This is a genomic window from Neobacillus thermocopriae (assembly GCF_010975035.1).
In the GTDB taxonomy this organism is placed as follows: Bacteria; Bacillota; Bacilli; order Bacillales; family Cytobacillaceae; genus Neobacillus; species Neobacillus thermocopriae.
The window spans coordinates 1-57,671 of sequence record NZ_JAAIUV010000008.1 but is presented as its reverse complement, the minus strand read 5'-3'; the positions used below and the strand labels follow the sequence as shown (position 1 = coordinate 57,671).

The 57,671-nt window shown below is 37.1% G+C and carries 55 protein-coding genes and 1 other annotated feature (1 of these 56 running past the window's edge); of the genes, 41 read left to right on the top strand and 14 right to left on the bottom strand.

Features of this window, described 5'->3' with window-relative positions; translation table 11 throughout:
* Window positions 1-11, bottom strand: partial view of a Dps family protein gene (locus tag G4Z05_RS06980; protein ID WP_163251157.1) — the 5' end (the start) only. Its footprint begins 424 nt before the window's first position; only the first 11 of its 435 coding nucleotides appear in the window; the start codon lies at window positions 9-11; its stop codon lies beyond the left edge, outside the window.
* Window positions 12-277: 266 nt separating this feature from the next.
* Here G4Z05_RS06980 and speD point away from each other — a divergent pair, with 266 nt between their 5' ends.
* A complete protein-coding gene (speD, locus tag G4Z05_RS06975; RefSeq protein WP_163251156.1) occupies window positions 278-1,084 on the top strand; it encodes an adenosylmethionine decarboxylase in 807 nt (268 codons plus the stop codon).
* Window positions 1,085-1,112: 28 nt separating this feature from the next.
* On the opposite strand, the gene G4Z05_RS06970 is transcribed toward speD, so the two are convergent.
* Window positions 1,113-1,871 carry an AAA family ATPase gene (locus G4Z05_RS06970; RefSeq protein WP_163251155.1) on the bottom strand — a complete coding sequence of 253 codons (759 nt, stop codon included), beginning with the start codon at window positions 1,869-1,871 and terminating at the stop codon, window positions 1,113-1,115.
* A 187-nt stretch (window positions 1,872-2,058) separates the two neighbouring features.
* On the opposite strand from G4Z05_RS06970, the gene G4Z05_RS06965 reads away from it, so the two are divergent.
* Window positions 2,059-2,499, top strand: a complete 441-nt coding sequence (locus G4Z05_RS06965; RefSeq protein WP_163251154.1) for a DUF2935 domain-containing protein — start codon at window positions 2,059-2,061, stop codon at window positions 2,497-2,499.
* Between the two features lie 114 nt (window positions 2,500-2,613).
* Here G4Z05_RS06965 and G4Z05_RS06960 read toward each other — a convergent pair whose 3' ends face one another.
* A complete protein-coding gene (locus tag G4Z05_RS06960; RefSeq protein ID WP_038536788.1) occupies window positions 2,614-2,835 on the bottom strand; it encodes a DeoR family transcriptional regulator in 222 nt (73 codons plus the stop codon).
* A gap of 406 nt (window positions 2,836-3,241) precedes the next feature.
* Between G4Z05_RS06960 and pepV the strand changes: the two genes are divergently transcribed.
* Together pepV and dat are read left to right on the top strand one after the other, a co-directional pair.
* Window positions 3,242-4,657 (top strand): dipeptidase PepV, encoded by a 1,416-nt coding sequence (pepV, locus tag G4Z05_RS06955; protein WP_163251153.1) that lies wholly within the window; start codon window positions 3,242-3,244, stop codon window positions 4,655-4,657.
* Window positions 4,658-4,683: 26 nt separating this feature from the next.
* Window positions 4,684-5,538 carry a D-amino-acid transaminase gene (gene dat, locus G4Z05_RS06950; RefSeq protein WP_163251152.1) on the top strand — a complete coding sequence of 285 codons (855 nt, stop codon included), beginning with the start codon at window positions 4,684-4,686 and terminating at the stop codon, window positions 5,536-5,538.
* A gap of 153 nt (window positions 5,539-5,691) precedes the next feature.
* Here the strand turns inward: dat and cysK are convergent, their stop codons facing one another.
* Window positions 5,692-6,624, bottom strand: a complete 933-nt coding sequence (gene cysK / locus G4Z05_RS06945; RefSeq protein ID WP_163251208.1) for a cysteine synthase A — start codon at window positions 6,622-6,624, stop codon at window positions 5,692-5,694.
* A 134-nt stretch (window positions 6,625-6,758) separates the two neighbouring features.
* Between cysK and thpR the strand changes: the two genes are divergently transcribed.
* From thpR to G4Z05_RS06925, 4 genes are all read left to right on the top strand, one after another.
* Window positions 6,759-7,331, top strand: a complete 573-nt coding sequence (thpR, locus tag G4Z05_RS06940; protein WP_163251151.1) for an RNA 2',3'-cyclic phosphodiesterase — start codon at window positions 6,759-6,761, stop codon at window positions 7,329-7,331.
* 11 nt (window positions 7,332-7,342) lie between these two features.
* Window positions 7,343-8,326, top strand: coding sequence for a diacylglycerol/lipid kinase family protein (locus tag G4Z05_RS06935; RefSeq protein ID WP_163251150.1), 984 nt, complete (start codon window positions 7,343-7,345; stop codon window positions 8,324-8,326).
* The gene (pulA, locus tag G4Z05_RS06930; RefSeq protein WP_163251149.1) at window positions 8,313-10,448 is read left to right on the top strand and encodes a type I pullulanase; all 2,136 of its coding nucleotides are present in this window, start codon (window positions 8,313-8,315) and stop codon (window positions 10,446-10,448) included. The genes G4Z05_RS06935 and pulA overlap by 14 nt, the downstream gene beginning before the upstream one ends.
* Before the next feature lie 196 nt (window positions 10,449-10,644).
* The gene (locus G4Z05_RS06925; protein ID WP_038536776.1) at window positions 10,645-11,418 is read left to right on the top strand and encodes a phosphotransferase family protein; all 774 of its coding nucleotides are present in this window, start codon (window positions 10,645-10,647) and stop codon (window positions 11,416-11,418) included.
* On the opposite strand, the gene G4Z05_RS06920 is transcribed toward G4Z05_RS06925, so the two are convergent.
* Window positions 11,419-11,697 carry a YtzH-like family protein gene (locus G4Z05_RS06920; protein WP_163251148.1) on the bottom strand — a complete coding sequence of 93 codons (279 nt, stop codon included), beginning with the start codon at window positions 11,695-11,697 and terminating at the stop codon, window positions 11,419-11,421. It abuts the gene before it with no gap.
* Between the two features lie 135 nt (window positions 11,698-11,832).
* Between G4Z05_RS06920 and trmB the strand changes: the two genes are divergently transcribed.
* Complete coding sequence (trmB, locus tag G4Z05_RS06915) at window positions 11,833-12,474, top strand: tRNA (guanosine(46)-N7)-methyltransferase TrmB (protein ID WP_163251147.1); 642 nt, start codon at window positions 11,833-11,835, stop codon at window positions 12,472-12,474.
* Window positions 12,475-12,677: 203 nt separating this feature from the next.
* Window positions 12,678-13,520: a YtnP family quorum-quenching lactonase gene (locus tag G4Z05_RS06910; protein ID WP_163251146.1), complete on the top strand. Its 843-nt coding sequence runs from the start codon at window positions 12,678-12,680 to the stop codon at window positions 13,518-13,520.
* A gap of 39 nt (window positions 13,521-13,559) precedes the next feature.
* Here the strand turns inward: G4Z05_RS06910 and G4Z05_RS06905 are convergent, their stop codons facing one another.
* Entirely contained in the window at window positions 13,560-13,883 is a 324-nt protein-coding gene (locus G4Z05_RS06905) for a PepSY domain-containing protein (RefSeq protein ID WP_163251145.1), read from the bottom strand.
* Window positions 13,884-14,055: 172 nt separating this feature from the next.
* Between G4Z05_RS06905 and G4Z05_RS06900 the strand changes: the two genes are divergently transcribed.
* The 11 genes from G4Z05_RS06900 to ccpA all read left to right on the top strand — a co-directional run bounded on the left by G4Z05_RS06900 (window position 14,056) and on the right by ccpA (window position 25,732).
* Window positions 14,056-15,129, top strand: coding sequence for a M42 family metallopeptidase (locus G4Z05_RS06900; protein ID WP_163251144.1), 1,074 nt, complete (start codon window positions 14,056-14,058; stop codon window positions 15,127-15,129).
* Window positions 15,130-15,246: 117 nt separating this feature from the next.
* A complete protein-coding gene (locus tag G4Z05_RS06895) occupies window positions 15,247-15,774 on the top strand; it encodes a DUF84 family protein (protein WP_163251143.1) in 528 nt (175 codons plus the stop codon).
* 84 nt (window positions 15,775-15,858) lie between these two features.
* Window positions 15,859-16,173, top strand: a complete 315-nt coding sequence (locus G4Z05_RS06890; protein WP_163251142.1) for a thioredoxin family protein — start codon at window positions 15,859-15,861, stop codon at window positions 16,171-16,173.
* A gap of 87 nt (window positions 16,174-16,260) precedes the next feature.
* Window positions 16,261-17,049: a DUF1444 domain-containing protein gene (locus G4Z05_RS06885; RefSeq protein ID WP_163251207.1), complete on the top strand. Its 789-nt coding sequence runs from the start codon at window positions 16,261-16,263 to the stop codon at window positions 17,047-17,049.
* Between the two features lie 310 nt (window positions 17,050-17,359).
* Window positions 17,360-20,131 carry a DNA translocase FtsK gene (locus tag G4Z05_RS06880; RefSeq protein WP_205597470.1) on the top strand — a complete coding sequence of 924 codons (2,772 nt, stop codon included), beginning with the start codon at window positions 17,360-17,362 and terminating at the stop codon, window positions 20,129-20,131.
* A gap of 223 nt (window positions 20,132-20,354) precedes the next feature.
* Complete coding sequence (gene murC / locus G4Z05_RS06875) at window positions 20,355-21,656, top strand: UDP-N-acetylmuramate--L-alanine ligase (protein WP_163251141.1); 1,302 nt, start codon at window positions 20,355-20,357, stop codon at window positions 21,654-21,656.
* 158 nt (window positions 21,657-21,814) lie between these two features.
* Entirely contained in the window at window positions 21,815-22,279 is a 465-nt protein-coding gene (locus tag G4Z05_RS06870) for a DUF948 domain-containing protein (protein ID WP_163251140.1), read from the top strand.
* Between the two features lie 16 nt (window positions 22,280-22,295).
* Window positions 22,296-22,760, top strand: coding sequence for a YtxH domain-containing protein (locus G4Z05_RS06865; protein WP_163251139.1), 465 nt, complete (start codon window positions 22,296-22,298; stop codon window positions 22,758-22,760).
* A gap of 92 nt (window positions 22,761-22,852) precedes the next feature.
* Window positions 22,853-23,185, top strand: coding sequence for a bacillithiol system redox-active protein YtxJ (gene ytxJ / locus G4Z05_RS06860; protein WP_163251138.1), 333 nt, complete (start codon window positions 22,853-22,855; stop codon window positions 23,183-23,185).
* 229 nt (window positions 23,186-23,414) lie between these two features.
* Window positions 23,415-24,491 (top strand): bifunctional 3-deoxy-7-phosphoheptulonate synthase/chorismate mutase, encoded by a 1,077-nt coding sequence (locus G4Z05_RS06855; protein WP_038536751.1) that lies wholly within the window; start codon window positions 23,415-23,417, stop codon window positions 24,489-24,491.
* Window positions 24,492-24,727: 236 nt separating this feature from the next.
* Window positions 24,728-25,732: a catabolite control protein A gene (ccpA, locus tag G4Z05_RS06850; RefSeq protein WP_163251137.1), complete on the top strand. Its 1,005-nt coding sequence runs from the start codon at window positions 24,728-24,730 to the stop codon at window positions 25,730-25,732.
* A gap of 36 nt (window positions 25,733-25,768) precedes the next feature.
* Here ccpA and G4Z05_RS06845 read toward each other — a convergent pair whose 3' ends face one another.
* The 3 genes from G4Z05_RS06845 to G4Z05_RS06835 are packed head-to-tail and all read right to left on the bottom strand — an operon-like array spanning window position 25,769 to window position 28,245.
* On the bottom strand, window positions 25,769-26,941 hold the full coding sequence (locus tag G4Z05_RS06845; RefSeq protein ID WP_163251136.1) for an acetoin utilization protein AcuC: 1,173 nt from the start codon (window positions 26,939-26,941) through the stop codon (window positions 25,769-25,771).
* Window positions 26,938-27,585 carry an acetoin utilization AcuB family protein gene (locus G4Z05_RS06840; RefSeq protein WP_163251135.1) on the bottom strand — a complete coding sequence of 216 codons (648 nt, stop codon included), beginning with the start codon at window positions 27,583-27,585 and terminating at the stop codon, window positions 26,938-26,940. The genes G4Z05_RS06845 and G4Z05_RS06840 overlap by 4 nt, the downstream gene beginning before the upstream one ends.
* A gap of 27 nt (window positions 27,586-27,612) precedes the next feature.
* Entirely contained in the window at window positions 27,613-28,245 is a 633-nt protein-coding gene (locus G4Z05_RS06835) for a GNAT family N-acetyltransferase (RefSeq protein ID WP_163251134.1), read from the bottom strand.
* Window positions 28,246-28,463: 218 nt separating this feature from the next.
* Here G4Z05_RS06835 and acsA point away from each other — a divergent pair, with 218 nt between their 5' ends.
* Window positions 28,464-30,182 (top strand): acetate--CoA ligase, encoded by a 1,719-nt coding sequence (gene acsA, locus G4Z05_RS06830; RefSeq protein WP_163251133.1) that lies wholly within the window; start codon window positions 28,464-28,466, stop codon window positions 30,180-30,182.
* A gap of 272 nt (window positions 30,183-30,454) precedes the next feature.
* Here the strand turns inward: acsA and tyrS are convergent, their stop codons facing one another.
* Window positions 30,455-31,708 (bottom strand): tyrosine--tRNA ligase, encoded by a 1,254-nt coding sequence (gene tyrS / locus G4Z05_RS06825; RefSeq protein WP_163251132.1) that lies wholly within the window; start codon window positions 31,706-31,708, stop codon window positions 30,455-30,457.
* A 41-nt stretch (window positions 31,709-31,749) separates the two neighbouring features.
* Window positions 31,750-31,968: a binding site (T-box leader), on the bottom strand.
* Window positions 31,969-32,106: 138 nt separating this feature from the next.
* Between tyrS and G4Z05_RS06820 the strand changes: the two genes are divergently transcribed.
* Window positions 32,107-34,857, top strand: a complete 2,751-nt coding sequence (locus G4Z05_RS06820) for a transglycosylase domain-containing protein (RefSeq protein ID WP_163251131.1) — start codon at window positions 32,107-32,109, stop codon at window positions 34,855-34,857.
* A 1,014-nt stretch (window positions 34,858-35,871) separates the two neighbouring features.
* Here G4Z05_RS06820 and G4Z05_RS06815 read toward each other — a convergent pair.
* Complete coding sequence (locus G4Z05_RS06815; RefSeq protein ID WP_163251130.1) at window positions 35,872-36,423, bottom strand: helix-turn-helix domain-containing protein; 552 nt, start codon at window positions 36,421-36,423, stop codon at window positions 35,872-35,874.
* A gap of 99 nt (window positions 36,424-36,522) precedes the next feature.
* On the opposite strand from G4Z05_RS06815, the gene G4Z05_RS06810 reads away from it, so the two are divergent.
* A complete protein-coding gene (locus G4Z05_RS06810; protein WP_163251129.1) occupies window positions 36,523-37,248 on the top strand; it encodes an AzlC family ABC transporter permease in 726 nt (241 codons plus the stop codon).
* Entirely contained in the window at window positions 37,245-37,568 is a 324-nt protein-coding gene (locus tag G4Z05_RS06805; RefSeq protein WP_163251128.1) for an AzlD domain-containing protein, read from the top strand. Before G4Z05_RS06810 ends, G4Z05_RS06805 begins: the two co-directional genes overlap by 4 nt.
* 250 nt (window positions 37,569-37,818) lie before the next feature.
* On the opposite strand, the gene rpsD is transcribed toward G4Z05_RS06805, so the two are convergent.
* Complete coding sequence (rpsD, locus tag G4Z05_RS06800; protein ID WP_163251127.1) at window positions 37,819-38,421, bottom strand: 30S ribosomal protein S4; 603 nt, start codon at window positions 38,419-38,421, stop codon at window positions 37,819-37,821.
* Window positions 38,422-38,821: 400 nt separating this feature from the next.
* Here rpsD and G4Z05_RS06795 point away from each other — a divergent pair, with 400 nt between their 5' ends.
* Together G4Z05_RS06795 and megL are read left to right on the top strand one after the other, a co-directional pair.
* Window positions 38,822-40,237 (top strand): sensor domain-containing diguanylate cyclase, encoded by a 1,416-nt coding sequence (locus tag G4Z05_RS06795; protein ID WP_163251126.1) that lies wholly within the window; start codon window positions 38,822-38,824, stop codon window positions 40,235-40,237.
* Window positions 40,238-40,356: 119 nt separating this feature from the next.
* On the top strand, window positions 40,357-41,541 hold the full coding sequence (gene megL / locus G4Z05_RS06790; protein ID WP_163251125.1) for a methionine gamma-lyase: 1,185 nt from the start codon (window positions 40,357-40,359) through the stop codon (window positions 41,539-41,541).
* A 470-nt stretch (window positions 41,542-42,011) separates the two neighbouring features.
* Here megL and G4Z05_RS06785 read toward each other — a convergent pair whose 3' ends face one another.
* Window positions 42,012-42,491, bottom strand: coding sequence for a GAF domain-containing protein (locus G4Z05_RS06785; protein WP_163251124.1), 480 nt, complete (start codon window positions 42,489-42,491; stop codon window positions 42,012-42,014).
* Window positions 42,492-42,648: 157 nt separating this feature from the next.
* Here G4Z05_RS06785 and refZ point away from each other — a divergent pair, with 157 nt between their 5' ends.
* The 6 genes from refZ (at window position 42,649) to mbcS (ending at window position 49,897) form a co-directional block, all read left to right on the top strand.
* Window positions 42,649-43,281 (top strand): forespore capture DNA-binding protein RefZ, encoded by a 633-nt coding sequence (refZ, locus tag G4Z05_RS06780; protein WP_163251123.1) that lies wholly within the window; start codon window positions 42,649-42,651, stop codon window positions 43,279-43,281.
* 281 nt (window positions 43,282-43,562) lie between these two features.
* Window positions 43,563-45,242, top strand: a complete 1,680-nt coding sequence (gene ezrA / locus G4Z05_RS06775) for a septation ring formation regulator EzrA (protein WP_163251122.1) — start codon at window positions 43,563-43,565, stop codon at window positions 45,240-45,242.
* A gap of 260 nt (window positions 45,243-45,502) precedes the next feature.
* Window positions 45,503-46,648, top strand: coding sequence for a cysteine desulfurase family protein (locus G4Z05_RS06770; protein WP_163251121.1), 1,146 nt, complete (start codon window positions 45,503-45,505; stop codon window positions 46,646-46,648).
* On the top strand, window positions 46,645-47,853 hold the full coding sequence (gene thiI / locus G4Z05_RS06765; protein WP_163251120.1) for a tRNA uracil 4-sulfurtransferase ThiI: 1,209 nt from the start codon (window positions 46,645-46,647) through the stop codon (window positions 47,851-47,853). The genes G4Z05_RS06770 and thiI overlap by 4 nt, the downstream gene beginning before the upstream one ends.
* 99 nt (window positions 47,854-47,952) lie before the next feature.
* Entirely contained in the window at window positions 47,953-48,159 is a 207-nt protein-coding gene (locus tag G4Z05_RS06760) for an alpha/beta-type small acid-soluble spore protein (protein WP_038536720.1), read from the top strand.
* A gap of 154 nt (window positions 48,160-48,313) precedes the next feature.
* Window positions 48,314-49,897: an acyl-CoA synthetase MbcS gene (mbcS, locus tag G4Z05_RS06755; RefSeq protein WP_163251119.1), complete on the top strand. Its 1,584-nt coding sequence runs from the start codon at window positions 48,314-48,316 to the stop codon at window positions 49,895-49,897.
* 81 nt (window positions 49,898-49,978) lie between these two features.
* Here the strand turns inward: mbcS and G4Z05_RS06750 are convergent, their stop codons facing one another.
* Window positions 49,979-50,779, bottom strand: a complete 801-nt coding sequence (locus tag G4Z05_RS06750) for an NAD kinase (RefSeq protein ID WP_163251118.1) — start codon at window positions 50,777-50,779, stop codon at window positions 49,979-49,981.
* A gap of 157 nt (window positions 50,780-50,936) precedes the next feature.
* Between G4Z05_RS06750 and sppA the strand changes: the two genes are divergently transcribed.
* From sppA to G4Z05_RS16510, 8 genes are all read left to right on the top strand, one after another.
* On the top strand, window positions 50,937-51,947 hold the full coding sequence (gene sppA, locus G4Z05_RS06745; RefSeq protein WP_163251117.1) for a signal peptide peptidase SppA: 1,011 nt from the start codon (window positions 50,937-50,939) through the stop codon (window positions 51,945-51,947).
* Window positions 51,948-51,957: 10 nt separating this feature from the next.
* Window positions 51,958-52,500 (top strand): RDD family protein, encoded by a 543-nt coding sequence (locus G4Z05_RS06740; protein WP_163251116.1) that lies wholly within the window; start codon window positions 51,958-51,960, stop codon window positions 52,498-52,500.
* A gap of 87 nt (window positions 52,501-52,587) precedes the next feature.
* Window positions 52,588-53,286: a DUF2953 domain-containing protein gene (locus G4Z05_RS06735; RefSeq protein WP_163251115.1), complete on the top strand. Its 699-nt coding sequence runs from the start codon at window positions 52,588-52,590 to the stop codon at window positions 53,284-53,286.
* Window positions 53,287-53,358: 72 nt separating this feature from the next.
* Entirely contained in the window at window positions 53,359-53,841 is a 483-nt protein-coding gene (gene ytfJ / locus G4Z05_RS06730) for a GerW family sporulation protein (protein WP_163251114.1), read from the top strand.
* 194 nt (window positions 53,842-54,035) lie between these two features.
* Window positions 54,036-54,536 (top strand): thiol peroxidase, encoded by a 501-nt coding sequence (gene tpx, locus G4Z05_RS06725; protein ID WP_163251113.1) that lies wholly within the window; start codon window positions 54,036-54,038, stop codon window positions 54,534-54,536.
* Window positions 54,537-54,603: 67 nt separating this feature from the next.
* Window positions 54,604-55,587, top strand: coding sequence for a class I SAM-dependent methyltransferase (locus G4Z05_RS06720; RefSeq protein WP_163251112.1), 984 nt, complete (start codon window positions 54,604-54,606; stop codon window positions 55,585-55,587).
* Window positions 55,588-56,185: 598 nt separating this feature from the next.
* Entirely contained in the window at window positions 56,186-57,379 is a 1,194-nt protein-coding gene (locus G4Z05_RS06715; protein WP_163251111.1) for an acetate kinase, read from the top strand.
* A gap of 124 nt (window positions 57,380-57,503) precedes the next feature.
* On the top strand, window positions 57,504-57,671 hold a 168-nt coding region (locus G4Z05_RS16510; RefSeq protein ID WP_477505077.1), incomplete at its 3' end, for a transposase.

Here is a 57,671-nt window from a genome sequence, read left to right as displayed (position 1 = left end):
TCAAGCGTCATGTTATTTCCTCCTCTTATTTCATCTGTTTTTATTATAACATTTATAATTTTAAAATCAATATTAAATTATAATTATTATAAAAAAGTCGAATTCTTATTTTTTAGCCTCGTTAAGGTATATTCCATCATCATGTCTTTCGAATGTTTTGATTCGTGTAAAGAGATGAAATGTGTTGAATGATCCATAAAAAATGGAAATCTGGGCAACTTATTAATATTCACGAAAGTAATTTGAAATGGGAAAACTCAAGTAGGGGGAAGAGGTAATGAAGCTTACACACGAGCAGCGGATCGAATTACATGGCTTTAATAACTTAACGAAATCATTAAGTTTTAATATGTATGATATTTGTTATACGAAAACACGAGAAGAACGGGAGGCCTATTTAAAATATATTGATGAGCAATATAGTGCTGAAAGGTTAACAAAGATTTTAAAAAATGTGGCAGATATTATTGGAGCACATGTATTAAATATTGCTAGTCAAGATTTTGAACCTGCTGGAGCGAGTGTGACATTACTTGTATCGGAAGGTCCTGTCAAGAATGCCCCAAAAGATATTTTTGAGGAATCACCAGGACCTTTAATGGAATCGGTGGTCATGCAACTAGATAAAAGCCATATAACTGTTCATACATACCCTGAATATCATCCAGATGAAGGGATTAGCACGTTCAGGGCTGATATCGACGTATCAACCTGTGGCGAAATTTCGCCTTTGAAGGCACTGCATTATTTAATTCGTTCATTTGAAACGGATGTTATGACAATCGATTACCGCGTACGTGGCTTTACTAGGGATAAAGATGGCAATAAACTGTTTATTGATCATGAAATTAGCTCCATTCAAAATTACATTCCAGACGATGTCATTGAAATGTTCGATATGATTGATGTAAATGTGTATCAAGAAAATATTTTTCATACGAAATGTAAACTTCGCGAGTTTGATTTGAATAACTATTTATTCGGTTATACAATAGACAAACTGTCTCCAGAAGAACGGATTGAGATTACGGAAAGAATTAAATTCGAAATGGATGAAATTTTTTATGGAAAAAATATTATCTAAAAAAGCTCAGTCATTTTCTGAGCTTTTTTCATGGTTTATCATTCAACAAATGATGAATCATTCGACTTCTATCGTCGAAAAACTGCTTCATAATCCGATAATGGCTTGTTTCTTCTAGTTTGCTCTCTCTAATTCCTTCATCCGTAAATTCAAAAATTACAGCATCTGGATATGACATAATAATTGGAGAGTGAGTAGCAATGACAAATTGTGAATTTTCGTTAACAAGGTCGTGAATTCGGGTGAGCATGGACAATTGCCGTAAAGGCGAAAGCGCGGCTTCCGGCTCGTCCAAAATATAGATCCCATTTCCACGAAAACGATTGATAAATGTCGCCAAAAACGACTCCCCATGGGATTGCTCATGGAGAGAAACCCCACCAAAAGAATCAATGACACGGGGTCCAAAGCCTTCACGGTCCATTTCCTCAATATTGGAAGCAACATTGTAAAAGCTTTCAGCCCTCAGGAAAAACCCATCTTTGGGCCGATCGATCCCCTTGATTACCCTTAAATATTCACCTAGAACAGAATGAGAATCATAGGTTGAAAAATGGAAGTTGAACGATCCACCTTCAGGATTGAACCCTAATGCTATAGCGATCGCTTCCAGTAATGTTGATTTCCCCATTCCGTTTTCACCTATTAAAAACGTCACTTTTGGATGAAAGGATAAGTCTTCAAAATTTTTTATAAATGGCAAATTAAATGGGTAGTGATTATAAGAAGAAATATCATTTCTTTTCAGTTCAATTTTTCTGAGATATTGATTTCTAAATAAATCCATACAGCCAACCCCAAAATATTTTCTATCATTGTATCATTTTTAAAAAATGAAATGGTCATTATCTGTAAGGTGAAAACGAAATGGAGAACATTAGACCATGCCGGGTCCGGTAGACACTAATTGTCTGTAATGAATATTTTGTCTACCCATCCCATAGATTTTAGAGAAATCACAAGGAGGGATGGGTATGCAATTTTATTACGGCCATCAAATGCCGTTACGAATACTAGATGAAGCAGAATTTTGGAAGCATCAGGAAGAGGAACATACAGTAGTCATCCGAGAACTAGTAAGTGGACTAGAGGAGGAATTTGTGGAGGCTTTGAAAAAATGGGAAACAGCCCTTAGCCAAACACATCAACAGGTGGTCCGGTTTATTGAAACAGTGGTCCGCTCAGGATACTATATTCCGAACCAACTGTACCAGCATGTTCTTCAGTTAGTTTCCTATTGTCTTCAAGAAAGCCTTGCATTTATACAATTGTGTCAGCAAATTAAAACAAATAGTGTAGCTGTCAGTAATAATCCGACGGCAAAGGTTGTGTTAGACCATATTATAAGGGAGTCAGAATATTTTACCGGCATTGCCCAAGCTCTGTTATATAGTAATCAAGGACAATCCCAATAGAAAAAAAGGAAGCCTAGAAACATTGGCTTCCTTTAACTTTTTAAATTTATATCATGTTCTTTTTAGGACAGAACAAATCAATTGCATAGGATTGTTTGTGTCTATTTTTCATTTTTAAGAGGAAAGTTTTACTTTCTTTCTTGTTGTTGTCCATTTTCCACGACTTGGGCTAAAAACCAAGTCATTATAAGCTAAAACATTTAAGTCTCGTTGTATGGTGCGAGGAGTAATACCAAATTCCTCTACAAGTTCTTGCGTTGTAACTGTACCGTTATCACGAATAAACATGTAGATACATTTGATACGGTTTAACATTCGGTTAGTTGAAGGTTTCAAAAAACCACTCCCTATCCTTTTTTCAAACCTTTGACGTAATCCCTCTACCGACAGTCTCTTTGAAGAAACATCTTCAAGAATATGTAGCTTCTTTTCCCCGCAGACATCTCCTTTTCATCAATCTGGAAGTGGAATCTAGATGTCATACATCTAACTTTATTGTACCCACAATTTTTTAAAATTTCTACCAATATAACAAAGTTTCCAAAACTTTCTTTGATTTACTTTAACTAGGTTCGGGACATCTCCTCCTTTGATTATTTCTTACTAATGAGTATGGTGGGTCAAGTTTAATTTATGATAAATTATTTGAATTTTTAGTAAAAAAATCAAATGAGCAAAATTGCTAAAATAATTTACGAAATGCTATTGTTAAGATATGTTCTTCAATAGGAGGGAAATGATATTGAAAAAAATTGATTGGATGCAGGAAGTATTAAAGCGTAAGGAGGCACTCATCAAGGACACTCAGGAATTGTTACATATTAAAAGTGTACTGGATGAAGAAAATGCTACAGAAGATGCCCCACTTGGTAAAGGAGTAAAAGAGGCTTTGGATTATATGCTACAGCTTGGGGAAAGAGATGGATTTTTGCCCAAAAATGTAGAAAACGTAGCCGGTCATCTCGAGTTTGGTGAGGGGGAAGAATTACTTGGCATACTTTGTCACGTAGACGTAGTACCAGAAGGGGATGGCTGGTCTAGTGACCCATATGCTGCTGAAATCCGAGATGGAAAAATATTTGCTCGCGGCGCATTGGATGATAAGGGGCCGACAATGGCAGCCTATTATGCAATGAAAATTGTCAAGGAGCTGGGGCTGCCGTTAAATAAACGGGTTCGAATGATTATTGGCACTGATGAGGAAAGTGGTTGGCGCTGTGTGGATACTTATTTCAAACATGAAGAAATGCCATCATTAGGTTTTGCACCGGATGCGGATTTCCCGATTATTAATGCGGAAAAAGGGATTGCCGATATGGATATGGTCCAGAAGGAAATGGAGCAAGATTTATCTGATGCAAGTGTGAAGGTCGTAAGCTTTGTTTCCGGAAAGAGATACAATATGGTTCCAGATTATGCACGTGCTATTATCATGGTAGAGGATAATGAAGAGGACGTCATCAAACAGTTCATCACGTTCATGCAACAGAAGGAACTTGAATATAGTTATTTTAAAAATGACGAACAAATAACGTTAGAAGTGATCGGAGTATCTGCACATGGGATGGAGCCAAGAAATGGAAGGAACGCTGGTCTTTATCTGGCTAAATTTCTTGCAGACCAACCATTAGATAAAAAAGCAGCACATTATTTTCAATTTGTTTCTCGATACTTTTACGATGACTCTAGGGGAGTAAACCTAGGAGTAGCGTACTCTGATGATATTTCTGGTGACTTAACAATCAATCCTGGAAAATTTTCTTACACACCTGAAGCTGGTGGCCGAATTGGAATGACTTGTCGTTATCCGGTAACAAACAATATGGATCAAACAAAGGCAAAGTTGGATGCGCTTTTAGAGACAGAAGGATTTTACATTGATCATTTTTCTGATTCGAAACCTCACCATGTAGATGAAAAAGAATTTCTCATTCAAACATTGAAAAAAGTGTATGAAGAACAAACAGGTGAGAAAGCAGAATTGATTGCAATTGGTGGAGGTACCTATGCACGGTCACTTAAATCTGGTGTGGCATTTGGACCGCTATTCCCTGGTCGTCCGGATATTGCCCATCAAAAAGATGAATATATGTTCATTGAAGATTTATTAAAAGCAACGGCCATCTATGCTCAAGCTATTTATGAGTTAGCTCAATAAATGACATTAAAAGGGGATGGGAGAAAATGACATTTGCCATCTTAAATGGAAAATTGATAGAACGAAATCAGGCCAAGATGGATATTGAGGACCGCGGTTATCAATTTGGTGATGGGGTTTATGAAGTAATTCGAGTTTATAACGGAAAAATGTTCACACTACAAGAGCATTTGGAGCGTTTCGAGAGAAGCACAAAAAGTATAGGCGTGTCACTCCCTTATACTATGGATCAATTAAAAAGCCTACTTTTGGAGCTTGTTGAAAAAAATAACCTCCGTCTTGGCATTATTTATATGCAAATTACAAGAGGGGTGGCACCCAGAAATCATGCTTTTCCGGAAGAGAATGTTGAACCAACCTTAGTTGCCTATACAAGGGAGATGCCAAGACCAAAGGACGAGCTACAAACCGGCGTGAAGACCATTCTGACCGAAGATATCCGCTGGTTGCGCTGCGATATTAAGAGCTTGAATTTACTTGGCAATATTTTAGCTAAGCAAAAAGCGGTAGAGCATGGCTGTTTTGAAGCGATTCAGCACAGGGGCCAGAATGTTACTGAAGGCAGTTCATCCAATATTTTTATGGTGAAAAATGGGATAGTAATTACACATGAATCCAATCATATGATTCTAAAAGGGATCACAAAAGATGTGATTCTTGGACTTTGTTCTGCAAGTGGTATTCCAGTTAATGAACGGGCCTTTACACTTAAAGAATTGGCAGAGGCCGATGAGGTGTTTTTATCTAGTACAGTGGCAGAAGTCATGCCAATTATTGAAGTGGAAGGAAAGGTAGTTGGGAATGGCGAGCCAGGACCAATAACAAGAAAAATACAGGAATTGTTTGTCAACGAAATCGAAAAGCAATGTGGAGCCTTATAAAATTAGAAAAAAGACGTGGAAGTGATCCACGTCTTTATATCATTTGCGATAAAAATGTGATCTAAGAACCTCGTAATTGGAAGATAACAAGTATTTTGGCCCCGTACTTCTCAGAAATACTACTCATCCGATAGGAATGCGGTTAGCAAATTTCTATTCAAACTGAAATAAGTCACTAGAAAGATATCTTTCACCGGTGTCGCAAGCGATGCAAACAACGACCTCGTCCGGGGTCAGTCTTTTAGCCACTTGAAGTGCAGCATAGCAGGCAGCACCCGATGAAGGACCGACAAGAATCCCTTCCTCTTTTGCTAATTTCCGGGAAATATCATAGGCATCCTCATCAGAAATTTGGAAAATCTCATCATAAATATTTTGATTTAAGATTTTTGGAATAAAGCCAGGGCTTGTTCCAACAAGTTTATGTTTTCCGGGTTTACCGCCAGACAATACAGGTGAACCTTTTGGCTCAACGACATGGACGGTTAATCCTTCAAAATGTTCTTTTAATTTTTCGCCTGTTCCGGTAATAGTCCCGCCGGTACCGGCCGTTGCTACAAAAGCAGCTAAAGGTTTTCCGATTTCTTTCATCGCTTCTATAATTTCAATGGCAGTTGTATGACGGTGTGCATTCGGATTGGCTTGGTTTTCAAATTGCATCGGAATAAAACTATTTGGAATTTCTTTGGCTAATTCTTCTGCCTTCCTAATGGCACCGGGCATTTTTTGATCACCTGGTGTCAACACTACTTCCGCACCATATGCTTTCAATATATTAATCCGTTCCTGAGTCATTGTATCAGGCATCACAATAATTGCCTTATACCCTCGAGCTGCTGCATTCATTGCTAGGCCGATGCCCGTATTGCCACTGGTTGGTTCAATAATTGTTGAACCTTTCTTCAATAGCCCTTTCTTTTCTGCTTCCAAAATCATATTAAAGGCGGCACGGTCTTTTACACTTTTGCTTGGATTAAAAAATTCAAGCTTTAAATAAACAGAAGCTCCATCTCGAGGAGCCATCCGATTTAACTTTACTAAAGGAGTATCTCCGATTAAATCAGCCATATTGTTGACGACTTTCATGTTTGGCACAGTCCTTTCTTTCCTAGTTAATTATTATGATAAAAAAATTTTTAAACAAAGTAAAAATATTCTTCGTCTGAAACTAGATACAATTAGGCGAAAATAGAATAAAATTGAGAAAAGGATGGATAAGAATGGAACATAGGACACATTTTTTCTTCGCTCTAAAAATACCTGAAGAAACGAAATTAAAGATAAAAGATCATATGGAAAAATTAAAGGCTGAACTTCCCTTCAGCCGGTGGGTACATTATCAGGATTTGCATATTACTTTGGCTTTCTTGGGTGCGGCTCCTGAAGAGAAACTAAAAAGAGCCATATCCAATGTAATGGCGGCTTTACAAGGACAAACTGCCTTTCCATTAAAAATTAATCAGTTAGGAATTTTTGGAATGGAAGCAGCCCCCCGTATTTTTTGGGCAGATACGGAGGAGAGTAAGGAGCTTATAGTAATTAGAAAGAAAGTGTATGAAGCATGTGAAAAGGCAGGATTTCAATTGGAAACTCGCCCATTCCGCCCGCACATAACATTAGCAAGAAAATGGAGAAAGGAAATGCCGTTCCAGAAAGATTTGCTTGAAATCTGGGGAAAACTGCAACCGGAGCCATTACCATTTCAGGCTGAAGAAGTGGTGTTATACCAAACACACCTCCATCAAACGCCTAAATATGAAGTTATTCAAGCGTTTCCATTAAAAACGGAATGAAGGTTGATTTTATGCAGGAAATATACTTTATTATCAATCCTAGTGCAGGAAACGGACGGTGTTTGAACATATGGAAAAAAATAGAACAAACTCTAATACAAGAGAATATACACTTTCACGCATTTTTTACAGAATATCGGGGCCATGCAACAAAAATAGCTAGTCAAATTGCTGTCATTCATGATCATCCAAAGCTTATCATTGCAGTTGGCGGGGATGGAACACTGCATGAAGTATTGAATGGGATTAAAAATCATAAAAATATAAAGATAGGATTAATCCCTGGGGGTTCTGGAAATGATTTTTCGCGGGAGTTTCAAATACCACAAGATCCATTAGACGCTTTAAAAGTACTCCTTCGGTTAAGAAAAGATAGGCCTGCTTTTATCGATATAGGTAAAATAATGTTTCAGGATGGTACTGAGCATTATTTTATAAATAATATGGGTGCGGGATTTGATGTGCTCGTTGCTTATAAGGTCAATCATTCAAAAGTTAAATCCATACTTAATAAACTAGGATTTGGACGCTTGGTTTATGTATACTTTTTACTAAAAGAATTATTTCTGTATAAAACTAATACGATCGATTTAATGATAGATGGTACTAAGTCTACCTTTAAACAAACTTGGTTTGTTACCGTTTCAAATCAACCTTATTATGGCGGTGGCATGAAGATTGCTCCAGATGCAGCACCAGATGATGGTCTGTTGGATATTACTGTTGTTTATCAGTTATCACGATTAAAGCTGCTACTAGTTTTTATGACCGTTTTTTGGGGGAAGCATATACACTTTAAGGAAGTGAAAACCTTTAGAGGAAAAACCATCACGATCCAATCCAGATCGACCATGTTTGTTCATGGAGATGGAGAATTTATTGGCTACACACCTTTACATGTTGATATTCAATGCAAAGGGATACAGATATTAACGAGAAGGCAACCAAAAGAAGAAGCAGACTGGAAAGCGAGGGACACGTATGATATCCACTGAAAGGTTGTTTTTCGCCTATTTGGATGAGATGGCTACTATTACAATATTAATGCCCCTGACCTATCATCATGGATTGTCATCCTCGTTTACCATCACACAGGGAAGTTTGAAGAGTCCATTAACCATTGTAAATCAGGTTCAAATTGAAAACTATCAAAAATATACTTGTAAGTTGAACGAAGAATTTTGTTTTGGTACGCAATATTGGGTGTTAGATGAACATGGAGGACAAACTGACCTTCAAATTGGAGCTGTCATTAGAACGGAGGAATTTGATAAAAAATTTTATTATGAAGGAAATGACCTAGGTGTTATTTATTCGCCCATTGAATCAGGTTTTAAGCTTTGGGCCCCCACAGCCACTCAAGTGAAACTGAAACTGCGGCATCCAAAGACGAAATATTCCGAGATTATCAAGATGAAGCGTGAAGAGGTGGGGATATGGTCTGTAGCTGTTCGGAAAAATTTGGAGTACTATCATTATAGTTATCTTGTTCAAGTAAATCAGGAGTGGCGCGAAGTGGTGGATCCGTATGTGAAAGCGGTATCTGCCAATGGAGATATGGGAGTGATTGTAGATCTTAATAAAACACGAAGAGAAAAGCCTGTTCTTCCTCCCATAGAAAATCCAGTTGATGCTATTATTTATGAAACACATATTCGAGATTTTACTATTCATCCAAATAGCGGTGTTAGACATAAAGGTCTTTATTTAGGTGTTGCAGAACGTGGTACAAGATCGGCAAATGGAGAACTTACTGGGTTATCTTATGTAAAGGATTTGGGGGTGACCCATATTGAATTCCTTCCGTTTAATGATTTTGCCGGTGTGGATGAACTAAACCCTCTAAGTAAATACAATTGGGGATATAACCCCATTCACTTTAATGCACCTGAAGGCAGTTATTCAACTGATCCCTCCGATCCGTATGCTCGTATTCTTGAATTAAAAGAAATGATTCATCAGATTCACAAAGCTGGGCTTCGGGTTATCATGGATGTAGTTTATAACCATGTCTATATTCGTGAGGAATCTTCTTTTGAAAAAATACTCCCTGGCTATTATTTTCGTCATAATGAGATGGGTTTACCATCAAATGGTACAGGAGTAGGAAATGATATTGCTTCAGAGAGGAGGATGGTGAGGAAATTTATTGTGGACTCGGTTGAGTTTTGGCTAAGGGAATACCATGTTGACGGGTTCCGTTTTGATCTAATGGGAATTTTAGATGTAGAAACGATGAATGAAGTCCGCAAAGTTTGTGATCGACTAGGTAATGATATCCTAATTATTGGAGAAGGTTGGAACTTGAATACTCCGCTTCCTTTACAAAAAAAAGCGAATCTCGCAAATCAAGCGAAACTTCCTTCCATTGGTCAATTCAATGATCAATTTCGAGATTCTATTAAGGGTAGTACTTTTAATTTGCACGATAAGGGCTATGCCTTTGGGAATAAACATTATTTCGAAGTAGCTCTCGAGTCTATAATGGGCAGTGTCGGTTTTCACAAACGATTCAAAAGAATGTTTAATGAACCCTTTCAATCTGTGAATTATATTGAGTGTCATGATAATCATACTTTATGGGATAAAATTGAGGCTTGTCTTCCAAATGTGGACGAAGAGATTCGCATGAAAATTCACCGGCTTGCTACTGGTATCGTCTTGCTGTCTCAGGGAATCCCATTTCTTCACAGCGGTCAGGAATTTTTTAGAACAAAAAAAGGAGATAGCAATAGCTACCAATCACCAGATTCCATAAACCAGCTTGACTGGGATCGAAAAAGTAAATATAAAGGAAATGTGGACTATATTAAAGGATTGATACAAATCCGAAAGGCTTATTCTTGCTTTCGAATGAGGAAGGCAGTGGAAATCCATAATAAAATCCGCCAATTACCTTTAGTGGAACCCCTATTGGGAGCCCTATATCTCGGGGAACAGGAGGAAATAATCTTATTAATAAATCCCACGGCCAACCACCATTATATTTCAATCCCAAAGGGAGAATGGTTAGTGTTAGCTGATTCAGATCAAGCATCAACCGTTCCTACGAGAATGATTCAAGGTGGCGGGATACAAATGGAGCCTATATCTTTAAATGTATTATTAAAAAAATAGTTGTTGAAGATTACTTGACGAAAAATGTCTACCCGAGATAAAATTTATAAAGATGGCTATTGTAGAAAAAGTTTCAATAGCTTTTTTTTGTTTACAAATCATTTGTAAAACCTTCTCTATTAAGGTTTTACTTCAAATATGAATGGGCCCTCATAATAGGCACCATTAGAACGGCATAAGTTGAAGGTGAACAGTTTTGGAACATATATTAGGACAAGAATGGGAAATTATCCCTGCTGGAGGCGCCACAGGAGAAGCCTTTTATGCACGATATGAAGACCAAAGGCTTTTTTTAAAGCGGAATTCTTCGCCGTTTCTTGCGGTGCTTTCGGCTGAGGGCATCGTCCCAAAGCTTGTTTGGACGAAACGGTTGGAAAACGGCGATGTGATTACCGCGCAGCAATGGCTTGAAGGCCGGGAACTAAAACCGTCTGAAATGAACAAAGAGCAGGTTGCTAAACTTTTAAAAAAAATTCACCGTTCAGAACCTATGGTGGGAATGTTGAGTAGGCTGGAAAAATCACCGTTGGACCCTGAAACGATTTTTCAAACGGTATTAAACGAATTAGATGAGGAATTGCTCAACCTACCGGAAGTTCAGAAAACAATCCATTTTTTAAAAAAAGAAGTGAAGAATATATATAGTGAGGAAAAAGTGGTTTGCCATGGTGATGTAAATCATAACAACTGGCTGCTGACAGAAGACAACCAGTTGTACTTAATTGATTGGGACGGGGCTATGATTGCGGATCCAGCGATTGACTTGGGAATGCTTCTATATCTGTACATCCCTGAAGAAAAATGGCAAGAATGGCTCATGATGTATGGTGAAAAGCTGACCGACCATTTAAAGTTAAGAATGAAATGGTATGTGGCGCTTCAAACCCTTTCTTCCATTCAATGGCATAAAAATAAAAATCGATTGGATGAAATGAATAAGTGGATTGCATTTTTAAATGAAATCATGTAATTAAGAAAACTGGTCGATTTCATTTACCCATTGTGACAGGTTCCCTTGATGACTGATAATATGCTGATCCAAGTCCGCCGTTCCGGCACCTGTTTGACTATATTGATAAATCTCCTGCAAAATGTTTTTCATATTTTGACTGACTTGTGTATTAACCATAAGCGATTTGACAAGACGTTCCAATTGTTCACACTCGGCAACGGTTCCACAGCAATCAGTTTGATGATTATTTAATATGTCCTTAAGCAATGTCACTTGGTGATTATAACTTAACGGCATGAGAGCACACCCTTTCAAGTTGGAATTTAAAAAGGAATTCACAGTTAGGTTGTGGATTCTTTTTTTGTTTATACATTTATGTAACCATCCATTCTAACGAATACTAATAACAATTATTGTAATAGGAGTGTCAAAATGAGACTGAGAAATAAACCTTGGGCCAAAGAAAAAATTGAAAGTTATCCGCAATATATTGTCCCTAATCCTGAAAATTTTAAAGGAAAATGGCATGAAGTATTTCATAATAATCAACCACTTCATATTGAGGTTGGGACAGGTAAGGGACGGTTTATCACAGAAATGGCAAAAGCCAATCCCCATATTAATTATATTGGAATCGAATTATACGACAGTGTCATAGTGACGGCTTTAGATCGTTTGATTGAAGCTGATTTGCCAAATTTAAGATTGTTAAATGTTAATGCAGCTGATTTGGACAAATATTTTGCAAAGAATGATGTAGAACGTGTATATTTAAATTTCTCCGATCCATGGCCTAAAAAACGTCATGAAAAAAGAAGATTAACTTACAAGGATTTTCTTAAACTTTACGAGTCCATTCTTGTTGATGGTGGTGAAATCCACTTCAAAACAGACAATCAGGGACTTTTTGAATATTCGTTAATGAGTTTTTCTGCTTATGGAATGTTGTTGAAATATATTAGCCTTGATCTGCATAATAGTGATTTTGAAGGCAATATCATGACAGAATATGAGCAGAAATTTTCCGAAAAAGGAAACCGTATTTATCGTTGTGAAGTGAAATTTCAAAATTAAGTTTTACGTGAGCTGACCCAAAAAGAGGTTGTTAAAAGCGACTTTCTTGGTCAGCCTTTTTGATAAGATTGATATAAAATAGAATTAAAAGAATATACAAAAGGGGAGTGTTCTTAAAAAGTTATATTTTTTGGGCACTCTCTTTTTGTTTTCCAGAAATATCTCTCAATGGTAAACTAAAGAAAAGGATGGGAGGTTGAAGAATGGAAACATTAAAGGTTGGCAATGTGACACTTACTTGGTTATCAGGAGGGGTAACGAATTTGGATGGTGGAGCCATGTTTGGAGTGGTTCCCAAGGCATTATGGTCTAAAAAGTATCCTGCAAATGAAAAAAATCAAATTGAATTACCGACAGATCCCATACTTGTCCAAACCGGAAATAAAAACATTTTAATTGAAGCTGGTCTTGGTAAAGGAAAGCTATCTGAAAAACAGTTGCGAAATTTTGGTGTAACCGCTGAATCAAATATTGAGGGCTCATTGCAGGAATTAGGTTTAACAACAAATGATATTGACTATGTCCTTATGACTCACATGCATAATGATCATGCAGGTGGATTAACAAAGATTGTTAATGGAACTTTTCAAACTACTTTCCCAAATGCGAAAATCGTTACATCCAGCATTGAATGGGAGGAAATGAGAAATCCGAATATCCGCTCCAAAGCTACATACTTTAGAGAAAATTGGGAAGCTGTTGAATCACAGGTAACACCGTTTGAACAATCATGGTCTTTTGGCCCGATTCAAATGATTCATACTGGCGGTCATAGTAATGGTCATTCAATTATTATTATTGAAGATGGGGGAGAAATGGCTATTCATTTTGGTGATCTTATGGGGACACATGCCCACCAAAATGTCCTTTGGGTAATGGCTTATGATGATTATCCGATGGACTCAATACGCGCCAAGCAAAAATGGCTTCCTTATGCATTAGAAAGAAATGCTTGGTTTACGTTTTATCATGATGCTTTTTATCGTGCGGTTAAATGGGGGCAAGATGGGAAGGAAATTACAGAAAGTCTTAAAAGACAGAAATAAGAATTCAAAGCCGGATCAAAATAAAATTGATTCGGCTTATTATGATACTTCCGAAAGGCGTTTAATATCTAACAGGGTTCCTGTTAAGGCGTCTGCAATAAATTCAAATTGTTCCGTCTTTCCATTGATATTTTTTGAAATTCCGCCTTTATAGACATGATATTGCACATCATGTCTTTCAAATGGTTCTGTCTTCATATGTATCCAAGAACCACTAATTGGTCCATTTTGTTTAAATTGCTCTTTTACATGCTTCAATACTTTCTCAGGTGAGATCTTTGTATTTTGAGAAATAAGTTTTTTAGCAGCAAATCCACCAGCAATTCCGACTGTTAGGCCAATAAAAAACGATTTCCAGTTCATCTCACGAACCCCCTTTGAAAAAAATGACAATTACAAATCTTCTTATAGTATATCTTATTTCTTTCTAAATAGGTAATATTACATATAGTTAAACGATATAATGGTAACCGGCAATAAGTTTCTGTAAAATAAAGTTATACATAAAATTGCGAAAATAATAAAGGAGTAAACAATGAACGAACAAACATTAAAGCTTTTTCAGACATTGACAGAGTTACCTGGTGCACCTGGCAATGAACATCAAGTCCGTAAATTTATGAAGGAACAGTTGTCTCTTTATGCGGACGAGATTGTTCAAGATCGATTAGGCAGTATTTTTGGTGTGAAAAAAGGGAATCCGGATGGTCCAACAGTTATGGTAGCTGGTCATATGGATGAAGTCGGATTTATGGTTACTGCCATTACCGATAATGGTATGCTTCGTTTTCAGCCACTTGGCGGATGGTGGAGTCAGGTATTGCTCGCTCAACGTGTTCAAGTAATAACAAATAACGGGCCGGTAATTGGAGTAGTAGGATCCATTCCGCCGCATCTTTTAGATGAAAAGAAGAAAAATAAGCCGATGGAAATCAAAAATATGCTCATTGATATTGGCGCAGATGACCGAGCGGATGCAGAAAGAATGGGAATTAAGCCTGGTCAGGCAATTTTGCCAATTTGTCCATTTACACCGATGGCAAATGAAAAGAAAATTTTAGCTAAGGCGTGGGATAATCGCTATGGCTGTGGATTAGCCATTGAATTACTTCAAGAGTTAAAGGACGAAACCTTACCAAATATCCTATATTCTGGTGCCACCGTTCAAGAAGAAGTTGGTTTACGTGGCGCACAGACAGCAGCTAATCTGATCCAACCAGATATCTTTTTTGCCCTTGATGCCAGTCCTGCTAATGATATGACAGGAGAAAAGTTGGAGTTTGGCCACTTAGGAAAAGGGGCGCTACTAAGAATTCTTGATAGGTCAATGGTTACCCATAGAGGAATGCGGGAGTTCGTCCTTGATATGGCTGAAACTCATGGTATTCCTTATCAGTATTTCGTTTCCCAAGGTGGAACAGATGCTGGTCGTGTTCATATAGCGAACGAGGGTGTTCCAAGTGCCGTCATTGGTATTTGTTCTCGTTATATCCATACTCATGCTTCAATCATTCACGTAGATGACTATGCAGCAGCTAAAGAATTGTTGATTAAATTAGTGAAAGCTTGTGATAAATCAACGGTTGAAAACATTAAAGCAAACAGCTGAATTATTTAGGAGGCATGTGGTGATTATGCCTCTTTTCGTATATAAAAATCTTGTTAGAGATACATTTAGAGAAAGGACAACAAAACATAAACAAAGAACGTATTTAGGAGTTACATCATGAAAATTATCATTGGTTCCAAAAATCCTGCAAAAATTGATGCTGTAAAAAATAGCTTTCAGAGAGATGATATAGAATTTATTTCTATTGATGTCCCATCTGGAGTAAGTAGACAACCATTTTCGGATGAAGAAACCATTCAAGGGGCCATTAATCGGGCTACCCGAGCATTACAGCAAGGAAATGGTGATATTGGCATTGGTCTTGAAGGAGGGGTACACGAGACAAGCCAAGGGCTATTCCTTTGCAATTGGGGAGCTCTTGCTGTGAAAGGTATTCAACCGATTATCGCAGGAGGTGCCCGTTTACTACTCCCAGAGGAAGTGGCGGAAAGACTAAAAGCGGGCGAAGAACTTGGGCCGATCATGGATGACTATGCAAATAAGAAAAATGTTAGAACAAAAGAAGGAGCCATTGGTATTTTTACAAATGGTATGATTAACCGCCGAGACATGTTTACCCATGTGACAAACCTTTTAGTCGGACAATATTTATACAAACAACAACATTTAGATAAACACAAGTAAAACAAACTGTTTATAATAGAAGCAAAAGTGATGACGCAAATCGTTAATTTCGTTAAAATAGATGAATAATTGGAGGGATTTAAATTGAAGCATCTTGAATCGATGGAACAATTTGAACAATTACGAGATAATGGTAAAACAATTTTTATGTTCTCAGCCAATTGGTGTCCGGACTGCCGGGTAATTGAACCAGTGCTTCCAGAAATTGAGGGAAAATTTAGTGAGTATACATTTATTCATGTTGATCGTGATCAATTTATTGATTTATGTCAACAACTTGATGTTTTTGGCATCCCAAGCTTCATTGCTTTTGAAAATGGCAAAGAGTTGGGGCGCTTTGTTAGCAAAGACCGTAAAACACAAGAAGAAATTGAAGCATTTATTTCAGGGCTAAAATAATAGGAATACCTCCACACCTTTTGAAGTGGAGGTAATTTCATGTAAAATAGAACGAAACTCCATATTCACGGAGGGATAATCATGAAAATGGATAGTAATAAAATGGTGCGGGAACTAAAGTCCCGTCTTACAAGAGAAGACCGGGTTCTCACCTATGATCGAAAAAAAGACAAACTTCGAATCGAAAGCAAATTGACTGGAAAGGGAATTACCCTCTCCATCGGCGGAGTTGTTTCCAAATGGCATAATGAAAAAGAAAAGGCCATTGATGAAATTGTATATTATGTTGAAGAAGGTTTGCGGGCCATGGAAGATAATGTCCAGCTGACGGATCATGAGAAAAAGATATTTCCGGTCATCCGTTCTTCTTCATTCCCAAAAGAAGCAGAGGAAGGGGTTCCTTTTTTAATTGATGATCATACAGCTGAAACAAAAATATATTATGCCTATGATATGGGAACAACTTATCGGCTTATTGATAAGAAAATAATAGAAAAAGAAGGATGGAAACCTGAAAGGATTAGGGAAATTGCGTTATTTAATGTTAGATCGCTTTCGACAATGGTAAAAGAAGATCATGTTGCAGGAAATATCTTCTATTTTCTTAATACAAATGATGGTTATGATGCTAGCCGAATTCTAAACAAGGGCTTTCTCAATGAAATGGAGAAGAAGATTTCTGGTACAATGGTAGTTGCCGTTCCCCATCAAGATGTTTTAATCATAGCAGATGTCCGAAATAACAGAGGCTATGATGTAATGGCGCAAATGGCAATGAGTTTTTTTGCTAGCGGCAGAGTTCCAATTACCGCTTTATCCTTTTTATATGAAAATGGGGAATTAGAACCTATTTTTATTTTAGGAAAAAATAAATAATGGGGATACAGGAGAAGATCACTTTTCATTAGTGATCTTTTTTCGTAAGATAAGGAAGTATTTTTTTAACCTTGAGAACTTTTGAGCGTAATATTTCTAGTGGCGTATGGCACCGCTCTTCTCGCCATGGATCAATCAACATCGAATTGCTTCAAGCAATTCGTGTTTCATTTATTCCAGACGCAGAGAATCTACCCATACCACTATGCAGCAGAGCATTTACCCTTTAATGATTCCTTAGAATCTTGTCGAAAAACTAAGAAATACTGATAAAATAGAATGATAGAAGAGTGTAGAAAGAGTGATTGTTTTGAGTTGGTTCCAAACCTTTTTTCAAAAATTTAAGAAAGAGGAAGAATTTACTTACGAAGATGATTATACGGAAAATGATTTCCCAAGTTATCAAAGGGAAAGTACAAAAGATGTCGAAGCTAGGATTTCCTATCAATATCCAAAATCGGATTACCGACCTTTATTTGAAAAATCCAACCCCGTAAAAAAAGTCTCAAGAAATAGACGGGAAAGAAATATGGAACAAGACAAAATGGAGTCGACAGAAGTCAAAACCAAGGAAAAAACCGTTCCAAAAACTTTAAAGGTAAAAACCCTAAAAAAAAGCGGTCCATTTCATCCAACAGAAATCCCATCCCCCATCTATGGATTTAATCGGCCGAAAAAATCTGAAATGGTAGTAGAACATGAGTTAACCCAGTTTCTTAAGGAAGAGGAACAAGACTACTTACAACCGAAGGAAAATGCCCCTTTAGAGTCGAATGATGTGGATCAAGTATTTGCATATCACCCTGAAACAAACTTAAATGATTCTGAAATCGTACAGGAAGAAACAGAACAACCAAATATTAGAAAGATAGATTTTATCTCAAATGTTTCGAATGAATCAATGAAAGATGTAAAAAGGGAACCATCAATTAGAGAGGATATTGATACAACAAAACCAAAATTAGTGGATGAGGTTCCAGCCATCGTGAGGAAACAACAGGCAGAAAGAAATGTAAACCGAGAAAATGAGGAGGTTGTATCAAGTGAACAACCACCAAACCCAATAGCAAAGCATTCGAGCCTACCATTAGAATCGAATGATGTGGTACAAGTACATACATATTATTCTGAAACAAACTCAAATGATTCTGAAATCGTGCAGGAAGAAACGGAACAACCACATAGTAGAAAGATAGATTCTGCTTCAATTGTTACAGATGAATCAGTAAAAGAAATAAAAATGGAACAGCCAATTAAGGAGGAAGCTGATCATACAGAACGAAAATTGGTAGATGAGGTTCCAGCCATTGTGAGAAAACAACAGAGAGAGGGTACTGTAAACCGGGCTGATGGGGAGATTGTACCAAGTGAACAACCACCAACCCCAAAACCAAAGCGTTCACGCCTGCCATTTAATGTACTCATGTTAAAACAAGATCGGGTGAAATGGGAGGCACGACAGAAAAGAAATCGGGAGGAATCGAAGAGGGAGCTTTTATTACAAGGTAAAGAGGAGAAGCAAGCAGAACCATACATCGAGACTAAGCCCCCTTTCATTGATGAAGACAATGAAAAAAAGGAGTCACTTGCTCAGCCAAGACACGAGCAAATAAATGAAAGCAGTGGACAAGTGGACAAAGACACTATTGAAATATCCCATTATATGTTCCCAAATTCGAACTTATTGCACCCTCCAGTATCTGATGTAATAGATACCGAGTGGTTGCTTCAACAGGAGGAATTGTTAAATCGTACTCTTCAAAACTTTAATGTTGGTGCAAGGGTGGTTAATGTAACACAGGGGCCATCGGTCACAAGGTTTGAGGTACAGCCGGAACCGGGTGTAAAAGTAAATAAAATTACCAATTTAAGTGATGATATAAAGTTGAGTTTGGCGGCCAGAGATATTCGGATCGAGGCGCCGATACCAGGGAAGCATACGATCGGAATTGAGGTACCGAATCAACATTCCCGTCCGGTAAGAATTAGTGAACTTATTCTTAGTGATGTATTTCAACAATCAGCATCTCCGCTCACAACCGTCCTTGGACTTGATATTGAAGGGAAACCGATTGTTACAGATTTGAAAAAAATGCCTCACGGACTTATAGCTGGTGCAACGGGTTCAGGAAAAAGTGTATGTATCAATTCTATTTTGGTCAGTCTGTTATTTAAAGCTGCTCCTCAAGATTTAAAATTGTTGCTGATTGACCCTAAAATGGTCGAACTTGCACCATATAACCGGATTCCTCATCTTGTTAGCCCGGTTATTACGGATGTGAAAGCAGCAACGGCAGCTTTAAAATGGGCAGTTGAAGAGATGGAGAGGCGCTATGAGTTATTTGCCCATACGGGTGTACGAGAAATTAATCGTTATAATGAACTAGCCATAGAGCAAAAGCGCTATTCAGATAAACTCCCGTATATCGTGATTGTCATTGACGAATTAGCAGATTTAATGATGATGTCACCGGCTGATGTGGAAGAGGCCATCTGCCGAATTGCTCAAAAGGCAAGAGCCTGTGGCATTCATCTAATCATTGCAACCCAACGACCATCTGTGGATGTCATTACAGGTTTAATTAAGGCAAATATTCCGACACGTATTGCCTTTTCTGTTTCCTCCCAAGTAGATTCTCGGACGATCATAGATATAAGTGGAGCAGAGAAATTATTAGGCCGCGGGGATATGCTCTTTCTTGAAAATGGTACTTCCAAGCCAGTCCGGCTTCAAGGAACATTTGTAACGGATGAAGAAATTGATGCTGTTGTGGATCATGTGAGAAGGGAACAGGAACCAGACTATTTGTTTGTTCAAGAGGAACTGATTAAAAAGGCTCAAATAACAGAAGAAGAGGATGAGCTGTTTTATAGTGTTTGTGAATTCATTATCGAACAGGGTGGGGCTTCTACTTCTAGCTTGCAGAGGCGCTTCAAAATTGGTTATAACCGTGCGGCAAGATTGATGGATATGCTTGAACAACACGGGTTTATTTCAGGTGCTAATGGAAGCAAGCCACGGGAAGTTTTAATTACAGAAGCGGAATTAGAACAGCTCCTCGAATCTGGTGTACATTCATAATCTATAGTATTCTATGAACACAATGGTTAAAATAATATAATGGAATAACATAACTGAAATCAAAGTGTCATCAGACAAAAATAGTTTTTATAGATGAAAAGTGCTATAATATTGAAATATGATTTTGTATTAAACAAGATGTTCGTCACTACTTTTCTGATGAGCAAATACAGACAGATGTCATATACTGTTTTACAGAAAGACGTTGGTTGGAGGTTCTTTTATGACTATTTACCATTTTGTAGGTATAAAGGGGTCTGGGATGAGTGCGCTTGCCCAAGTGTTACACGATATGAAATTTCAAGTGCAAGGATCTGATGTCGAAAAACGCTTTTTTACCCAGGCTGCCCTTGAAGAATCGGGGATTAAGATCCTCCCATTCCAAAAGGAAAATATTCAACCAGGAATGACTATTATTGCAGGTAATGCTTTTCCTGATACCCATGAGGAAATTCAAGAAGCGATGAGGCTTGGTCTTCCTGTTGTACGTTATCATCGCTTTTTAGGCGATTTCATGCAAAATTTTACAAGCATTGCTGTTACAGGTGCACATGGGAAAACTTCAACGACCGGTTTGCTTTCCCATGTCATTGCAGGTGCTAAGCCTACTTCGTTTCTCATTGGCGACGGTACAGGAAAAGGGCAGGAGGGCGCTGAGTATTTTGTCTTTGAAGCTTGTGAATATCGAAGACATTTTCTCTCCTATTTTCCTGACTATGCAATCATGACAAATATTGACTTTGATCATCCTGATTATTTTGCCAATATTGATGATGTATTCTCTGCGTTTCAAGAGCTCGCTGTACAGGTGAAGAAAGGTATCTTTGCTTATGGTGATGATGAAATGCTTCAAAAAATTCAAGCTAAGGTACCAGTTCTTTTCTATGGATTTGAGGAAGAAAATGATTATCAGGCAACGAATGTTGTAAAAACAACAGAGGGAACAAGTTTTGATGTATTTATCCGTAATACGTATTATGATACATTTTTCATCCCGACCTATGGCGATCACAGTGTATTAAATGCACTCGCTGTTATCGGTGTATGTCATTATGAAGATATTGATGTAGAGATTGTGAAAGAACGATTAAAGACATTCCAGGGTGTAAAACGAAGATTTACGGAAAAAAGAATGGACGACCAAATATTAATCGATGATTATGCTCATCATCCGACAGAAATAAGAGCAACGATTAATGCTGCCAAGCAAAAATACCCTGATCGTCAAATTGTGGCTGTATTCCAACCGCATACTTTCACACGCACGCAAGCTTTTCTGGAAGATTTTGCTGAAAGTTTGCGTCAGGCGGATAAAACTTATTTGTGTGAGATTTTTGGCTCAGCTCGTGAAAAGCATGGAAAGCTTTCTATCCACGATCTACAGGAAAAAATTCCAAACGCAGAAATCCTTACAGAGGAAAATACATCTGTATTGAAAGAATACAAAAATAGTGTGATTATTTTCATGGGAGCAGGAGATATTCAAAAATTTCAGGAATCCTATGAAAAACAATTAGTAGAGTAATGTAAAGGGATGCCGGTGTGCGATCCCTTTTTATTTAGGCAAAAAATTTAAAAACGGAAGCAGGAAAATAAGGTACTAAGATGGAAGTAGTATAAGATAGTGTGCATGTTTATATCCGGACTGGTTAGGTTATACATAGATAATACGGAGGTTTTGTCATGGAAATCATTTTATATTTAAGTATCGCTTTGATAGCGATCGCGTTTTTTGTGCTTGTCATTTATTTATCAGCAACCCTTAAATCACTAAAGGTAACTCTTAACAGTGTTTCAGATACAATAAAGGGACTGGAAAAACAGTTGGAGGGAGTGACAACGGAAACTACTATATTGCTAAAGAAAACTAACGAACTTGCTGATGATATTCAGCAAAAATCTGAACAATTAAATAGTGTAGTAGACGCGGTAAAAGAAGTTGGCACTTCTGTTCGAAAGTTTAACGGTTCCTTAAAACATATTACTGAATCAATCGATGAACAAGTGAAAGAAAGTAAGGAAAAAGTTTCTCAAATTATTCAATGGACAAATGTTTTCTTTGAATTAAAGGATAAATGGAAGGAAAGAAAGCAAGCAGCAAATGAACAAACAGTCTATAAAGAAAAACAAAGGGTTCGATCCCATTAATAGGAGGCGAAGTAAAATGTCAAAAAGGGAAATTGAAGCTCGTGAAACCCGAAAAGAAGTTACTTCAAGCAGTTTTTTACTGGGAGCAATTATTGGTGGTGTGGTAGGAGCAGCAGCTGCACTGTTGTTAGCACCGAAATCAGGAAAGGAAATACGTAAAAGTATAACTGGACAAGCAGATACAATTATCGAAAAATCAGCTCCATTACGGGATAATGTGAAATCAAAAACCATTTCCCTTACACAAGGAATTGCTCAGCAGTCTACTGATTTATTCAAAAAGGTTACAGGAAAACAAGCTAATGAGGAGGAAATTCTGGAAGGATCAGAAATTCCTTATATCCCTCTTCAACATCCGCAGGAACGTTCTGGAAAGAAATCTAAAAAAGATAAAGGAACCATTGACAGCGAAGTAATTAGAAAAAAATTAGCTGAAACTCAAAAAGCCTTCGAAGAGGAAGAGAATAAAGTTAAGATTTAATGTTCTACAGAACGAAAACAGTTTATTTGTTAAAAAAACAGGTGAAGTGATAAAATGACTTCACCATTTATTTTTTTGGGAGGGCTTATAAGATGATTAAAAAAATTGATACGATTGAACAATTTGAGGAAGTATTAACAAAAGAAGAAACATTTTATCTTCTAAAGCACAGTTTAACATGTCCAATTAGCCAAGAAGCCTATAATGAATATGAAAAATTTTCTAAGGAAAATCCATCCATTCCAGCTTATTATTTGGCTGTACAGGAGGCACGACCATTATCAAATGAAATTGCAGAAAAATTTGCGATTAAACATGAATCTCCTCAGGCAATTTTATTTTCAACTGGAAAAGCTGAATGGAATGCGTCTCATTGGAAAATAACGAAGAAGTCTTTAGAACAAGCTATTAATGGTGAACATTAATTAAAACATACAGGAGAAATTTTTGCAAAATACACACAATATGGCTTAGATGTGAATAAAGTAACCAAATAAACAGGAAAATACTTTAGTGCTTAAAAGCGTTTAATTATTGAAGAGGGTTGTGTTTTCAGTTATAATAGTCCCTAATTATAAAATATTTTTATTTTTATAAATTTTGTATGTAAGAGAGCTAACTTAATTTTACTAAGATGGAAGGACGGGGAAAAAGATGAGCAAAAGTGAATTAGATCAATTAAGAGACCGCGTAGATGAACTAAACTTGGAACTGTTGAGGTTAATCAATGAAAGAGCTCGACTCGTCCAAGAGATTGGGCGTGTAAAAGAAAGCCAAGGAGTTTACCGCTACGATCCAGTCCGTGAGCGAATTATGCTTGATAAAATTAAGGAACATAATGATGGACCATTTGAAAACTCAACCATCGATCACATCTTTAAAGAGATTTTTAAAGCAAGCTTAAACTTACAAAAAGATGATCATGAGAAGGCATTATTAGTTTCTAGGAAAAAGAAGAAAGAAAATACCATTGTAAACGTAAAGGGCGAGCTGATCGGGGACGGCAAACAGCACTTTGTTTTCGGTCCATGTGCGGTGGAATCCTATGAGCAAGTCGCTACTGTGGCGAAAGCCATGAAGGAAAAGGGATTAAAACTATTACGAGGCGGAGCTTATAAGCCAAGAACTTCCCCATACGACTTCCAAGGTTTAGGAGTAGAAGGGTTAAAAATATTAAAACGTGTGGCAGATGAGTTTGATATGGCTGTCATAAGTGAAATTGTTAACCCAGCTGATATCGAGATGGCCATTGATTATATTGATGTGATTCAAATTGGTGCTCGAAATATGCAGAACTTCGAATTACTAAAAGCTGCAGGGGCAGTAAATAAACCTGTCTTATTAAAACGCGGTCTTGCAGCAACGATCGAAGAATTTATCAATGCGGCTGAATATATTATGGCTCAAGGCAATGGACAAATCATCTTGTGTGAGCGTGGTATTAGAACGTATGAAAGAGCCACAAGAAATACACTTGATATTTCAGCAGTGCCAATTTTAAAACAAGAAACGCATTTACCTGTTATGGTTGATGTGACTCATTCAACAGGTAGAAGAGATTTACTATTACCTGCTGCCAAAGCAGCAATCGCCATTGGTGCAGATGGAGTGATGGCAGAGGTTCATCCAGAACCGCGTGTTGCTTTATCCGATGCACAACAGCAAATGAACCTTGAACAATTCGACCATTTTTATAATGAGCTTCTTGCATCCAATTTCGTACGGGTGTAAACTAAATGAGAAAACCTTCTGCAATTTATATGCAGAGGGTTTTTTCAGGTTCAATGAATTTTATTGCTCAAGATAATTGCGGCTTTTCCCTTATTGTCGTATCATTAAATACATGATTTAGATGGAATAAAATCTCACAAATAAATCGAAATAAAATTAATTTTGGACATGAGTAATTTTTCATTACTGCTGCAAAATAAAGAAAAATAAGGTTCGTATTTAGGAGAGTGTTACAAGTGAATAATATTACAATTTATGATGTTGCCCGTGAAGCGAATGTTTCAATGGCAACGGTTTCCCGTGTAGTGAATGGGAATCCCAATGTAAAGCCGGTTACCCGTAAAAAGGTATTAGAAGTTATTGAAAGATTAGGGTATCGCCCAAATGCAGTAGCTAGAGGATTAGCAAGTAAAAAAACAACAACAGTTGGTGTGATAATACCAGATATTTCTAATATCTTTTTTGCAGAATTGGCTCGAGGAATTGAAGATATTGCAACGATGTATAAATACAATATCATTTTAAGCAATTCTGATCAAAACAAGGATAAGGAATTGCATTTATTCAATACCATGCTAGGTAAGCAGGTAGACGGAATTGTCTTCATGAGTGGAAATATCACTCCTGATCATGTAGCAGAATTTGAAAAATCTCCTGTTCCAATTGTTCTAGCAGGGTCCATTGAAGAATCAGAAAAAATTCCATCCGTAAATATTGATTATGAACAGGCAACATATGACTCAGTAAAGGAATTTATCGATCGTGGTCATAAGCATATTGCCTTTGTAATCGGGCCGCTTTATGAACCTGATATAACCAGTAAAAAGTTAAATGGATATAAAAAAGCACTAGCAGAAGCCAATATTCCATTTAATGAAGAATTCATCATTGAAGGGGATTATTCGTATGATTCTGGAATCGAAGCTTTTGAAAAGCTGTTAGAGCTTCCTAACAGGCCAACTGCCATTCTTGTCGGTGCTGATGAAATGGCACTTGGTGTTGTCCATGGTGCTGAAGATAAAGGTTATCGTATACCAGATGATTTTGAAGTTATCACCTCTGATAACACAAGACTTTCTTTGATGGTTCGTCCACAACTGACTACCATTGTCCAACCGTTATATGATATTGGTGCAGTTGCGATGCGTCTTTTGACAAAGCTCATGAATAAAGAAAAAGTTACAGATCATATTGTAGTGTTACCACATCGTATTGAACACCGCCAATCAACAAAAGAATAAAAATTCAGGTCGGCTATGGCGCCGACCTGTTTCTATTTATAACATTTTGTTTTTTTGATGTTGTCGAATCGGATATAATGCTTTTTCAAGTGTGAGTAAGTTTTTCTCTGTTATTTCAGCCTTCCGTGGAATTGGAGGATAAATCCCATCAGGATCGTCCCATTGTTTTGGTAATTCCACTGGTGCAGCATTTTGCCATTGGTTGATCCAAGCTTTCGGTAAATCGCCGAAACATCCTGAGTTTTCAGTCATCTCTAACCAAATAAGTGACCATGCCCGAGGAACCACTCGCCAAATATCATAGCCTCCTCCTCCAACGGCAATCCATTTGCCACCGCAATATTGATGGGCGATTTGATGTGCCAGCTTAGGAATTTCACGGTAGATTTTCATAGTGGCAGATAAATGAGATAAGGGATCGTAATAATGAGAATCTGCACCATTTTGGGTGAGAATGACATCTGGTTTAAAAAAATCAGCAACTTCTTGGAGTGCATGTGTGTAGACATAAAGCCATGATTCATCTTCCGTAAACGCATCGACAGGAATGTTAAATGAAAAGCCATAACCGGCTCCTTGACCTCTTTCATTAATGTTCCCGGTCCCAGGAAATAAATAGCGCCCAGTTTCGTGAATTGATAAAGTGCATACATTTGGGTCATCATAAAAAGACCATTGAACACCATCTCCGTGGTGCGCATCGGTATCCACATATAATACACGGGCATTATATTTTTCTTGTAAATATTTAATGGCTACGGAACTATCATTATATATGCAAAATCCTGAGGCTTTTCCACGAAATCCATGATGGAGACCTCCCCCTAAATGAAGAGCATGAAGTGCTTTTCCTGTCATAACCTGATCAACAGCAGTAAGTGTGCCTCCAACGAGAAGGGCACTAGCTTCATGCATGTTCGGAAATATGGGGGTATCTTCAGTCCCTAGTCCATAGTTTTCCGCAATTTCTTTTGGAAGTTGTCCTCGGCCAGCTTTTTTGACTGCTTCAATATAGCTTGGATCATGGATGAGGGTTAACTCTTCATCTGTTGCCATTCTAGGAGGGATGATATGATCTGTATCTAACGCGCTCATTTTCTTTAGTAAGTCTACAGTTAGTTTAAGCCGGAGTTGGTTAAAAGGATGATGGTTGCTGAATTTATAGTTCAGCAAATCCTCTGAAAAAATAAAGCAGCAACGGTCTTTCATTGAGAAATCCCCGGAAGATTCGGCCATAAAACTTGATAACCCGCATCCTTCAATTCTTGTATTAGGCCTGTTGGATTCATCATTTGTAGCCTGATGACGAGAATTTTGTATTGATCATCCTTTTTATCCGGATAAACTAGGACACTTAAAATATTGGCATGTCGATTCCGGATTATTCCGGCAATTTCACATAGGACACCTGAAATATTTGGAACTCGGATTTCAATTTGTGAACTAGGTTGATGGACACCCGTTAACTCGATCATCGTCCGCAATAAATCCGTTTCCGTTACAATTCCGACTAGCTTTCTATTATTAATAATGGGTATACAGCTAATTTTATGCTCATAGAAAAGGGCAGCAGTTTCTTCTACGAAATCGAGAGGATGGCCGGTAATAACGTTTTTTTCCATAATTGTTTCCAACGGCTTTTTTAATATTTCTGGATGTTCATTCGCGTGAAAAATGGATGGGGTGGCTTCTCTAATTTTTGCAATTGTTACAAGCCCCACCAAATGTTGCTCATTGTTAATAATGGGAATGTGACGGATTTTTCTTAACTCCATTAACGCCATCGCATCTGCAATGGTATCAGTTGGAGAAAGTGTAGCTACATCCGACTTCATAATTTCTTCCACTATCATTTTATATCACCTCGCGTTCAGGTCGCCTTAATACATGAAACGGTTCATAAACCGTAGGCGGTCGAATTTTTGAATGGACTCAGTATCCACACGTTTTCCGATTTTAGCCATTAAGCAATTGGCTGGATGGGAACATATTTCTGGGTCATCCGTTGCAAACCATTCTAGCCCTCCGGCATTCATCATTTTTTCCATGACTTTTCGATATTCCCACACATTTAATCCAGTTCCTTTTAGGTCCCAATGCCAATAATATTCCGTTGTGATTATAATGTAATCCTCCATAGCATCGTCCATCATGGATACAATGAGAAGGTTTTTACCGACCGAACAACCTCTAAATTGTGGAATGACTTCAATTGCACCTAATTCGATTAAATTATCCATTTTTCCTTCCGACCATCGTTCTAGTGGGTCAGGGTATAAAAATGTGACATAGCCCACAATTGTATTCTGATGACGAGCAATAATAATTCTTCCTTCGTTAAGATTAGCAATTTCAATTAATGCCTTATGTTGCTGATCTGGTGGTCGAAAGGCTACCAAGTCTTTATGAAATTCATAGCTCGCAATTTTATCAGAAGAAATAGGACCTTCTATAATTAATGTTCCATAGGGAGTTTTTAATTCCTTCGCATTATAAGTTTTTTTATGCTCCATTTGGTCACCGCCTGGAAAAAATCTATTACATTTCAATTCTATTATACATAAAGTTTATTTTTTTAAAGCGTTTTCACAAAATTTTCTTAAAATGAACAGGCTGTATGTTTTACTGTAAATAGGAAAATAGTAATTTTTAGAAAAAATATTTTTTAAAAATTGTGAATAGTGTAAGTTTGTACTATAATATTCTCAAATACAACAAAGGGGGAGATTTAATGAAAGTGGAAGCGTTACCAGTTGTTCAAGGTGATTATAATTTAAAAAATTATGAAGAAACCTATAAGAACTTTGACTGGAAAGAGGCTGAAAAAGCATTCACTTGGAGTGAAACCGGTCTAATGAATATGGCTTATGAAGCGATTGACCGACATGCAAGCACGTTCCGAAAAAACAAGGTAGCCCTATATTATCGTGACGCTTCGAGAAATGAAAAGTATACCTTCAAGGAAATGAAAGAACTTTCGAACAAAGCGGGAAATGTATTAAAAAATTATGGGGATGTAGAAAAGGGAGATCGTGTATTTATTTTCATGCCCCGTTCTCCAGAACTTTACTTTACAGTACTGGGTGCAATTAAACTTGGAGCTATAGTTGGTCCTTTGTTTGAGGCGTTTATGGAAGGGGCAGTCAGAGACCGTTTGCAAGACAGTGAAGCAAAAGTATTAGTGACAACACCAGAGTTATTAGAGCGTGTTCCAGTACAAGACTTACCGGCATTAAAGCATATTTTCGTAGTCGGAAAAAACGTAGAAGAAAACGGCCAAATTATTGACTTTCTGGAGAAATTTGAAAAAGCAAGTAAAGAGCTTAAAATTGAGTGGGTTGAAAGAACGGACGGACTGATTCTCCATTATACCTCTGGTTCTACCGGCAAGCCAAAAGGAGTACTGCATGTACATAATGCAATGATTCAACATTATCAAACGGCAAAATGGGTACTAGACTTAAAAGAAGATGATGTTTATTGGTGTACGGCAGACCCTGGCTGGGTGACTGGAACATCTTATGGAATTTTCGGACCTTGGCTGACAGGAACGTCAAATGTGATTGTGGGTGGACGTTTCAGCCCTGAAGCTTGGTACCAAACGATTGAGGATTTCGGAGTAACAGTGTGGTACAGTGCGCCGACAGCCTTCCGTATGTTAATGGGAGCAGGAGATGAGCTGGTTAAACAATTTGATTTAAGCAGCCTTCGTCATATTTTAAGTGTAGGTGAACCATTAAATCCTGAAGTAGTGAAATGGGGAGCGAAAGTATTTAATAAGCGAATTCATGATAACTGGTGGATGACAGAAACGGGTGCTCAGCTGATTAGTAACTACCCTTGTATGGAAATTAAGCCTGGTTCGATGGGGAAACCAATTCCGGGTGTAGTTGCAGCAATCGTTGATAATCAAGGAAATGAACTTCCTCCGTATCGAATGGGGAATCTTGCTATTAAGAAAGGCTGGCCATCCATGATGCATACGATCTGGAACAATCCAGAGAAATATGAATCTTACTTCATGCCAGGCGACTGGTACGTTTCTGGAGATTCTGCCTACATGGATGAAGATGGGTATTTCTGGTTCCAAGGTCGTGTCGATGATGTCATCATGACATCGGGTGAACGGGTAGGACCGTTTGAAGTAGAAAGCAAGCTCGTTGAACATCCGGCTGTGGCAGAAGCAGGTGTTATTGGAAAGCCAGATCCGGTCCGCGGGGAAATTATTAAAGCGTTTGTTGCATTGCGTGCAGGTTATGAGCCTTCAGAAGAGCTCAAAGAGGATATTCGGCAATTTGTGAAAAAAGGTCTGGCCGCTCATGCAGCTCCACGTGAAATTGATTTCCGTGATAAGTTGCCAAAAACCCGAAGCGGTAAAATTATGAGACGTGTTTTAAAAGCATGGGAGCTGAACTTGCCAACCGGCGATCTTTCTACGATGGAAGATTAATAGCAATGTAAAGAAAACACCATCGCACATTCTTGGTAAACGATTATTGTAGACTAGAAAGAAAATAAACTATAATCTAGGCGGCTTTAACTCTATTTCGATAGGGTTAAGGCCTTTTTGTATTCTTATTGCTTATAACAATAAATGAATGAATTCGTATGAAAAGGTATTTTATTTCGTCATTTTCCTATTTGATTATTCCTATAGAAAATTTTCTCTTATAACCCATAAAAAAGGATTTTGGGATATTCAGTTCCCAAAATCCTTTTACATTAATACTTGATCAACGTATACTTCTTCTTGCCTCTTCTGATAATCGTAAACTGGCCTTCAATTCGGTCCTTTTCCTGTAAAACATAGGTAGAATCGGTTACTTTTTCACCATTAACTGAAATGGCTCCATTTGTAATATCTTCACGGGCTTGTCGCTTGGATGGAGATATTTTTGCAGCCACTAAAAGGTCGACTAGATTTTCTTCCCCTGCAGCTTCGTAGCTCGGCATTTCCTTAAAGCCTTGTCTAATCTCAGTGGCTGTAAGGTTTTTCACGTCGCCACTAAATAATGCTTGTGAAATTTTTATGGCTTGTTGCAATGCTTCTTCCCCATGGATCAGACGGGTCATCTCTTCGGCTAATGCTTTTTGTGCTTTGCGAAGATGCGGTTCTTCTTGTACACTTACTTCTAATTGCTCGATTTCTTCACGTGTTAAGAATGTGAAGTATTTCAAGTATTTCACTACATCTGCATCCGCTGTATTTATCCAGAATTGGTAAAACTCATATGGAGTAGTTTTTTCCGGATCGAGCCATATTGCGCCGCCTTCCGTTTTACCAAACTTTGTTCCATCTGCTTTTGTGACAAGTGGAATTGTCAGACCGAATGCTTTTGTCTCTTCCGTATGCATTTTTCGGATTAATTCCAATCCAGAGGTAATATTTCCCCATTGATCACTGCCACCAATTTGCAATTTACAATCATAATGGTCATATAAATAGTTAAAATCCATTGCCTGTAAGATTGTGTAGGTAAATTCCGTAAAGGAAATGCCTGTTTCAAGTCGGGAAGCAATGGTATCTTTAGCCAACATATAGTTAATCCCAATATGCTTTCCAATATCACGCAAGAAAGTAATCACATTCATGGAAGAGGTCCAATCATAGTTATTCACCATGATGGCGCCATTTTCCCCTTCAAAATTAAATATAGCAGCCAGCTGCTTTTTAATGCTTTCCGCATTTTTTTGAACCGCTTCTATTGTTTGCAACTTTCGTTCTTCACTTTTTCCACTAGGATCCCCAATTAGTCCAGTAGCACCGCCGACTAATACAATCGGACGATGGCCATGTTGCTGAAATCTTTTTAACGTTAAAAATGGTACTAAATGGCCAATATGCAAGCTATCAGCACTTGGATCTGTTCCACAATAGAGGGAGATTTTTTCTTTTTCTAAGAGCGCTTTTAATCCTTCCTCATCTGTTTGTTGATAAATAATACCTCGCCATTTTAAATCCTCTAATAATTCCATCTTCAAGACCTCCATTCAAAAATAAAAACGCCCCTGCAGCATGCAGGGACGAATCATCGCGGTACCACCCAGCTTGAGGAATAGAATCCTCCAACTCAAACAAAATAACGGTTATAACCGGTCTCTGCTACTAGTCCTTTCACAGAGAAAGCTCTGGGATGTAATTCATTCTTCTATTTGTAGCAGCTTGCACCGACCGCTGCCTCTCTAAATAAACAGGGATAGAAGAACTACAAATCGGTTCCCTTCATAGCCTTTAACTTTAATAATATCAACTTACAGCATTTTTAACATACATTGGCCCCTATGTCAAATGGGAATTTTAGAAATGTAGAACCTTGTCATTTTTTGTTCCTACCATATGCTATAATGAGAATGATTTTAATAGAGGTGATGCTATGAATAAAAAATGGAGGAAGTGGTTGGAGCAAGCTAAAAGTGCGATTGGCTTGATAACGAATAAAAAAACGGTAAAAGGTGCCCGAATAACCTATCAAGTATTATGGAATTTGTTCCTTCTCCTTCTTACTGTCGTAATTTTAGGAGGAGCTTTTGTGGTCGGTGCCGGTGCAGGCTATTTTGCATCTCTCGTTAAAGATGAACCAGTCCGTTCTTATGACAGTATGAAAAAGGATATTTATAATTATACAGAAACGTCGGAATTATATTTTTCTAATAATGTTTATTTAGGAAAGCTTAAGTCGGATTTGGAACGAGAAGAGGTTAAAATTGACCAGGTTTCTGACTACTTAATTAATGCGGTGATCGCTACGGAGGATGAATACTTTTACAGGCATAATGGAGTCGTTCCAAAAGCTGTTTTCCGAGCCCTCTACCAGGAGGTAACGAACTCTCCCGTTCAATCTGGGGGAAGTACTTTAACACAGCAGTTAATCAAAAATCAAATATTAACAAACGAAGTTTCTTTTCAGAGAAAGGCAATTGAAATCTTACTTGCTCTAAGGCTAGAGAAATTTTTTGATAAAAAAGAAATATTGGAAGCGTATTTAAATGTGGCGGCCTTTGGAAGGAATTCTTCAGGTAGGAATATTGCCGGAGTTCAAGCAGCAGCAAAAGGGATATTTGGGAAAGATGTAAGCGAATTGACTCTTCCGCAAGCGGCATTTATTGCCGGATTGCCACAAAGCCCATTTGGATACACACCTTTTACAAATAAAGGGGATCTAAAATCAAATTTAAAACCAGGGCTAACAAGAATGAAAACAGTTTTAAACAGAATGTATGCCAGTGGCTATATCAATCAAAAGGAGTATCAAGAGGCACTTCAGTATGATATTACAAAAGATTTTATTGCGCCACAGCCGAGCTCGACGGATAAGTATCCTTGGCTGACAGTTGAAATTGAGAAGCGAGCCATTGATGCTCTAATAACGGTACTAGCGAAAAAAGACGGCATTTCTGAACAGGATGTAAGGAAGAATGAAAACCTTTATTACAAATATAAGGCAATGGCACGAAATGATTTACGGCAAAACGGGTACCAAATTCATACGACCATTGACAAAGAAATATTTGATGTGATGCAACAGGTCAAAGATCAGTATAAACATTACGGTCCGGATAAACTTCAAGAGAAAATCGATCCAGAAACTGGGGAAAAGATGAATGTTATGGAGCCTGTTGAGGTTGGTGCCACTTTAATTGAAAATAAAACGGGAAAAATTATTAGCTTTGTGGCAGGGAGAGACCATAACAGACAAGAACTAAATCATGCCACAAGTTCCATTCGCCCGAACGGTTCGACGATGAAGCCGCTCCTTGTGTATGCTCCAGCGATTGAACTTGGTATAGCATCACCAGGAACCGTACTGCCAGATGTTCAATTACGATTGGATCGAAGCAGGAGCACTCCATGGCCATATAACTATGATCGACGGTACAGGGGCTTAGTTTCAGCAAGGGATGCCTTGGCAAAATCCTATAATGTGCCAGCAGTAAAATTATATACGCAAATTATTGAGCAGCAGCCAGCAAAATATTTAGAAAAAATGGGCTTCACGTCCTTGAAAAAGCCGGATTATACCAATCTATCTACCGCGCTTGGAGCAATGGAGGCGGGGGTAACAGTAGAAGAAAACACAAATGCTTTTAGTACCTTTGCTAATGGTGGAAAATTTATTGATGCCTATCTAATTGAGAAAATTGTTGATAAAAATGGAAAAACAATTTATCAGCACCAAGTTAAGCCGGTGGATGTGTTTAAACCACAGACTGCTTATTTAACTATTGATATGATGCGTGATGTCATTCAAAATGGGACAGCCGCCGGAGTAAAAAGCAAATTGGCCTTCAAGGCAGATTGGGCAGGAAAAACAGGAACAGGTAATGATTTTCACGATTCCTGGTTTGTGGCAACAAATCCTAACGTTACATTTGGGATTTGGACTGGATATGATACGCCAAAATCGTTGAAAAGCTCAGGAATGGCCTATAATCAGAGGACAAATAATCTTTGGGCGGCATTAATCAATGCGGCATATAAAATAAGACCTGACTTAATTGCGCCAAAAGAGTCTTTTGAAATGCCTGAAGGTATTGTAAAACGAAATTATTGTGCGGTTTCAGGCTTACTGCCTTCTGAGGCTTGTTCAAAAGCTGGATTAGTTGAAAGTGATTATTTTCATGTGAACGCTGTTCCAACAAAAGTTGATGACAGCCTTATTGAAGGAAAATTCGTCACAATAGGGGACAAAAAGTATTTAGCAATGGACTCTACTCCGGATGAATTTGTTCAAGCGGGTGTTATTTTAAATCCTGATTTTATTGAACGGATGGTTGGTAAGGATTTCAATCAAATGAACCAGTTAATTCCAAATACAGATAAGTGGGAAAAAGTTCTTCCTTCTAGTGCCAACAAGATGTCCGATAACGGAAAGAAACCGGATAGTGTGATTGTAAGTGTGGCAAATAATACGTTGAAGTGGACTGCGGTGTCGGATAAGGATGTTGTTGGATATCGTGTATATCAAGTAAGCGAATCAGTGAATAAAATTGCTAGCATTAAGAGTGGTGAGAGCTTATCTTATCAAGCAGGAAATGGTATTTATTATGTGACCGCTGTTGATATTGCTGGAAATGAATCTGCTCCATCTAATTATGTTGAAATTCGGGCTGAAAATGATACATGAACCAAAGTCTGATTTATAGTTAAAAGAAAGACCCTCACTAAATGGTGAGGGTCTTTTGCAGATATAAATTTTTATAAGAGTTCTACAAAATTTATATCGTAAGAGAGTTCATTCAGTTGGAGCAAAATCTAAAACAGGATATAGAAGATATAGAAGAATAATTTGAGATCACATTAAAAAAATTTATAAAACCAATCCCTTTGATGGGAGCTCCTTCTATTAATGAATAGATAGTATAAACAAGAGAGAGTGTTTACTACAAGTCTCTCTTGTTGTTCTATCTTTCTCTTTTTACCTATATTATCTATTATTTTTTTCGACCGTCTTATTAAAATACGATATAAACAAATTGTTTTTCGGTGTATCTAAAGTTGTTTTATTTCATTATTTTTTTCTAATTATTTATTTTTGAATATACATTTTTATATTTTGTCCTAGTATAATTTCATAATAAAAGAAAAAGCCCTAAAACCTTGTTTATCAAGGTTTTAGGGCAATTACATGTTGGACTATACAATCCAATTTTATTAACGAGAGTATAGAACTCAATGACATTAAAAGCCCTTATTTATAAATTACTTGCCCCAAAGTTTGCCCCATTTGCCTCTAAAACTTGATTAAAAAGGGCTACAGATTTTGATTCAGCTTCTTTAAGTACGTGACCGTAAGTTTTAAATTCTCTTGTGGTGTATGTCCTAACCGTTCGGCAATGACTTTCACATTTTAACCACTATATTCATAAAATCGTACAATGGGTGTGACGTAATCTATGCATGGTAACACCATCAAGCGACACTTCAATAAGGAATGCTCTATTTGAATCCGATAACAAAAAAGTATTAAGTTTATGATGGTGTAAAATAAAATAGTGAAGTATTGTACTTAAACTAATGATGGATGCGATTGCCCAATAAGAACAGTCACTTATTGGGCTAACGGGCAGGTTAGTTTAATAAAAGTTGCGTATTGTTCACGCAACTTTTATTAATTTAATCTAGAAAATAGACATAGATATTAGTCGGGATAAGAGATAATTAAATAGAATCTAACCAGTTCATCAGAAGAGTTTATATAAATGTGTTCAGTATTTGCGTTAAATTTAATAGTCTCATCAGTGTTTAATTCAAACTTCTCACCTTGAACATCGAGTGTAAGTGTACCTCGTTGTATAAGTACATATTCCTCACCTAAATGCTTTTCGGATTTATGACTAAAACCAGGTTTTAGGTCTACAGTGAAAATTTCAAACTTTTTTTCTGGATGAAATGGGAAAACGGAATATACAAGATAATTTCCATCATCATCTATCAATGGGTTCAGTTGATTGATGTTTATTTTTTCAATTTGTGGCTTTTCCGTTTCCTTTAAAAAAGCAGAAAAAGATACTTGTAACCCATTTGCAATTTTCCAGAGAGTAGTGACAGTCGGATTTGATTTTCCATTTTCAATTTGAGCTAACATTGCTTTACTTACTCCAGTCAGTTCTGCTACCTTATCTAAGCTCAATCCTCGCGTTTTTCTTATTTGGGCAAGATTATTAGCTATAACCTCTTGAATGAACTCCATAAAAAATCTCCTTGACTCTTTTTTATGGTTATTATAACATACATGCATACAATATAACATACATACGTTTAATATAACAGATTAAAAGGTGGTGCAAATATGAATGAATTAGCAAACGAAATAAATAGCGAAGAAACTCTTCCTACATATTTACAAGGAGTAAAAGATTGTATTCCTACTTTAATTGGTTATATCAGCATTGGAATTGCTGCGGGGATTGTTGGAGCTTCATCAAATCTAAGTATTTTAGAAGTTACTCTTTTATCGGCATTAGTTTATGCTGGTGCATCTCAATTTATTATTTGTGCACTGTTAGTATCAGGAAGTCCTATTTCAGTCATTTTATTTACAACTTTTATAGTGAATTTGCGGAATCTTTTATTAAGTATGACATTGGCTCCCCACTTTACAAAATATTCTTTAATGAAAAATATTGGTATCGGAGCTCTTGTAACAGATGAGTCATTTGGTGTAGCCATTAATAAAATTGCAAAAAAAGAAGGGATGAGTGCTCAATGGATGAATGGACTGAATGTAACAGCTTATATATTCTGGATTTTATCTTGTATGTTGGGTGCTATCTTTGGTAAATGGATTTCAAATCCAGAAGCATTTGGATTAGATTTCTCTTTAACAGCTATGTTTTTGGCATTGCTTGTTTTACAATTACAAAATATTGATCAAGGTAGATTGAAGTTTTATTTATCATTAATTGTTTATGTAGTTTTATTGATGCTGGTCCTATGTATGCTTGTTCCATCTTATGTAGCAATTATCTTATCGACAATAATCGTTGCAACCATTGGAGTGGTAAAAGACAAATGAGTATTAATTTATCCGTTTTATTAGTCATTTTAGGGTGTGCTATTGTAACCTTTATTCCAAGAATTATTCCATTTATAGTTATAAGAAATATTGAGCTCCCGAAAATTGTGGTCAAATGGCTTTCATTTATCCCTATTTGTATTTTTGCTGCACTAATCGTTGATAGCTTTATCATCGAAAATGAATCATTACTATCGATTGATTGGAGTGTTCTTGCTGCAATTATACCAACTCTTATTGTAGCCATATGGTCGAAGAGTTTGTCCGTTACAGTTATAGTGGGCATAGTGTGTATGGCTACTGTTAGGTTCTTGTTTTAAAATTGTAAAAAAATACACTTAAAGTAACGGAGTGCGTTTGTTTAATAAGAGGGTCCTTTTTTTAATCGTGGAAAATTGTTACTTACCTATTTGTATACACACGCCGCCATAATTATTTTTTATCGTTTTGATACTTGCCCCAATTCCATTTTATGCTTTTTTTGTATGGTGAGCAAAATAAAAAGCCCCAAAACCTTGATGCAACAAGGTTTTTAGGGCTTTTAATGTCACGCTTCGATGAGTACAAATATTAACGAGAGTAGAACTCAACGATTAATGTTTCGTTGATTTCAGCAGGCAATTCAGAACGCTCTGGTAAGCGAGTGAAAGTACCTTCTAATTTATCTGCGTCAAATGTTAAGTAATCAGGAACGAAGTTATTAGCTTCAATTGCTTCCTTAATTACTGCAAGGTTGCGTGATTTTTCACGTACACTAATTGTTTGGCCAGGAGTAACACGGTATGATGGAATGTCAACGCGAGAACCATCAACTAAAATATGACCGTGGTTTACTAACTGACGAGCAGCACGGCGAGTACGTGCAAGACCTAGACGATAAACTAGGTTATCAAGGCGAGATTCAAGAAGGATCATGAAGTTTTCGCCATGAACGCCGCCTAATTTACCTGCTTTTTCAAATAGGTTGCGGAATTGACGCTCATTTACTCCGTACATATGACGAAGTTTTTGCTTTTCTTGCAATTGCAATCCGTATTCAGAAAGCTTTTTGCGTTGGTTTGGACCATGTTGTCCAGGAGCGTAAGGACGCTTTTCTAATTCTTTACCTGTGCCGCTTAGAGAAATTCCAAGACGACGAGATAATTTCCAGCTTGGGCCGGTATAACGAGCCATGAAGACTCCTCCTTCGTGTTTTTATTTTGGTAAAATAAAAACCGCTCTGAAACATCGATAATAGCCATTTTGTTTTCATGCACCTTCGCCCTAGCAGCTGAGGGTTACGCGATGCACCATCATAAGAAATATATTCAAATTTCTCATGAGGAACAAAATGTACGTATTAAAGTTGTTTCAATAGGCTGCAATATTTTACACAAAGAATATTATATGATTTTTATTCATGAATCGTCAAGTTTTTTTGAAAAAGATTTCTATGGTATTTGAAATGACTATTAGAAAAAAATGAAAATTTGTATAAATATATATTTCAAAAGTACTATTAATTAACTATAATTAGTTATGATGTATATATTTGGAACTAACTGTTTGCTATAAATACTTAGGTGGAGATGGTATGGATACGCTTGATAAGGATTTACAAGTTGAGGTATATAAAAAATTATATTTTGTAACGGAAAAGCTCCATTCATTTTTGGATATGGAAGCCCTTTTGAGTGAATTATTCGTTTTTCTCCGAGAGGAATTTCCTAATTTTTCGTATAACTTGTTTTTATCGCAGGTAACTTATTGCCACAATGATCTCCCAATAACAGAAATTGATTATGACAGTGAAAATATTGCTGCAGTAAAGGTGTATGGAACAGGCATAATGGAATTGGAGCATTTGGATGATCATACAGTTTTATACGTTCCACTAAAAGGAAAACAAGCGGTATATGGGGTACTGCAAATGATTGCACCCATTACAGACAATTTCAAAAGATATGAAATCGAATACATATCATTATTTGCCGGTAGTGCGGGAAATGCCATTGAAAATGCCCTTCTTTTTCGTCACTCACAGCAAATTATTTTAAACTTAAAACTTCTGAATGAAACATCCAAAATGTTAAATTCTAATTTGCAATTGGCAGAGGCTTTGCCATATCTTTCAAACCAACTAAAAACGGCTTTTGATGGACAAGAAATTGGTTTTTTCCTGCTCCCTGAGGATCAAAGGACTGTGAAAATACTCCCGGGTACAACTTCGTTCTTTTTTACTAAACAGGCGCCAATCTATATTGATTATATAAAGAAGGAGATTCTACGGGAAAATGAGTCACTATTTATAGGTGATTTAAATCTTCATACAATAAGCAGTAAAAGTTTTCAATCGATTATGGCTGTCCCGGTCATTTATAGGGGAGCTGTCCGCGGCTTTGCCGTAGTGATGCATCAAAAACCGTTTTTCTTTCCTTTTGATTCGTTTAAGTTATTTCAAACACTTGTGCAGCATTCCTCGTTAGCCATCATTAATTCGATGCTTCGGGAGGAATTAAAAAGAATAGTAATCACGGACCACCTAACAAAACTTAACTCTAGGAAATTTCTCGATGAAAAAATAGAAAAGTCAATGATGGAAGATGAACAAGGTGCTTTTATTATTATTGATATTGACGATTTTAAAGGAATCAATGATAAGTATGGCCACCAAATTGGAGATGAGATCCTTATTCAAGTAGCAAGATTAATTAAATCCTGCATTCGAAATCAAGATGTGGGTGCAAGATGGGGAGGAGAAGAGCTTGCCATTTATCTTCCGAAGGTGTCACTTGAAGAAGCAGTAGCTGTTGCTCAAAGGCTGGTTGAAAAGGTAGCACAAGCATCCAAGCCACATGTTACCATCTCTTGTGGCGTTTCTCATTGGCATAAGGACTATAAGGATTCTTATCAATCACTATTTAAGCGAGCGGACGAAGCTCTTTACCTTGCGAAACGTAGCGGGAAAAATAAAGTTGTTGCCCAATCAGGCAACATAAAGGCTGGCTAAAGATGAAATTAAATTAGTTTTATAGGCACTCAGATTAGGAGTGCCTGATACAAGAATAGATAAAATTTTATATACTATAGATATGAAAACGTTATCAAAAAAAGGGGGAGTGAGTTTCATTGAAGAAGAAAAGTGTACGGTTTGAAACTGAGGTTATCCATGCCGGATATGATTCATCCTTTCATCAAGGAAGTTTAGTTCCTCCATTGTATCAAACCTCAACCTTTACATTTACCACTGCTGAACAGGGGGAAAAAAGATTTGCGGGTCTGGAGGATGGGTATATTTATTCAAGACTTGGAAACCCGACTGTTAAAATATTGGAAGAAAGGGTTGCAGCTCTTGAAAATGGAGAAGCAGCACTTGCTTTTTCATCAGGTATGGCTGCAGTTAGTGCTGTATTATTTACCTTAACAAAAACAGGAGACCATATTCTATGTTCACCAGGGGTTTATGGCTGTACTTTTGGTTTCTTGCAGCTTTTAAAAGAAAAATATGAAATCAGTCATGATTTTAGCCAGATGGACTCAGTTGAGACATTAGAAAAAGAGATACTTCCTAATACGGCTTGTATTTATATTGAAACACCGATTAATCCAACGATGAAACTCGTTGATTTGCAAATGGTTGCCAAGGTAGCAAAAGAAAAAGGAATCCCTGTTGTCGTTGATAATACGTTTTGTTCACCCTACCTGCAAAATCCTATTTCCTTTGGCTGTGATATCGTTATTCATAGCGCGACAAAATATATTGGCGGTCATGGTGACGTGATCGCTGGACTTGTGGTTGGGAATAAAGAATTTATTAACAGGGTGGCACGTACCACTCAAAAGGATATCGGTGGAATTATTTCTCCGTTTGATGCTTGGCTACTTTTAAGGGGGCTAAAGACACTCCCCGTCCGAATGGACCGTCACTCAGAAAATGCTAGCCAACTATTTCAGTTCTTAAAAAAACATCCAAAAGTTGATTCCATATACTATCCTGGGGATCCTGACCATGCGGATTATCAGATTATGAAAAAACAAATGAAACAACCGGGTGGTCTACTTTCTTTTTCAATAAAAGGGACAAAACAAACAGCCCAACGATTTATGAATCAGTTAAAGCTGATTAAAGTTGCAGTAAGTTTGGGTGATGCAGAAACGTTAATCCAGCATCCAGCCACGATGACCCATGCAGTCGTTCCAGAGGAAGAACGTAGGAATATGGGATTTGACGATACGTTGCTTCGGCTTTCTGTTGGGCTCGAAGCATGGGAGGATTTAAAGGATGATCTGGAACAAGCGCTTGAAAAAATATAAACCTCGACTGTAGAGAGGTTTTTAATAGATATTAAAGTGTATTTGATGAGATGAAAATGGTCTTCGATCTCCACTACACGATAAGTAAGTCAACATCGAGTCACCTTTAGTTCTTCGTTTTTTATCTTAGTTGGAAAGCACCAAAAGGAAGGTTACTGCATCATGAGCATTGCACGACCAAGGAAGGAGGTCTACGTCACAAGCAGGGCGCTTATGATTTTTCTATAAGAGTAAAAAGCTATTTATTTGACTTCGAGAAATGTCTAGCCCCAGCCCCCTAGCAGCGAGACGCATTCAGTCTCCTCCCTTTGATTGAGTTAACATCGAATCGCCATTGGCTTTTCGTGTTTCCTTTATCTCAGTTGGAGAGCACCAAAAGGAAGGCTACGGCAGTGTCCGCGTCGCACGACCGAAACTGATAGCTTTTGGGAGGAGGCTATACGTCACTGAACAGGGGGCTTTTGCACTTCTTATAGATGTTCCACTAAAATAGAAACAAATTCTTCCAAATATTTTTGGTCTAGTTGATCAAAACGGTCTTTTTCAGGTGAATCAATGTCTAAAACACCAATTAATTGACCGTTTTTAATCATCGGAATGACAATTTCTGATTGTGTTGCGGCATCGCAGGCAATATGGCCAGGGAATTGATGAACATCTGGAACAAGAATGGTTTCTTTTTTTAAAGCGGCATTTCCGCATACGCCTTTACCAATGGGGATCCGCACGCAGGCTGGAAGCCCTTGGAATGGTCCTAGTACTAAATCTTCTTCCTCCATAAGATAAAAGCCAACCCAGTTAATCCGATCTAAAAATTGGTTTAACAAGGCAGAAGCATTACTTAAGTTAGCAATCTGATTTTTTTCATCTTCGATTAGGGCGATAAGTTGCTTTTTTACAAGAGAGTACCCATCTTCACGACTACCAGTATATTTTTCGACTTTAAACATGATATTTCACCTTTTTCTCATCATCATTATTGTTTATTTTATCAGAATTGGCAGGAAAAGAGCAGACTTTGTCGATATTTTTATAAAGGATTCCAATAATTGAATCAAGAATCTTTTAATTACGGGGATCATGGGTGTTTCAAAAGGGGGAAAACCGATGAAGAAAAACTCTAAAGAAGCGATATTAAAAGCGGCAATTTTGTTATTTAATTCTAAAGGTTATACAGGAACGTCCATAAGAGATATTGCAAGTGCGGCAAAAGTTAACTCAGCGACCATTGCTTATCATTTTGAGAACAAAGCAGGATTATTGGAATATTGTTTTACTTATTTTTTTGAACAATATATAAAGAAAATGGAAGAAGCCTATTCTTCTATTGAAAAGGGAGCTATGGTTTGTTTAAAACGAATGACGGCTGATTTGCTGCATTTTCATTGTGAGAATAGTCAGCTTGCCAGCTTTATCTATAGGGAAATGTCGCTGGATTCACAAATGGTAAGGGAAATTATGTCTACTTATTTATTAAAAGAGAAATATTATCTTCAGAAGGTTTTTGAAAGAGGATTTGAATGGAATGAGTTTCGCCCGCATTCCATACCCTATTTAATTACGCAGCTCAAAGGACTATTGATGATGCCGTTTATGAACACTCATTATATGAGAGAAGTATTATATGTGTTTCCAAATGAGCAGTTTTTCGAACAAAAATATTTAAAGGATCTTCATTTGTGGATTGATAAAATGCTTTGTACAGATATAACTAGGAAGAGAGAAGCGGTCCTTAAATAGGAATGATGAATATCCCCGTCGTTACAGCAACCCCTTAATAAAAAGGAGCAAATAATTAAGCACTTGCTGTCAGGAATCCTTAAATCCTGGGAGTGAAGTGCTTTTTTGCTGGAAAGATTGTGATGAAAATGATATTTTTAACTTTCAAAGACAAAAAAATTGAAATTAATAGTCAAAAAATGTCGTTAACATGGTATCATTAAGGCATTGAAAAAGATTCTAATAGATTTGTTAAAATATAGTGATTCAAATTTTGCTGTTCGGCATAAGGGGGCTTTCACGTGATCTATATCATTGGATTATTCATCCTTTTATTTGCTTTATTTGTAATAGGATATTTTATAAAGAAAAAATACTTTAAGGAAATGGACCGGCTTGAAGCTTGGAAAATTGATTTATTTAGCCGACCGATTCCGGATGAGATGTCCAAGGTAAAGCAGCTGAATATGACCGGACAAACGGAAGAGCTATTTGAGAAATGGCGGAATCAATGGGATGACGTGGTAACAGTTAAGCTACCGGACTTGGAAGAAATGCTTTTTGATGCTGAAGAGTACATAGATAAATATAAATTTAAAAAGGCAAAAGAAGCCCAGAGAAAGATTGCGGATAAATTACAGGAAACTGAAACTCAAATAAATAAAATTCTGGAAGAACTCCATGAGCTTATTGGCAGCGAGGAGAAAAACAGGCTTGAAATCGATGGGTTAAAAGAATTATATCGGGAAGCGAAGAAAACATTACTTGCTCATCGCCATAGCTTTGGCCAATCCGAAAAAGCATTGGAAGTTGAATTGGATATGGTCAGCCAGAAATTTCATGAATATGAGGAAAAAACAGAGCAAGGTAATTACCTCGAGGCCCGTGAAGTAGTCCTTTTCATTCAAAGTAAACTCACAACCATTAAGAAACATATGGATTTGATACCCCAGTTTTTAATTGAGTGTCAGTCACTAATTCCAAATCAATTGACAGAAGTGCTTGAAGGATATAAGGAAATGTTGGAACAAGGGTATTATTTAGAGCACATTCATGTCGAAACTGAAATTAAACGCTTAGAAGAGAAACTTGCAGAAATTCTTCTTCTTATTGAAAAGTCTGATATTGATCAAGCAGAAGAGGGAATCATAGAGGTTAAACAAAGAATTGATATTTTATTTGACCTGTTAGAAAAAGAGGTTCATGCTAAGCACTTTGTGATGAAAAATGAAAAAATGGCAGAAGACCTGCTTTTTTCAGCCGAAAGGGAAAATAAGAAACTCTTCATGGAAGTACGGGATATTCAGGAAAGCTATCAAATAACAGATGATGATCTTGAAACATTAAAAAACTTAGAAAAAGAACTAGTGACTATTTATAAACGGTATGAAATATTAATGGAAAAAGTAAAGCAAAATAATATCGCTCAATCCATTATAGGCGAAGAATTAAACGAGATTAGGGCACAACTCGATTTAATCCGTGAGGGACAACAGTCATTTGCCATGAAACTACAAGCGCTTAGGAAGGACGAGCTAGAGGCAAGAGATAAAATAGCTGAACTAACTAAAAAAATGAGTGAGGCTATTCGCCTTGTGAAAAAGAGCAATGTACCGGGATTGCCTGAAGATTACAAGTATTTAATAGAAGACACTAAAGAGAGTATTCAAAATGTGAAATATCAGCTGGAAGAAAAGCCTCTAAATGTTTCTGCTCTTAATCAATACTTGGAAATTGCTGTTCTAACGGTAGATAAACTCGTTCAGACAACAAATGAATTGATTGAAAATGTGGTACTGGCAGAAAGAGCCATTCAATATGGAAATCGTTATCGCAGTCAATACCCTACTGTTGCCAAAGGTTTGGCAGAGGCAGAAAATGCATTCAGACGCTATGAATACCAAGAGGCAATTGAACAGGCTGCTGCTGCTTTGGAGAGCATCGATCCAGAAGTATTAAAGAAAATAAAAACAATTGTGTAGAGGTATAATGAAAAAACCGGTGTTTGATCGGTTTTTTCTTTTCTTTTTAAAAAAATATAAAATTTATGGTAAGATGTATTGCGGCACACATGATCCTTTTTTAGTTTTATTTTGAGAATTGTCCAGCTCTATTCTTTTAACGGCAAAATACCTTTTAAGGCTTCGGTATAGGAATCGTACAATTAAAAGCGATAGAGTTTGGTAGGAGCTATACGCCGCGACTAGGGAGCTTGCTTTTTCTTATAAGAAAGGTGACGAAGATGATTTACTTTGATAATAGTGCAACGACAAAACCATATAAAGAAGTTTTGGATTCCTTTATTACTGTTTCAAGTAAGTTTTTTGGGAACCCGTCCTCACTCCATAGCTTTGGCGGACAAGCAGAGAAGCTTTTGACTCAGGCAAGGGAGCAGACGGCAAAGCTTTTAGGTGTAAAAATGAGTGAAATCTATTTTACTTCTGGTGGTACAGAGAGTAATAATTTAGCGATTAAAGGTGCTGCTTTAAGAAATCGAAATAAGGGTAAACATCTTATTACCTCAAGTATTGAACATCCTTCTGTAGCTAAAGCGATGGAACAGCTCGAACAAGAAGGATTCGAAATTACCTATATTTCTGTCGATGACACTGGAAGGGTTTCAGTAGATGAAATTGAACGGGCGATCCGCAAAGATACTATATTGATTTCCATCATGCATGTAAACAATGAAATAGGGACGATTCAACCAATTGAGGAAATTGGTCAACTGCTAATAGCTTATCCGGATATCCTTTTCCATGTAGACGCGGTACAAGGAATTGGAAAAGTTCCTTTATCATTCAAAAATAACCGGATTGACTTATGCTCTATTTCTTCACATAAATTTCATGGCTTAAAGGGAACGGGAGCTCTCTATATTCGTGAAGGGGTAAAAATTGATCCGCTATTTTCCGGTGGAAATCAGGAGCGAACACTAAGGAGCGGGACAGAAAATGTAGCAGGTGCTGTTGCCATGGCAAAAGCTCTAAGATTAACAATGGAAAATGGCAAAGAAGGCATAGAACAATTAAGGAAAATCCAGACTTTATTAAGAGATGGTTTAAATAAAATCGAGGGTTTGAAGATTCATACTCCTATTCAGTATTCGGCACCCCATATCCTCAACTTTTCGTTAAAAGGGATTAAGTCAGAAGTATTTATTCATGCGTTGGAACAAGAAGATATTTTTGTTTCCACTACAAGCGCTTGTTCCTCCAAAAAGAAATCACCAAGTAAAACCCTTCTTGCTTTAGGTGTTGCAGAGGAATTGGCAGAAAGTGCAATAAGAATTAGCTTGTCTTTTGAAAATACAGAAGAAGAAGCAAGGACAGTTATTCAAGTGATTGAAAAAACAGTAAATCAATTAGGAAAGGTAATGAAAAGATGAATTACGACCGGATATTAATACGCTATGGAGAAATATCATTAAAGGGTAGAAATCGTAATAAGTTCATTGATAAGCTCAGAAAAAATGTCCGATTGGCACTAAGCTCTTTTCCAAACATAAAAATCGAAGCAAGCCGTGATCGGATGTATGTCCTATTAAATGGAGAGAATGGGTTAGAAATAATCGAAAAACTGAAGCATATATTCGGAATTCAGTCCTTTAGCCCGGCTATAAAAGTTGAAAGGGAATTAGAGGAGATTAAAAATGCTTCCCTTGAATTAGTGCGATCTCTGTTTAAACAAGGGAAAACGTTTAAAGTCACAGCTAAACGATCTGATAAAACATTTGAACTAAATACAGATGAATTGAATCATGCCATTGGAGGCCATTTATTAAAGAATATTGCAGGTTTAAGAGTAGATGTAAAAAATCCTGATATTAATTTGCAAGTGGAAGTAAGAAAAGAAGCGGTATATTTATCATGTGAAATCATTCCGGGAGCAGGTGGCCTCCCACTTGGAACAAGTGGGAAAGCAATGCTAATGCTTTCCGGTGGTATTGACAGCCCTGTTGCCGGGTATCTGGCCATGAGAAGGGGACTGGAAATTGAAGCTGTTCATTTCTTTAGTCCTCCTTTTACAAGCGAAAGAGCGAAAGAGAAAGTCATTGATTTATCCAAAAAACTGGCGGAAATTAGTGGTTGTGTGATAAAGCTACATATCGTACCATTCACAGATGTTCAACAAGCCATTCGTGAACAAGTGCCAGAAAATTATTCAATGACATCCACAAGAAGAATGATGTTGCGCATTACAGATGAAATTCGGAAAAAACAAGACGGCCTAGCTATTGTTACCGGGGAAAGTCTTGGACAGGTTGCTAGCCAAACCTTGGAAAGTATGTATGCGATTAATGAAGTAACAAATACTCCAATACTGCGTCCCTTGATTTCAATGGACAAAACAGATATTATAAAAATTGCTGATAAAATTAATACATTAGACATTTCAAATCGTCCATATGAAGATTGTTGTACTATTTTTGTCCCTTCATCTCCAAAAACAAAACCGAGAAGAGATAAGGTAAATCAGTTCGAGAGTTATTTTGATTTTGAACCGTTAATTCAAGAAGCGGTGCAGGAAGTTGAAACTCTTACCATCAGACCTGACCGTGATATCCGACAAGAAATAAATGACTTATTTTAAATGTATATTTTCGGAATAATTGCGAAAAATTACCATTTTTATATAAGAATGAAGCAGGAGGCTTCTACACATTCTATACTCACAAGGAGGTGAGTATAGATGGCTAACAACAACAGCTCTAACCAATTACTAGTTAGTGGTGCTCAACAAGCTCTTGACCAAATGAAATATGAAATTGCTCAAGAGTTTGGTGTAAACCTTGGCGCTGACACAACTTCACGTGCTAACGGTTCTGTTGGTGGTGAAATTACTAAGCGTCTAGTAGCTATGGCTGAACAACAATTAGGCGGCGGATTTGCTCGTTAAGCAAAAAGTGAATAATAATGGCTACAGAGAGTAGGAATTGTCATTCCTGCTCTCTTTTATTTTTTATTAGTACTTTTCAGAATAATAATTTAAAATTTTTTAATAATTTTGTATAATAATAATGTTTACAAAATATTTTAGGGGGAATCGGAAAATGAAACGGGAAGACTTAATTGCACCTGAAAAGTATAACCTTGTTTCAGAGGTGGAGAAATTTGCTAAAAACCCGAACAAAAAAGCTTTAATTTGGGAAAATGAAGCTGGTGAAACAAAAGAGATTACATATGAACAGTTAATGAAACAAGTAAATCAAGCGGGAAATGTGTTTGTTCAAAGTGGTTTAACAAAGGGAGATATAGTCCTAGTAATTGTACCGCGCTTAATTGATGCATATGTTATTTATTTGGCTGCCCTAAAAGCAGGATTGGTGGTCATTCCAAGCTCGGAAATGCTAAGGGAGAAAGATCTACAATACCGCATTACTCACGGGGACGTAAAGGCTGTTATTAGTTATTATCCTTATGTGGAGCAATTTAAAAATATTACTTCCCAGCAAGAATTGGTTAAGTTTACAATCGGCGGAAAGGAAGACGGCTGGATTCAATTAGATGAAGAAATGAAAGCGTCTTCAGAAGAATTCGCAATGGCTGATACGTTAAGAGATGATATGGCCTTTTTATCCTATACTTCTGGGACAACCGGAAATCCAAAGGGAGTAGTGCATACTCACGGATGGGCATATGCACATTTGCGGACAGCAGCAGCTAAATGGCTCTGTATTGAAGAGGGGGATATGGTTTGGGCAACAGCCGGACCAGGCTGGCAGAAGTGGATTTGGAGCCCGTTCCTTTCCGTTTTAGGATCTGGTGCCACCGGATTAGTTTATCATGGGAAATTTGAGCCAAAGAAATACTTAAGTCTTCTACAAAAATATGATGTGAATGTACTATGCTGTACCCCAACTGAATATCGCTTAATGGCTAAAGTTGATAATTTGGCTGAATTTAAGCTGCCAAAACTTCATAGTGCGTTATCTGCTGGAGAGCCGTTAAATCGGGAAGTCATTGACACGTTTAGAAAATATTTTAATATCGATGTTCGAGATGGATATGGCCAAACGGAAAATACACTTCTTGTCGGCGTAACGAAAGGGATGGAACTAAAACCGGGTTCTATGGGCAAGCCGACACCAGGAAATAGGGTTGAAATTATTGATGAAAACGGAAAACCTTGTCCGGTTGGAGTAGTTGGAGATATTGCTGTCCATGTAGAAACACCAGCATTATTTAAAAATTATTATAAGGATCCAGAAAGAACTGCCATGCAATTCCGTGGTGATTATTATGTAACGGGCGATAAAGCAAAAATGGACGAGGATGGTTATTTCTGGTTTGAGGGCAGGGGCGATGACATTATCATCAGTTCAGGGTATACAATCGGCCCTTTCGAAGTGGAAGATGCTTTAGTGAAGCATCCATATGTAAAGGAATGTGCAGTTGTTGCCAGTCCAGATGAGATTCGCGGTTTTGTTGTTAAAGCTTTTGTCGTCTTGCGTGAAGGGGTTACAGAATCAGAAACAGACCTAACAAAAATCCTACAGGATCATGTCAAAGCCTTAACAGCACCTTATAAATATCCAAGAAAGATTGAATATGTCACTGAGCTTCCGAAAACGACTTCAGGAAAAATCCGCCGCGTTGAATTACGTCAAAAAGAAATGCAAGCACTAAAAAAATAATACCATCATAATACAGTCTAAAAAATAAAAAAGGGCATCCAGATGTCGAAAATTCGACTTTCTGGATGGTCCCTTTTTTCTTTATAGGAAAGTTCGTTTTACTTTTTCCCAGAACGAATTATTTTTTAACTTTAATGTTTTTAATTTTTTATTACTTAACTGAATGGTAATTTTATTTGCATGTTTAATACTTAATGCTTCATTATCTAATCCCATGATCGGATAATCATTATCTTCTGAAACGACCTTAAGTGTCAGGTTGCGCTCGGCACCTAAAATAAATGAGGATCCGAGAGTACGATAGTTGTTATTATTGACAGATGCTACTTCACTTACCTGCATACATGAAAGAAGAGGGTCTACAATCGCGCCATTGACGGACTTATTGTAAGCCGTGCTGCCTGTCGGAGTGGCTACCACTAATCCATCTCCGCGGAAAGTTTCAAAATGCAATTGGTCAACAAATACATCAATCACAAGAGTCTTGATGATGGAAGAACGAATACTGAATTCATTTAAACAAGTAAAAGTTCCTTGCCCTTCTACATACACCTCGATAAGAGGATAACGACGAACTTCCAGTTGTTCATTTAACATTGCATTAATCATATTGGATGTTTCCTCAATTCGGAAGTCACAATACATGTTCAAGCTGTTATTCGTGGAGATCCCCATATATAAACAATCATCACGAAAACCCGTCTTCCGAACGGCTTGAAGAAAGGTTCCGTCCTCCCCAATACTAGCAATAATATTTGCCTGTTTGTGATCGTTTACAATCGTAAAACCATAGCGTTTGGTCGCTTCAAAAAGAGGCGTTACCTTTGCGAGAATCTCTGGTTCCTGTTTATAATAATAAAATACATTCTTTCTTTCTGGCATAAATTGTACCTCCTGTAATATTTATGTAAAAAACTATCTTGTTTTACTCATTGGAAAATAATTTTTTGATAAAATGATAGTAGTCTTCATTTAGTTTATCATTTTTTTGAAACAATTTGAAATATTTGATTATTAAAAGTAGAAATGGGGGAAACAAATGAGTGGAAAACGTTGGGCTGCACTTGGCATTGCAGCGGCATTATTTTTTGTATCTGTATTGGTCAATTTTTTATCCTCTTTTGCATTTAAAGGCATAGAGACGGACTTTAGTGAGTTTCTGGCTACTGCAGAGGACCCATTTACCGAGGAAGTAATAGAAGAAGGTAGTGAATTAAAGAAAATTGTGGTCCTTGATATAAATGGTGTTATCGAAGATACAGGGGGAACAGAAGCGCTATTTTCTGATTCCAGTTACAATCATCGCTCGTTTATGAAAAAACTGAAACAAATTAAAGAAGATAACACTGTGAAAGGAGTCATTATACAGGTAAACTCACCAGGAGGCGGAGTAGTTGAAAGTGCTGAAATCCATAAGGAGCTAAAAGAAATCCAGAAGGAAACGAAGAAACCTATTTATATATCAATGGGATCTATGGCAGCTTCAGGGGGGTACTATATTTCAACAGCGGCTAAGAAAATTTATGCTAGTCCGGAAACCATGACCGGAAGCCTTGGAGTGATTATGCAGGGTATTAACTACGAGAAATTGGCAGAAAAGTATGGTGTTGAATTTGTGACTATTAAAAGCGGTGAATACAAAGATATTATGAGTCCTACAAGAGAAATGACAGAGGAAGAACGAAAGATTTTACAACAAATGATTGACAATTCGTACAATGGATTTGTAAAAGTGATAGCCGAGGGTCGTGGGATGAGCGAGGAAAAAGTGAGAGAGATTGCCGATGGACGTGTATATGATGGCCGACAAGCAAAGGACTTAAATCTTATTGATGGTTTTGGCTATTTGGATGATGTCATTGATGAAATGAAGAAAAATGAAAAACTCAACGATGCACAAGTTGTCCGTTATACTGAAAATTTTGGGTTTGCTTCTTTGTTCCATATGCAAGCGAAAAAGTTGATTGGTGAAAACATTGAAATGACTGGTTTAATGAAACTTCTCTCTAAACCAAATTCACCACGTCTCATGTATCTTTATGCGGAGTGAGGTGTGAATCATGGAAAATAATAACCAATTGAACGAACAATTTGATCATTTGGAAGATTCACAGATGAATCATGAAACTATAACTGAACAACCATATAGTCAAGATCAGGAACATGATCCATCTCCTTCATCCAAAAAATCATTTCGTTATGCCGGCTTTTGGATGCGTTTTTGGGCCTATTTACTTGATTTATTAGTAATTGGAAGTATCGAAAGACTGTTGATTAATCCAGTTTTTCGCTGGTTAGATATTTCCTTAACCGAATATAATATGTTTGCGCCTATTTCCATTACTTCAGCGATCATCTTTTATTTGTATTTTGTTTTAATGACTAAATATTTCCAGCAGACATTAGGGAAAATGGTATTTGGACTAAGGGTTGTAAACTTTCATTCTGAGGAATTAACTTGGGGAACCGTTTTGTTTCGAGAATGGATTGGAAGGTTTATTTCAGCCACAGTTGTTTTGGGATATGTTATTACAGCTTTTATGCCTAAGAAACAGGGATTACATGATCTTTTTACAGACACAACCGTCGTTCATGTTGAATAAAGAATTAAAACCTATCAACGATAAGTTGATAGGTTTATTTTTTTGACGAACAGGACATACTAGCAGGTTGAAAGGTTGTGAATCAATTTGGTTTGGTTGTTGGTTTTTATTTTAGTTATTGCACTTATATTACTACTTTTATTGATGACAAAATTAACCATTTATCTAAATTATTATCATCACAATGATAATGATGATTTACAGATTGAATTTCGTATCTGGTTCGGATTAATTCGATACAAGAAAAAAATCCCACTTGTAAAAATTGATGAGAATTCACCTAGTATCATTATAAAAAGCACGTCGTCTATGGGAAACGTTGATCATGTTGAGAATTCTGAATACGATGTTAAACAATTTACCAAAAACGATTTTTTAGAAAACTATCGAAGGATAAACTTTTTGCTTAAAAAAGTCGTTCATTTACATACGATTATTAGAAAATTTCTTCAAAAAATCAGTATTAATAAGTTTGAGTGGCAAACCATGATCGGAGTTGGTGATGCAGCCCATACGGCTATTGTAACGGGTGTTTTGTGGTCCATCAAAGGGAATATGACTGGTTTATTAAGTCAATATTTTAAACTAAAGGTGATGCCTGTTATTTCTATTACTCCTCATTTTCAAGCTAATGTCATTCAGACAAGGGTGTCATGTATTTTTCAGTTTCGAATCGGGCATGCTATTTTAGCAGGATTAAAAATGATTAAATTTTGGAAGGGAAGTATAAAGACCTTCAATAATAAAACCCATTTTTCTACCAAAGCGAATTCATCCACTGGTTAATTCATAGGAAAACGGGTCAGTGGTTTGATTAGCTAAAAAAGAAAATCATAATTGAAATAGGAGGATACGGCAATGTCAGAGCATCCAATACAAGGTTTAATGACAACTGCGATGGAAAGCCTTAAGGAAATGATTGATGTCAATACGATCATCGGAGATCCAGTGGAAACCCCTGATGGTAGTGTAATTTTGACAGTTTCAAAGGTTGGTTTTGGATTTGCTGCTGGGGGTAGCGAATTCAATATAAGCGGGTCTAAAAATCAGGGGCAAAGCCAAGGACAAGGGCAAGGAGAAAGCCAAGGGCAATCAAAGCATCCATTTGGCGGTGGTAGCGGGGCCGGTGTGTCAATTACTCCAATTGCCTTTTTAATTGTGAATAGTCAAGGGGTTAAAATGCTGCATTTAGATGAAAGCACTCATTTATATGAGAAAATACTAGAGCTTGCTCCTCAAGCTGTGGATAAGATTCAACAAATGTTCTCAAAAAAAGATCAATCCCAACAGAAGAACAGTTCTGAATCCCATGAAAAACCGAAACTTGATTTAGATTTATAGGAAAGAAAGTTAACCTTCTAAAAGGTATGAAGGTTAACTTTTTTCATGATGTGGTTAAACGTAGGATTATCCCACAAGTCATAATCATTGCAAAAATATTCTTGGCAGGATATATTTACACTGTACATATCCAAGTGAGTAGGTATTTACCTAAAAAACTTGTGATATTTGATACGACTAAGGAGGATGGAAAAATGGCAAATGTTACGTTTAAGGGAAAGCCAGTTACCTTACTGGGAAACGAAGTAAAAGTAGGCGATAAAGCTTCAAACTTTACTGTTCTAGCAAATGATTTATCTGAAGTTACTTTAGAAAATACAAAGGGGCAAGTTCGTATCATCATTTCTGTACCTTCTGTTGATACAGGTGTTTGTGATGCTGAAATTCGCCGTTTCAATGAAGAAGCAAGTGGTTTAGATAATGTCAAGGTATTAACAGTTAGCGTTGATCTTCCATTTGCTCAAAAACGCTGGTGCGCTGCAGCAGGTATTGAAAATGTTCAAACATTATCCGATCACCGTGATTTATCTTTCGGTGAAGCCTATGGTGTAGCGATTAAGGAATTACGGTTATTGGCTCGTGCGGTGTTTGTTGTTGATTCTTCTGATACAGTGACTTATGTTGAGTATGTGAATGAAGTAACTGAACACCCTAACTATGAAGCGGCTCTAGAAGCTGCCAAAAACGCGAAGTAATAATTGATATTAAAAAGGCCTCTCCAATGGCGAGGTCTTTTTTCAATGACATAAAAGGAGGGGACGTATGAATATTACTCCTATTGAGAAATTATTTGCTTTATTTAATGAAACAGCTCTTATTCTTCAGGAAGAATTGAATTGTTCTTTTCTAGAAGCATTAGCCGAAACAGGTGAGAATTTGTTTCAAGGAACCATTCTTCAGGAAGAATTAAGTGAACTAACGGTAAAAAGACTACAAAAGCAGTACAATGAGATTCAAATCGAAAAATTTTCAAAGGAAGAAATCCGCAAAGCTTATCAGCTCGTTATCCTCAAAGGGATGAAGGAAAATGTTCAGCCCAATCATCAAATGACCCCAGATTCAGTGGGCTTGCTAGTGGCCTACCTGGTTGACCGATTCATGAAAGAAACATCTTTTTGCCTACTTGACCCCGCTGTTGGGACAGGAAATCTATTGCTAACAGTAATCAACCATTTGCAAAAAAATATTTCCGCCATTGGGGTTGAGATTGATGATTTGTTAATCAAACTTGCTTATGTCAATGCAAATTTACAGGAGCAACCGGTTCAGTTTTTTAATCAGGACAGTTTGGAGCCGCTATTTATTGAACCTGTAGATGTGGTTGTTGCAGATTTGCCAGTGGGTTATTATCCAAATGACCTACGTGCAGCAGCTTATCAATTAAAAGCGAGCAGTGGACATTCCTATGCTCATCATTTATTTATGGAACAAAGTATACGGCATACGAAGCCAGGCGGTTACTTATTTTTCATCATTCCTAATGGACTCTTTGAAAGTGAACAGGCAAAACAGTTACATGATTATTTCAAAGAAAATGTAATTATTCAAGGGTTACTTCAACTGCCAATTAGTATGTTCAAAAATAAAAATGCAGCGAAAAGCATTTTAATCGTGCAGAAAAAAGGTGAAGGAGTAAAGCCACCAAAGCAAGTATTGCTCGCCAGTCTCCCAACTCTGTCAAAAAAAGCCGAGATGGACAATATCTTAAACAAATTGGAACTATGGTTTGCAGAGAACAAAAGATAACACTGAATTCTTTCGGTGTTATTTTTTTGTAATAATGAATATTTTTCTGGAATATTTTGGAGTAATTACCATAGTGGTGTTATGCCATATAATCAGTCATTATTGAATCCCCATCCTCTCTTTTTGTTTTTTTCATGAAAGGGCATTAGCCTAATCATCACACGACCGAAAGCGGTGGCTTTTGGGAGGAAGTCATGCGCCGCTAAGCAGTGGGCTTTCGCTTTTCCAATAAGATAAAAAATATCTATTGACTTTGAGTACTGTCTAGCTCCAGCGCCTTAGCGTCGAGACGCCTTCGGTATCCGCCCTACGATAAGTCAACATCGATTCGCTTTGGGCTCCTCGTGTTTCCTTTATCTCAGTTGGAGACTTCCAAGCCCTACGTCGCTGCCGAGGGCGCTTGCGCTTTTCGTATTTTTACAAAAATAAAAAGAGTTTGAATACATTTATATTTTAATTGTAAGCGCTACCATTTTATTAATGCCTTGAAATGTTTTTTTTACAATGATTAAATGATTGAGGGAGAAAACCTGGACGGTTTGTACAAAATAATAAAAGAGTAAATGGAAATGATGGATATAAAGGAGCGTTTAGCAAAATGGCAAAAATCATCGCGATAAATGCAGGTAGTTCTTCATTAAAATTTCAATTATTTGATATGCCTTCTGAGGAAGTTATTACAAAAGGGTTGATTGAGAGAATTGGACTCAATGATTCCATTTTTAATATAACAATCAATGGTGAAAAGTTAAAGGAAACATTAGATATTCCTAATCATGAAGTAGCAGTAAAACTATTATTAGATAAACTGACCACTTTGGGAATTATTAAATCTCTGTCTGAAATTGAAGGGATTGGCCACCGTGTTGTTCACGGAGGTGAAGAGTTTAGTGACTCAGTACTAATTACAGACGAAGTATTAAGAAAGATTGATGAATTATCAGAGCTGGCTCCATTACATAATCCAGCAAACGTAACAGGAATTCGAGCATTTAAACAAGTTCTTCCGAATGTTCCGGCAGTTGCTGTGTTTGATACGGCATTTCACCAAACAATGCCGGCGAGCTCTTATCTATACAGTCTTCCTTATGAGTATTATGAAAAATATGGAATCCGTAAATATGGTTTCCATGGAACAAGCCATAAATATGTATCACAAAGAGCCGCTGAGCTTTTAGGGCGTCCAATTGAACAACTACGGTTAATTTCCTGTCATTTAGGAAATGGTGCAAGTATTGCGGCTATTCAAGGCGGTAAATCAATCGATACTTCCATGGGCTTTACACCTCTTGCTGGTGTAACGATGGGTACTCGTTCTGGAAACATTGACCCTGCATTAATTCCTTTCATTATGGAGAAAACAGGTAAAACGGCAGATGAGGTTTTAGAAGTTTTAAATAAGAAAAGCGGAATGCTAGCTGTTTCTGGTTTTTCAAGTGATTTAAGGGATATAGAATTGCAGGCACAGCAAGGAAATGAAAGAGCGAAGCTTGCATTAGAAGTTTTCTCTAACCGAATCCATAAATATATTGGTTCCTATGCTGCTCGTATGTACGGGGTAGATGCGATTATTTTCACTGCAGGTATTGGAGAAAATAGTGATGTCATTCGTGAGAATGTATTAAAAGGTCTAGAGTTTATGGGTGTATATTGGGATCCAACATTAAATAAAGTTAGAGGCAAAGAAGCGTTTATTAACTATCCACATTCACCTGTTAAAGTGCTTGTAATACCAACAAATGAAGAAGTTATGATTGCCCGCGATGTCGTGCGATTAGCAGAAATCAAATAAGTTCTTTCATAAGCAAAAGCCCAATGAGGGCTTTTGCTTCAGTCTGTCGACAAAATCCTTTTTTAAAGGATTTTGTCGACATTTTTTGTATAATTATGTCATAGAATATCGAGGTGATATTGAAATGCTTACTAAAAATACACAAGTAAATCGAGATCAATTAGGAATGATTACTTTAGACCAGCTGGTTCCTGAAAATCACTTGGTTCGTAAGATAGAAGCTGCTATTGATTTTTCATTTATATATAAATTAGTTGAGAATATGTATTCATCTGAACGTGGTCGCCCAAGT

Bases quoted from the DNA above. Each gene is read 5' to 3' on its own strand.
- acsA (WP_163251133.1), top strand. From the start codon at position 28,464: ATGAAAGTGGAAGCGTTACCAGTTGTTCAAGGTGATTATAATTTAAAA.
- G4Z05_RS06720 (WP_163251112.1), top strand. From the start codon at position 54,604: ATGAATATTACTCCTATTGAGAAATTATTTGCTTTATTTAATGAAACA.
- G4Z05_RS06840 (WP_163251135.1), bottom strand. From the start codon at position 27,585: ATGATAGTGGAAGAAATTATGAAGTCGGATGTAGCTACACTTTCTCCA.
- G4Z05_RS06795 (WP_163251126.1), top strand. From the start codon at position 38,822: ATGGATACGCTTGATAAGGATTTACAAGTTGAGGTATATAAAAAATTA.
- G4Z05_RS06885 (WP_163251207.1), top strand. From the start codon at position 16,261: ATGGATAGTAATAAAATGGTGCGGGAACTAAAGTCCCGTCTTACAAGA.
- trmB (WP_163251147.1), top strand. From the start codon at position 11,833: ATGAGACTGAGAAATAAACCTTGGGCCAAAGAAAAAATTGAAAGTTAT.
- G4Z05_RS06835 (WP_163251134.1), bottom strand. From the start codon at position 28,245: ATGGAGCATAAAAAAACTTATAATGCGAAGGAATTAAAAACTCCCTAT.
- G4Z05_RS06855 (WP_038536751.1), top strand. From the start codon at position 23,415: ATGAGCAAAAGTGAATTAGATCAATTAAGAGACCGCGTAGATGAACTA.
- G4Z05_RS06760 (WP_038536720.1), top strand. From the start codon at position 47,953: ATGGCTAACAACAACAGCTCTAACCAATTACTAGTTAGTGGTGCTCAA.
- murC (WP_163251141.1), top strand. From the start codon at position 20,355: ATGACTATTTACCATTTTGTAGGTATAAAGGGGTCTGGGATGAGTGCG.
- tyrS (WP_163251132.1), bottom strand. From the start codon at position 31,708: ATGGAATTATTAGAGGATTTAAAATGGCGAGGTATTATTTATCAACAA.
- G4Z05_RS06785 (WP_163251124.1), bottom strand. From the start codon at position 42,491: ATGTTTAAAGTCGAAAAATATACTGGTAGTCGTGAAGATGGGTACTCT.
- dat (WP_163251152.1), top strand. From the start codon at position 4,684: ATGACATTTGCCATCTTAAATGGAAAATTGATAGAACGAAATCAGGCC.
- G4Z05_RS06905 (WP_163251145.1), bottom strand. From the start codon at position 13,883: ATGAACTGGAAATCGTTTTTTATTGGCCTAACAGTCGGAATTGCTGGT.
- G4Z05_RS06970 (WP_163251155.1), bottom strand. From the start codon at position 1,871: ATGGATTTATTTAGAAATCAATATCTCAGAAAAATTGAACTGAAAAGA.
- G4Z05_RS06770 (WP_163251121.1), top strand. From the start codon at position 45,503: ATGATTTACTTTGATAATAGTGCAACGACAAAACCATATAAAGAAGTT.
- thpR (WP_163251151.1), top strand. From the start codon at position 6,759: ATGGAACATAGGACACATTTTTTCTTCGCTCTAAAAATACCTGAAGAA.
- G4Z05_RS06820 (WP_163251131.1), top strand. From the start codon at position 32,107: ATGAATAAAAAATGGAGGAAGTGGTTGGAGCAAGCTAAAAGTGCGATT.
- G4Z05_RS06910 (WP_163251146.1), top strand. From the start codon at position 12,678: ATGGAAACATTAAAGGTTGGCAATGTGACACTTACTTGGTTATCAGGA.
- G4Z05_RS06845 (WP_163251136.1), bottom strand. From the start codon at position 26,941: ATGAAAGACCGTTGCTGCTTTATTTTTTCAGAGGATTTGCTGAACTAT.
- G4Z05_RS06865 (WP_163251139.1), top strand. From the start codon at position 22,296: ATGTCAAAAAGGGAAATTGAAGCTCGTGAAACCCGAAAAGAAGTTACT.
- G4Z05_RS06810 (WP_163251129.1), top strand. From the start codon at position 36,523: ATGAATGAATTAGCAAACGAAATAAATAGCGAAGAAACTCTTCCTACA.
- tpx (WP_163251113.1), top strand. From the start codon at position 54,036: ATGGCAAATGTTACGTTTAAGGGAAAGCCAGTTACCTTACTGGGAAAC.
- rpsD (WP_163251127.1), bottom strand. From the start codon at position 38,421: ATGGCTCGTTATACCGGCCCAAGCTGGAAATTATCTCGTCGTCTTGGA.
- ytfJ (WP_163251114.1), top strand. From the start codon at position 53,359: ATGTCAGAGCATCCAATACAAGGTTTAATGACAACTGCGATGGAAAGC.
- G4Z05_RS06870 (WP_163251140.1), top strand. From the start codon at position 21,815: ATGGAAATCATTTTATATTTAAGTATCGCTTTGATAGCGATCGCGTTT.
- G4Z05_RS06965 (WP_163251154.1), top strand. From the start codon at position 2,059: ATGCAATTTTATTACGGCCATCAAATGCCGTTACGAATACTAGATGAA.
- speD (WP_163251156.1), top strand. From the start codon at position 278: ATGAAGCTTACACACGAGCAGCGGATCGAATTACATGGCTTTAATAAC.
- G4Z05_RS06805 (WP_163251128.1), top strand. From the start codon at position 37,245: ATGAGTATTAATTTATCCGTTTTATTAGTCATTTTAGGGTGTGCTATT.
- G4Z05_RS06740 (WP_163251116.1), top strand. From the start codon at position 51,958: ATGGAAAATAATAACCAATTGAACGAACAATTTGATCATTTGGAAGAT.
- sppA (WP_163251117.1), top strand. From the start codon at position 50,937: ATGAGTGGAAAACGTTGGGCTGCACTTGGCATTGCAGCGGCATTATTT.
- mbcS (WP_163251119.1), top strand. From the start codon at position 48,314: ATGAAACGGGAAGACTTAATTGCACCTGAAAAGTATAACCTTGTTTCA.
- G4Z05_RS06935 (WP_163251150.1), top strand. From the start codon at position 7,343: ATGCAGGAAATATACTTTATTATCAATCCTAGTGCAGGAAACGGACGG.
- refZ (WP_163251123.1), top strand. From the start codon at position 42,649: ATGAAGAAAAACTCTAAAGAAGCGATATTAAAAGCGGCAATTTTGTTA.
- thiI (WP_163251120.1), top strand. From the start codon at position 46,645: ATGAATTACGACCGGATATTAATACGCTATGGAGAAATATCATTAAAG.
- G4Z05_RS06715 (WP_163251111.1), top strand. From the start codon at position 56,186: ATGGCAAAAATCATCGCGATAAATGCAGGTAGTTCTTCATTAAAATTT.
- ytxJ (WP_163251138.1), top strand. From the start codon at position 22,853: ATGATTAAAAAAATTGATACGATTGAACAATTTGAGGAAGTATTAACA.
- G4Z05_RS06920 (WP_163251148.1), bottom strand. From the start codon at position 11,697: ATGCCGTTAAGTTATAATCACCAAGTGACATTGCTTAAGGACATATTA.
- G4Z05_RS06895 (WP_163251143.1), top strand. From the start codon at position 15,247: ATGAAAATTATCATTGGTTCCAAAAATCCTGCAAAAATTGATGCTGTA.
- G4Z05_RS06900 (WP_163251144.1), top strand. From the start codon at position 14,056: ATGAACGAACAAACATTAAAGCTTTTTCAGACATTGACAGAGTTACCT.
- pulA (WP_163251149.1), top strand. From the start codon at position 8,313: ATGATATCCACTGAAAGGTTGTTTTTCGCCTATTTGGATGAGATGGCT.
- G4Z05_RS06750 (WP_163251118.1), bottom strand. From the start codon at position 50,779: ATGCCAGAAAGAAAGAATGTATTTTATTATTATAAACAGGAACCAGAG.
- cysK (WP_163251208.1), bottom strand. From the start codon at position 6,624: ATGAAAGTCGTCAACAATATGGCTGATTTAATCGGAGATACTCCTTTA.
- G4Z05_RS06815 (WP_163251130.1), bottom strand. From the start codon at position 36,423: ATGGAGTTCATTCAAGAGGTTATAGCTAATAATCTTGCCCAAATAAGA.